The 57,671-nt window shown below is 73.8% G+C and carries 49 protein-coding genes and 2 pseudogenes (2 of these 51 running past the window's edge); 28 read left to right on the forward strand and 23 right to left on the reverse strand.

Going from position 1 to position 57,671, the window contains the following annotated elements; all coding sequences use genetic code 11:
* From SJY06_RS15045 to SJY06_RS15080, 8 genes are all read right to left on the reverse strand, one after another.
* A protein-coding gene (locus tag SJY06_RS15045) for an ABC transporter substrate-binding protein (RefSeq protein ID WP_380168349.1) crosses the window boundary here: on the reverse strand, positions 1 to 1,088 show its 5' portion. It extends 547 nt beyond the left edge of the window; only the first 1,088 of its 1,635 coding nucleotides appear in the window; its start codon is at positions 1,086 to 1,088; its stop codon lies beyond the left edge, outside the window.
* Positions 1,085 to 2,107 carry a peptidogalycan biosysnthesis protein gene (locus SJY06_RS15050; RefSeq protein WP_380168350.1) on the reverse strand — a complete coding sequence of 341 codons (1,023 nt, stop codon included), beginning with the start codon at positions 2,105 to 2,107 and terminating at the stop codon, positions 1,085 to 1,087. The genes SJY06_RS15045 and SJY06_RS15050 overlap by 4 nt, the downstream gene beginning before the upstream one ends.
* 2 nt (positions 2,108 to 2,109) lie before the next feature.
* Entirely contained in the window at positions 2,110 to 3,999 is a 1,890-nt protein-coding gene (gene cs1 / locus SJY06_RS15055) for a clavaminate synthase Cs1 (RefSeq protein WP_380168351.1), read from the reverse strand.
* Between the two features lie 58 nt (positions 4,000 to 4,057).
* Complete coding sequence (locus SJY06_RS15060) at positions 4,058 to 5,338, reverse strand: ATP-grasp domain-containing protein (RefSeq protein ID WP_380168352.1); 1,281 nt, start codon at positions 5,336 to 5,338, stop codon at positions 4,058 to 4,060.
* A complete protein-coding gene (locus tag SJY06_RS15065; protein WP_380168353.1) occupies positions 5,335 to 6,810 on the reverse strand; it encodes an asparagine synthase-related protein in 1,476 nt (491 codons plus the stop codon). Before SJY06_RS15065 ends, SJY06_RS15060 begins: the two co-directional genes overlap by 4 nt.
* A complete protein-coding gene (locus SJY06_RS15070) occupies positions 6,807 to 8,495 on the reverse strand; it encodes a thiamine pyrophosphate-binding protein (protein ID WP_380168354.1) in 1,689 nt (562 codons plus the stop codon). Before SJY06_RS15070 ends, SJY06_RS15065 begins: the two co-directional genes overlap by 4 nt.
* A 181-nt stretch (positions 8,496 to 8,676) precedes the next feature.
* Positions 8,677 to 10,257, reverse strand: coding sequence for an ABC transporter substrate-binding protein (locus tag SJY06_RS15075; protein ID WP_380168355.1), 1,581 nt, complete (start codon positions 10,255 to 10,257; stop codon positions 8,677 to 8,679).
* 156 nt (positions 10,258 to 10,413) lie between these two features.
* Positions 10,414 to 11,628: a cytochrome P450 gene (locus SJY06_RS15080; protein ID WP_380168356.1), complete on the reverse strand. Its 1,215-nt coding sequence runs from the start codon at positions 11,626 to 11,628 to the stop codon at positions 10,414 to 10,416.
* A gap of 178 nt (positions 11,629 to 11,806) precedes the next feature.
* On the opposite strand from SJY06_RS15080, the gene SJY06_RS15085 reads away from it, so the two are divergent.
* The gene (locus tag SJY06_RS15085; protein WP_380168357.1) at positions 11,807 to 12,448 is read left to right on the forward strand and encodes a ScbR family autoregulator-binding transcription factor; all 642 of its coding nucleotides are present in this window, start codon (positions 11,807 to 11,809) and stop codon (positions 12,446 to 12,448) included.
* Here SJY06_RS15085 and SJY06_RS15090 read toward each other — a convergent pair.
* The 7 genes from SJY06_RS15090 to SJY06_RS15120 form a co-directional block, all read right to left on the reverse strand.
* Positions 12,445 to 13,299, reverse strand: coding sequence for an NAD-dependent epimerase/dehydratase family protein (locus tag SJY06_RS15090; protein ID WP_380168358.1), 855 nt, complete (start codon positions 13,297 to 13,299; stop codon positions 12,445 to 12,447). The genes SJY06_RS15085 and SJY06_RS15090 overlap by 4 nt on opposite strands.
* On the reverse strand, positions 13,296 to 14,147 hold the full coding sequence (locus tag SJY06_RS15095) for a ScbA/BarX family gamma-butyrolactone biosynthesis protein (RefSeq protein ID WP_380168359.1): 852 nt from the start codon (positions 14,145 to 14,147) through the stop codon (positions 13,296 to 13,298). Before SJY06_RS15095 ends, SJY06_RS15090 begins: the two co-directional genes overlap by 4 nt.
* A gap of 58 nt (positions 14,148 to 14,205) precedes the next feature.
* Positions 14,206 to 14,664 carry a hypothetical protein gene (locus SJY06_RS15100; RefSeq protein ID WP_380168361.1) on the reverse strand — a complete coding sequence of 153 codons (459 nt, stop codon included), beginning with the start codon at positions 14,662 to 14,664 and terminating at the stop codon, positions 14,206 to 14,208.
* Positions 14,661 to 15,128, reverse strand: a complete 468-nt coding sequence (locus SJY06_RS15105; protein ID WP_380168362.1) for a hypothetical protein — start codon at positions 15,126 to 15,128, stop codon at positions 14,661 to 14,663. The genes SJY06_RS15100 and SJY06_RS15105 overlap by 4 nt, the downstream gene beginning before the upstream one ends.
* A gap of 209 nt (positions 15,129 to 15,337) precedes the next feature.
* Positions 15,338 to 17,677: a glycoside hydrolase domain-containing protein gene (locus SJY06_RS15110; protein WP_380168363.1), complete on the reverse strand. Its 2,340-nt coding sequence runs from the start codon at positions 17,675 to 17,677 to the stop codon at positions 15,338 to 15,340.
* 161 nt (positions 17,678 to 17,838) lie between these two features.
* Positions 17,839 to 18,759, reverse strand: coding sequence for an EamA family transporter (locus SJY06_RS15115; RefSeq protein ID WP_380168364.1), 921 nt, complete (start codon positions 18,757 to 18,759; stop codon positions 17,839 to 17,841).
* Entirely contained in the window at positions 18,756 to 20,015 is a 1,260-nt protein-coding gene (locus tag SJY06_RS15120) for a serine hydrolase (RefSeq protein ID WP_380168365.1), read from the reverse strand. The genes SJY06_RS15115 and SJY06_RS15120 overlap by 4 nt, the downstream gene beginning before the upstream one ends.
* Positions 20,016 to 20,221: 206 nt before the next feature.
* On the opposite strand from SJY06_RS15120, the gene SJY06_RS15125 reads away from it, so the two are divergent.
* The 4 genes and pseudogenes from SJY06_RS15125 to SJY06_RS15140 all read left to right on the forward strand — a co-directional run bounded on the left by SJY06_RS15125 (position 20,222) and on the right by SJY06_RS15140 (position 24,748).
* On the forward strand, positions 20,222 to 21,298 hold the full coding sequence (locus SJY06_RS15125; RefSeq protein ID WP_380168366.1) for a DUF2332 domain-containing protein: 1,077 nt from the start codon (positions 20,222 to 20,224) through the stop codon (positions 21,296 to 21,298).
* Positions 21,295 to 22,047, forward strand: coding sequence for an SDR family NAD(P)-dependent oxidoreductase (locus SJY06_RS15130; RefSeq protein ID WP_380168367.1), 753 nt, complete (start codon positions 21,295 to 21,297; stop codon positions 22,045 to 22,047). Before SJY06_RS15125 ends, SJY06_RS15130 begins: the two co-directional genes overlap by 4 nt.
* 277 nt (positions 22,048 to 22,324) lie before the next feature.
* A pseudogene (locus SJY06_RS15135) lies at positions 22,325 to 23,574 on the forward strand (IS3 family transposase); the annotation flags it as partial.
* A 196-nt stretch (positions 23,575 to 23,770) separates the two neighbouring features.
* Complete coding sequence (locus tag SJY06_RS15140) at positions 23,771 to 24,748, forward strand: hypothetical protein (RefSeq protein ID WP_380168368.1); 978 nt, start codon at positions 23,771 to 23,773, stop codon at positions 24,746 to 24,748.
* 130 nt (positions 24,749 to 24,878) lie between these two features.
* On the opposite strand, the gene SJY06_RS15145 is transcribed toward SJY06_RS15140, so the two are convergent.
* Positions 24,879 to 25,205, reverse strand: a complete 327-nt coding sequence (locus SJY06_RS15145; protein WP_380168369.1) for a RidA family protein — start codon at positions 25,203 to 25,205, stop codon at positions 24,879 to 24,881.
* 187 nt (positions 25,206 to 25,392) lie between these two features.
* On the opposite strand from SJY06_RS15145, the gene SJY06_RS15150 reads away from it, so the two are divergent.
* Positions 25,393 to 25,773, forward strand: coding sequence for a winged helix-turn-helix transcriptional regulator (locus SJY06_RS15150; RefSeq protein WP_380168371.1), 381 nt, complete (start codon positions 25,393 to 25,395; stop codon positions 25,771 to 25,773).
* Between the two features lie 221 nt (positions 25,774 to 25,994).
* On the opposite strand, the gene SJY06_RS15155 is transcribed toward SJY06_RS15150, so the two are convergent.
* Positions 25,995 to 26,615 carry a class I SAM-dependent methyltransferase gene (locus tag SJY06_RS15155; RefSeq protein WP_380168372.1) on the reverse strand — a complete coding sequence of 207 codons (621 nt, stop codon included), beginning with the start codon at positions 26,613 to 26,615 and terminating at the stop codon, positions 25,995 to 25,997.
* Positions 26,616 to 27,400: 785 nt separating this feature from the next.
* On the opposite strand from SJY06_RS15155, the pseudogene SJY06_RS15160 reads away from it, so the two are divergent.
* Positions 27,401 to 27,628, forward strand: a pseudogene (locus SJY06_RS15160) (IS3 family transposase); the annotation flags it as partial.
* A 37-nt stretch (positions 27,629 to 27,665) separates the two neighbouring features.
* Here SJY06_RS15160 and SJY06_RS15165 read toward each other — a convergent pair.
* Complete coding sequence (locus SJY06_RS15165; protein ID WP_380168373.1) at positions 27,666 to 28,325, reverse strand: TetR/AcrR family transcriptional regulator; 660 nt, start codon at positions 28,323 to 28,325, stop codon at positions 27,666 to 27,668.
* A 136-nt stretch (positions 28,326 to 28,461) separates the two neighbouring features.
* Here SJY06_RS15165 and SJY06_RS15170 point away from each other — a divergent pair, with 136 nt between their 5' ends.
* A complete protein-coding gene (locus SJY06_RS15170; protein ID WP_380168374.1) occupies positions 28,462 to 28,962 on the forward strand; it encodes a hypothetical protein in 501 nt (166 codons plus the stop codon).
* A gap of 45 nt (positions 28,963 to 29,007) precedes the next feature.
* Here SJY06_RS15170 and SJY06_RS15175 read toward each other — a convergent pair whose 3' ends face one another.
* Genes SJY06_RS15175 through SJY06_RS15185 form a run of 3 tightly spaced genes read right to left on the reverse strand, consistent with a single transcriptional unit; the run spans position 29,008 to position 33,164 of the window.
* Positions 29,008 to 29,685: a response regulator gene (locus tag SJY06_RS15175; protein WP_380168375.1), complete on the reverse strand. Its 678-nt coding sequence runs from the start codon at positions 29,683 to 29,685 to the stop codon at positions 29,008 to 29,010.
* Between the two features lie 8 nt (positions 29,686 to 29,693).
* A complete protein-coding gene (locus SJY06_RS15180; protein ID WP_380168376.1) occupies positions 29,694 to 31,085 on the reverse strand; it encodes a sensor histidine kinase in 1,392 nt (463 codons plus the stop codon).
* A gap of 3 nt (positions 31,086 to 31,088) precedes the next feature.
* Positions 31,089 to 33,164 (reverse strand): serine hydrolase domain-containing protein, encoded by a 2,076-nt coding sequence (locus SJY06_RS15185; RefSeq protein ID WP_380168377.1) that lies wholly within the window; start codon positions 33,162 to 33,164, stop codon positions 31,089 to 31,091.
* A gap of 286 nt (positions 33,165 to 33,450) precedes the next feature.
* Between SJY06_RS15185 and SJY06_RS15190 the strand changes: the two genes are divergently transcribed.
* Positions 33,451 to 33,642: a hypothetical protein gene (locus SJY06_RS15190; protein ID WP_380168378.1), complete on the forward strand. Its 192-nt coding sequence runs from the start codon at positions 33,451 to 33,453 to the stop codon at positions 33,640 to 33,642.
* A 31-nt stretch (positions 33,643 to 33,673) separates the two neighbouring features.
* Here the strand turns inward: SJY06_RS15190 and SJY06_RS15195 are convergent, their stop codons facing one another.
* A complete protein-coding gene (locus tag SJY06_RS15195) occupies positions 33,674 to 34,501 on the reverse strand; it encodes a BTAD domain-containing putative transcriptional regulator (RefSeq protein WP_380168379.1) in 828 nt (275 codons plus the stop codon).
* Positions 34,502 to 34,609: 108 nt separating this feature from the next.
* A complete protein-coding gene (locus SJY06_RS15200) occupies positions 34,610 to 34,879 on the reverse strand; it encodes a hypothetical protein (RefSeq protein WP_380168380.1) in 270 nt (89 codons plus the stop codon).
* Between SJY06_RS15200 and SJY06_RS15205 the strand changes: the two genes are divergently transcribed.
* From SJY06_RS15205 to SJY06_RS15295, 19 genes are all read left to right on the forward strand, one after another.
* Positions 34,878 to 35,078, forward strand: coding sequence for a hypothetical protein (locus tag SJY06_RS15205; RefSeq protein ID WP_380168381.1), 201 nt, complete (start codon positions 34,878 to 34,880; stop codon positions 35,076 to 35,078). The genes SJY06_RS15200 and SJY06_RS15205 overlap by 2 nt on opposite strands.
* An 11-nt stretch (positions 35,079 to 35,089) precedes the next feature.
* Positions 35,090 to 35,677, forward strand: a complete 588-nt coding sequence (locus SJY06_RS15210; protein WP_380168382.1) for a hypothetical protein — start codon at positions 35,090 to 35,092, stop codon at positions 35,675 to 35,677.
* Complete coding sequence (locus SJY06_RS15215; protein ID WP_380168383.1) at positions 35,674 to 36,549, forward strand: hypothetical protein; 876 nt, start codon at positions 35,674 to 35,676, stop codon at positions 36,547 to 36,549. The genes SJY06_RS15210 and SJY06_RS15215 overlap by 4 nt, the downstream gene beginning before the upstream one ends.
* On the forward strand, positions 36,546 to 37,991 hold the full coding sequence (locus tag SJY06_RS15220) for a phage tail sheath C-terminal domain-containing protein (protein ID WP_380168384.1): 1,446 nt from the start codon (positions 36,546 to 36,548) through the stop codon (positions 37,989 to 37,991). The genes SJY06_RS15215 and SJY06_RS15220 overlap by 4 nt, the downstream gene beginning before the upstream one ends.
* A gap of 12 nt (positions 37,992 to 38,003) precedes the next feature.
* Positions 38,004 to 38,519, forward strand: coding sequence for a hypothetical protein (locus SJY06_RS15225; RefSeq protein ID WP_380168385.1), 516 nt, complete (start codon positions 38,004 to 38,006; stop codon positions 38,517 to 38,519).
* Between the two features lie 2 nt (positions 38,520 to 38,521).
* Positions 38,522 to 38,992, forward strand: a complete 471-nt coding sequence (locus tag SJY06_RS15230; protein WP_380168386.1) for a hypothetical protein — start codon at positions 38,522 to 38,524, stop codon at positions 38,990 to 38,992.
* A complete protein-coding gene (locus SJY06_RS15235; RefSeq protein WP_380168387.1) occupies positions 38,989 to 40,173 on the forward strand; it encodes a hypothetical protein in 1,185 nt (394 codons plus the stop codon). Before SJY06_RS15230 ends, SJY06_RS15235 begins: the two co-directional genes overlap by 4 nt.
* The gene (locus tag SJY06_RS15240) at positions 40,170 to 41,183 is read left to right on the forward strand and encodes a hypothetical protein (protein ID WP_380168388.1); all 1,014 of its coding nucleotides are present in this window, start codon (positions 40,170 to 40,172) and stop codon (positions 41,181 to 41,183) included. The genes SJY06_RS15235 and SJY06_RS15240 overlap by 4 nt, the downstream gene beginning before the upstream one ends.
* The gene (locus SJY06_RS15245; protein WP_380168389.1) at positions 41,180 to 41,824 is read left to right on the forward strand and encodes a phage baseplate assembly protein V; all 645 of its coding nucleotides are present in this window, start codon (positions 41,180 to 41,182) and stop codon (positions 41,822 to 41,824) included. The genes SJY06_RS15240 and SJY06_RS15245 overlap by 4 nt, the downstream gene beginning before the upstream one ends.
* Positions 41,821 to 42,165: a hypothetical protein gene (locus SJY06_RS15250; protein ID WP_380168390.1), complete on the forward strand. Its 345-nt coding sequence runs from the start codon at positions 41,821 to 41,823 to the stop codon at positions 42,163 to 42,165. Before SJY06_RS15245 ends, SJY06_RS15250 begins: the two co-directional genes overlap by 4 nt.
* The gene (locus SJY06_RS15255) at positions 42,162 to 42,665 is read left to right on the forward strand and encodes a hypothetical protein (RefSeq protein ID WP_380168391.1); all 504 of its coding nucleotides are present in this window, start codon (positions 42,162 to 42,164) and stop codon (positions 42,663 to 42,665) included. The genes SJY06_RS15250 and SJY06_RS15255 overlap by 4 nt, the downstream gene beginning before the upstream one ends.
* Positions 42,662 to 44,473 (forward strand): baseplate J/gp47 family protein, encoded by a 1,812-nt coding sequence (locus SJY06_RS15260; protein WP_380168392.1) that lies wholly within the window; start codon positions 42,662 to 42,664, stop codon positions 44,471 to 44,473. Before SJY06_RS15255 ends, SJY06_RS15260 begins: the two co-directional genes overlap by 4 nt.
* Positions 44,470 to 46,104, forward strand: coding sequence for a hypothetical protein (locus SJY06_RS15265; RefSeq protein ID WP_380168393.1), 1,635 nt, complete (start codon positions 44,470 to 44,472; stop codon positions 46,102 to 46,104). The genes SJY06_RS15260 and SJY06_RS15265 overlap by 4 nt, the downstream gene beginning before the upstream one ends.
* Positions 46,105 to 46,221: 117 nt before the next feature.
* Positions 46,222 to 46,950: a hypothetical protein gene (locus SJY06_RS15270; protein WP_380168394.1), complete on the forward strand. Its 729-nt coding sequence runs from the start codon at positions 46,222 to 46,224 to the stop codon at positions 46,948 to 46,950.
* A 28-nt stretch (positions 46,951 to 46,978) separates the two neighbouring features.
* Positions 46,979 to 47,533 carry a hypothetical protein gene (locus SJY06_RS15275; protein ID WP_380168395.1) on the forward strand — a complete coding sequence of 185 codons (555 nt, stop codon included), beginning with the start codon at positions 46,979 to 46,981 and terminating at the stop codon, positions 47,531 to 47,533.
* Complete coding sequence (locus tag SJY06_RS15280) at positions 47,533 to 49,284, forward strand: hypothetical protein (RefSeq protein WP_380168396.1); 1,752 nt, start codon at positions 47,533 to 47,535, stop codon at positions 49,282 to 49,284. Before SJY06_RS15275 ends, SJY06_RS15280 begins: the two co-directional genes overlap by 1 nt.
* Complete coding sequence (locus tag SJY06_RS15285; protein WP_380168397.1) at positions 49,281 to 50,597, forward strand: hypothetical protein; 1,317 nt, start codon at positions 49,281 to 49,283, stop codon at positions 50,595 to 50,597. The genes SJY06_RS15280 and SJY06_RS15285 overlap by 4 nt, the downstream gene beginning before the upstream one ends.
* A gap of 17 nt (positions 50,598 to 50,614) precedes the next feature.
* A complete protein-coding gene (locus SJY06_RS15290) occupies positions 50,615 to 53,908 on the forward strand; it encodes a hypothetical protein (RefSeq protein WP_380168398.1) in 3,294 nt (1,097 codons plus the stop codon).
* 1,416 nt (positions 53,909 to 55,324) lie between these two features.
* Positions 55,325 to 57,671, forward strand: the 5' portion of a protein-coding gene (locus SJY06_RS15295; RefSeq protein WP_380168399.1) for a hypothetical protein. 1,997 nt of this gene lie beyond the right edge of the window; the window shows 2,347 of its 4,344 coding nt (coding positions 1–2,347); its start codon is at positions 55,325 to 55,327; the stop codon falls past the right edge of the window.

Raw genomic sequence — 57,671 nt, forward strand, 5'->3', positions numbered from 1 at the left:
TCGGCGCGGGAGGCGTCGAGGTCCCCGCGGAGGTCCGGGCCGCTGCCGTACCGCGCCCACGGCCGGTGGGCGGCGAACGTCGGCGGGAACAGCTGGGTCGCGACATCCCCTCCGAGCTCGGGCCCCCCGCGGGCACGCTGGAGGTCGATCCGGTCGACGGCGTGGTGCACCGCTCGGCGGACGTGGCTACAGTCGAACGGCTCGACGAACGGATGGATGGTGACGAACTGCAGGAACCCGGTCGCCGGGTTGTCCACCAGCCGCATGAGGTGGCTGCGTCGCTCAAGCACGGCCTGCGTCGACAACTGGACCCCGCGACCTTCCACGCTCAGGTCCAGTCGACCCTCGAGGACGGCCTCGTCGACCTCCGCGTGGTCCAGCCCCATCACGACGTCCAGACCGTCCAGGAAGGCCGGCCGAAGCGGGTCCCCCGCCCGCTGCCACACCGGGTTCCTGCGCACCTGCAGCTCCTCGCCCGGCCGGTGCCTCACGACGCGGTAGGGCCCTGTCCAGGCCGGCGCGTCCTGGTAGCCCGAGCCCGTGTCGCGTTCGGGCGGCACGGGCGCGAGGGCGGGCTGGGCGAGCACATGAGGGAAGTCGGCGAACGGCGCCGCCAGCGACACGGTCAGCGTGCGCGAGCCGTCCGCCCGCAGGCAGTCGAGGTGCTCACCGGTGTAGGGCCCCCCGTACCCCTGCACCCCCGGGAGCAACGAGTGGATGGTGCGGAGACCACCGGTGACGGAGGGGTCGAAGGTGCGCTCGATGGCGTGCCGCAGGTGCGAGGCGGTCACGATCGTGCCGTCGTCGTAGCGGACGCCGTCACGCAGGCGGAGGGTCCACACCCGCCCGTCGGACGTCTCGGGCGCCGCCACCAGCAGGTCCGGCACGGGGGTGCGGCTCGCAGATCCGGGCGAGCTGGGGTAGGCCATAGGAGTCCGGCTGAGCATTCGGTGCAGCAGGGCAACCCAGACGTAGTAGGTGCGCGCCGGGTCCAGGGAGTCCACCCCGGCGGCCGAACCCATGCGCGCCACCCCTCCCGGGGAGCGCGAGGACCGGTGGACCCGCCCGACGGCTGCGTCGCGCGTCATGCGGTCCACCGCACCCAGCAGGACTGGGGGTACGCCACCGCTCCACGGCTCACCTTCGCGTCCGTGCTGCCCATGCCGACGTGGATGGCCTCCACCCCGCGCTGCGCGGCCCACTCGTACGGTGAGTAGAACAGCACTTCGAAGTACAGGGGGGCTTCTCCCTTCATGTCGTAGTCGAACCCCGCCCGGTTGCCGAACCACCGCGTGCACCCGTCGACCCGCAGCTCCACCATGGCGCCGAAGCCGGCCACGACACCACCTCGTGTGGCCAGGCTGACGAGCACCTGCGGCCCGTCGGCCAACGCCTCGAGGACGGCGAGGCTGTGGGCGCGGTCGGCGTGGTGGTTGCCGTGCTTGCGCAGCAACGCGACGTCGAGCTCGGCGAGTCGCTCGACGTCGCACTCCGACAGGGGGCGCAGCTGCAGCTCGAAGCCGCTCTCGGCGACCTCGCGGCGGTCGCGCCGCACGCCGCGCCGCCGCTGCTGGCTCAGCCCGGCGAGGTACCCGTCGAAGGTCGTGCCGACCGGGAAGACGCAGTACGGATCCACGCCGGCGGGCTCGAATCCCGCTGCGGCGAGCTCGCCGGTCAGCGGGTCGTCGTCGCGGACGTGCGGGAAGAACGCACAACGACCGCCCTGGGCGGCCGCGCGGTCCGCGCACTCCAGCAGCAGGGGTGCCGCGGCGCTCGCGTCGCGGCCGGGTGCCAGCAGGATCCGGGTGTTGCCGAGGTGTCGCCCCCCGCACGTCAGCGCGGGGAGCGACACCTCGGCAGGCAGGTCCAGCAGCACGTCCGGTCGGGCCATCGTCCAGGGGCTCCCGACGTCGGTCTCGACGCTGACCATCGCCGCGACGAGGTCCTGGCCCTGCCACAGGCAGGTCAGGTGGAGCCTGTCGCCCAGCATGCGCTCCTGCACCCGCAGCCAGCTCGTTTGCTGGAAGCCGTCACCGGGACCGAGGAGGCCGTCCCAGCCGGCCCGGGCCGCCTGCTCGACGGTCAGCCGCTCGACCGTGCCACGCACCGTCAGCGGGGCACGAAGGTGACGACGTCCCCGGCCCTGGCGTCTTCGGACACCAGGTCACGGGTCCGGATGTACATGCGGTGGAGCCACCGGTCGGCACCGTCCCAGCGCGGCGTGAAGGGCGTGCGGGCGTGGGTCGTCCGGTAGTTGTCGACGATGAGGAGCTGACCCGGGCTCAGCTTCACGCTACGGGTCACCTGGTCGAGCGCGTCGGACAGCTCATGCAGAGCACGCGCGTGCGTGTCGTCCTGCGGTACGAGCAGCTCACGGTCGTACGCGAGGAACGGGTCCTCCCGGTCGCCGTAGAGGACCGTGACCTGAGCCTGCGGGCTCGGGTCCTGACCGCCGCGGAAGGCGACGTCGAGGTTGCACGGCATGGGACTTCCGAAAAGGACGTCCACCGCCTCCTGCGACATCAGCGGAAGGGCGTTGCGGATCGAGGCCACCAGCGTCGCTGCCTTGCCCTCGTGGTCAGAACGGGAGCAGGCCAGCATGACGAAGCGCGGCTGCAGCCGGTGGTAGGCCATCTCGGTGTGGAACTCCAGCAACGTCTCCGAGGTCTCCGAAGACAGGTAGTGAGCCCCTGGGGACGGGTACACGTCGTGGTACACGGTGCCCTCACGGAGCTCCTGGTAGCCGGTGGCCAGACCGAGGCGACCACCGACCAGCGCGAGCCAGGCCTCCCCGGCGATCAGCCGCCGGTCGAGCGGAGCGGGGGTGCTCGTCGGGGTCGTCGGCAGGTCGGCATCCTGCGGCAGGCCGGTCAGCAGGAGGTAGCCCTCCTGGTTGCCACGCTCTCGGAAGCCGTCGAGCTCGACCGCGAGCTGATCGGGCAGCTGCGCCGCCCGCTCGACGGCGTTCTTGAGGTAGACCGTCAGGTCCTCTCGGGGGACGGCTGGCAGCTCGTCGCGCAGCGCACGCAGCTGCGCGGCGCTCGCGGACAGGTCGACCACGGGTGGCGTTGTGAGGGACGTGCTCATGGGGGGAACCTCCTGGGATCGGGTAATGGTGGTGGTGCGGGCACGCGCGTACTGGTAGAGCAGCTCGGCACCGATCTCGGCAGCGGCGAGCGAGGTGATGCCACCGGCGTCGAACGGAGGGCTGACCTCCATGACGTCGAAGCCGACGGGATCCAGGTCGCCGACGACACGGAGCAGTCGCAGCACCTCCCGGCTGGTGAGGCCGCCCGGTGCGGGCGTCCCGGTCCCGGGGGCGAACGCCGGGTCGAGCACGTCGATGTCGACGGACACGTAGAGCGGACGACCGGCGAGCGCCTCGGCCACCTGGACGGCCAGCGCGTCGACGTCGTCGCGCCCCTCGACCTCCTCGGCCCGCACGATCCGGCCACCGCGTGCGCGGACCCAGTCGAGGGAGTCGGGCGCGGGGTTGTGCCCGCGGATGCCGACCTGAACTAGGTGCCCCGGCGCGATCACGCCCTCGTCGAGCCCCCATCGGAATGGGGTCCCGTGATGGTGCAGGCCGCCGTAGACAGGAGCGTTTGTGTCGGAGTGCGCGTCGAGGTGGAGCACGGCGAGAGGGCCGTGCCGAGCTGCTGCCGCGCGCATGGCCGGCAGCGTCAGCGAGTGGTCACCTCCCAGGAGCAGGACGGCCCCGTTGTCGGCGACGAGACGGGTCAAGGCACTCGTGGCCGTCTGCATCGCGAGCTCCATGTCGAATGGGCTGATGTCGATGTCACCGCCGTCGACCACGTCGATCAGGTCGAACACGCCGGGACCGCGGTCGATACCCACACCGTGCAGCAGGCACGACTCGTGCCGGATGGCGCGTGGCGCCAGGCGTGCACCGGGCCGGTAGCTCGTCCCGCCGTCGTACGGCGCCCCGACGATGACCGCGTCTCGCCCCACCGATCCCAGCTCGACGGGCAGGCGCATGAAGCTGGCGACCTGCGCGTAGCGCGGTGAGGAGGTCGTCTGCTCGCGGGCGTACAAGTCAGACCGCCACGAAGGTCAGCTTGGCCGCGGCACGGTCGGCGATCGCTGCCGCGGTCTCGACGTCGTCGCCGGTGGCGTAGGTGAACCCCACGCAGGAGGAGTTGTCCATCCGCGCCATGAGCTGCTCGCCCTCGTCGACGTGCAGTAGCACCTGGACGTCAGGGTCGGAGCGCGCCTCATCGACCCCCTCGACACGCTGCAGCGCGCCGGCGCTCGCGGGGTACAGCATCCTGACGGCGGCTCCCCCGGTCCAGGTGACCGGCTCGACCGCGGGCACCTCACCGAGGGCCAGGAGCCATGCATCGAGGATCGGGCTGCGACCGGTGACGTCCGTCACCAGCATGGTCATGCAGCTCGAGGGTGTGCGCGGGTTGGCCTCGATCAGCCGCCAGCCCCGGTCGGTGAGGCGGACCTCGGTGTGGCAGGGGCCGTAGTCGTACCCGATGCAGGCCAGTGCCCGGCGGACCACCCCGTACAGCTCGGCGCGCGAGTCGTCCGGCAGTGCCACCGGGAACGTGTGCCCGCACTCGATGTAGTACGGGTCACCGAACAGGTCCTTCGACGTCACCCCGTAGATGTGTGTCGTGCCGTCGAACGACATGGACTCGACGCTGACCTCCACGCCCTCGACGTACTCCTCGAGCAGCACCTCGCCCGTGCGGGGCTGGCCCCGCAGGCTGGAGGTGTAGCCCGCCAGGTCGGCGAAGGCACGGACGAGCTGGTCGGCGTAGTCGACCCGGCGCACCCCGTAGCTGATCGCCTCTGCCGGCGGCTTGGCGATGAGCGGGTAGCCGAGCGTGTCCCCCGCCTCGAGCGCCTCCTCACGGGTCGCCACCAGGGCGGACCGGAGGTTGCCCTCGTCGGGCCCGAACGCCGCGCGCAGGAGGTGCTTCTGGTTGGCCTGTCGCAGCGCGTGGGGGCTCGGGCCGGGCAGTCCGAGCTGCTGCGCGACGGTCGCCGCCACCTCCGTGTGGTAGTCCGAGAAGGTGGTGACGGCGTCGTAACGCGGGCGACCGTCCGGACCCGACACCACGGAGCGGACGGCGTCGACGTCGTTGGTGTCCACGTGCACGACCTCGTCCACCACCGACAGCGGCGCCTCGGCCCAGGAGCGTCCGTGGGTGTACCACTCCTGGTCCCGCACGAGCAGGGTGATGCGGGCACCAGCGGCCTGCGCCTGGCGGACACCGAGCACGTAGGGGTGGTGGAGCATGTGCTCGACCAGGGCGATCGAACGACCGGCGAGCGCGGAGTAGTCCGCCAGCGGCGCGGGACTCATGCGCGCACCGGCTCGGCCGCGACCACCGTGCTGGTCAGGTCGTCGAGATCGACGGCTCCCGGTGCCTCGCCGTCGACCACCACCCGGTCGTACACCGCGCGGGAGATACGGGCCTTGGTGGCCGTGACGTCGGCGGGTGAGACGCCACGCTCGAGCAGCACCTCGGACCAGTGGCTCGTGGTTCCCGAGCCCTCATGGATCCCGAGCTTCGGCCGCAGCACCGTCTGCTCAGGGAGGAGGTCGCGGAACGCCTCGCGCAGCACCCACTTGTCCCGTCCGTGCCGGCGCTTCAGGCCGGCTGCCAGCGTGACCAGGCGCCCGAGCACGGCGCGGTCCCAGTACGGGTGGCTCGTCCAGAGGCCCAGGTGGCTGCCGAGGTTCGGCGACAGCTCGTTCAGCCCGTCGAAGCTCGACATGTCCTCGACGATCAGCTCCTCGAGGGCGAGGTCCGCCCGGCCCCGGTGCATCCCCCCCAGAGGGATGTCGGCGCCGTAGCCCGTCATCACTCGGTGCCCGGCCGGGATCTCCCGGTAGAGCCGGGCGAGCGGCAGCAGGTACTCGTTGACCGATGGGTCCGCCGACTCGGTCAGGGCCACGACGATCGGCAGCTCCGCGAGCACCGAGGCCACGGTGGTCGACACCTCGGTGTGGTGTGCGCCGAGGTGCTCGGCGACGAGGGCCGCGGGCCCGAACTCGTCGGACCTGTCGGTCCCCATGGTGACGGTGGAGACAGAGCCGCGCTGGGACCGGACGGTCGCCGCGACGGCGCTCGAGTCGATGCCGCCCGACAGGACGGTCGTCATGCCGTCCCTGGCCTGCCAGGCCACGGCCTCCTCCACCACCGCGCGGACCTGCTCGGCAGCAAGGTGGGGTTCGACGAGCTCGCGGTGCGCCGGCACGACCCACGTCCGGCGGGCGCGGGCCTGACCCGGTCCCGCGAGGGACAGGCACGTGCCAGCGCGCACACGACGCACCCCGCCCAGCCCGGGCATCTCCTGGGTGCCCGGCAACGGCCGACCGCGCCCACGCAGACGAACGAGGGCCTTCGCCTCCGTGGCCACGGCGATGTGCCCGTCCCAGGTGTGCACGACGTGCAGGGGAACCGTGCCCGCATGGTCGGTGGCGACCGTCACGCTTCGGTCGGCGGAGTCGACGACGACCGCCGCGAATCGGCCGGAGAGCTGGCTGAAGGCGCACGGTCCGAGGTCGCGGAACAGGTGCAGGACGGCATCGGGGCCACCCGTGTCGGGGACCTCACCGACCAGCAGCACCGCCAGCCCGCCGTCCCTGGCCACAGCAGCCCGCGGGGAGCTACCGGCGACGGTCGCGTCGAGGTGCCATCGGGCGTCCCGGGCCAGCTGGACCGTGTCGTGCGCCGCCTGCGCACTCAGCGCGACGTCGTCGGTGTCGAGCGTGCTCACCCGGCACGCGACAGCGGCCGGGACGGACGTGCCCGTCATGGCTGCGCTCACACGTCCAGGGCACCGAAGTCACCGCCGCCGAAGTCGTAGGCGATCGGCACCTCGACCAGGTACGGACGACGCACCTCGGTGGCCTTTCGCAGTGCCTGAGCCAGCTCGGCGCGAGTTCGGGCGTGCTCGCCGTCGATGCCGTTCGCCTTGGCCAGGGCGACGAAGTCGACCGAGCCGAACCCGACAGCGGGGTCGTGCGACTTGCCGTGACCGAGGTTCTGGTAAAGCTCGATGAGGCCGTTCCTATCGTTGTTCACCACGACCATCACGAGGGGCAGGCCGAGGCGGGCGACCGTCTCGAGGTCGGCGCTGTTGGAGTGGAAGCCGCCGTCGCCGGCGATGAGGACCACAGGCTGGTCCGGTCGGGCGATCTGCGCGCCCATCGCGGCGGGGAGCCCGTAGCCGAAGCTCGAGCAGCCGGCGCTCGTGAGGAAGCCGTAGGGCTGGTCGGCCTGGGCGAAGAGCACACCGAAGTGGCGGAAGTAGCCGATGTCGCTGACGATCGTCCCCCGGCCGTCGACGACGCTGTTCACCGTGTCGATGACCTGGTGCACACGCATACCGTCCGCGTACTCCTGCGGATCGGACAGGAACTCCCTTACCCGAGCGCGCAGCGGCTCGACGTCGTGCGGGGTGTTGCGCATCTCACCAGTGTTCGCCAGGGCGTGACGCAAGAACGACCGCGCATCGACGATGACGTCGACGTCGGGGGTCAGCACCCGCGGGATCGGGTTCACGGTCGGCGACACCCGGACGACCTTCGCCGGGTCGCCGTGCTGCCACATCGACGGGCGGAGGTCCTCCGCGTAGTCGTAGCCGAGCGCGATGATGAGGTCCGCCGGCCCGAAGAGCGTGTCGAGCGCCGGGAAGTCCAGGATGCCGTCCATGTACCCGCTGACGGCCCCGTACGTCATCGGGTGGTCGTGGCGGAGGACGCCCTTGGCCACGTAGGTGGTGATGACAGGGATCTGGTGGCGCTCCACGAACTCACGCAGGAGCTCGACGGCCTCCGCGCGGATGGTCGCGGTGCCGACGACGAGCACCGGGTGCTCGGCCTCCTGCAGCAGCCGGATCGCCTCGTCGGCCTCGCGCCGCCAGTCCGGGTCCTGCAGGCCCCGGATCCCGCTGGTCACCGGGGGCTCCTTCGGCTCGTCCGACACGGCGGAGGCGAGGAGGTCCACCGGCAGGCTGAGGAAACTGGGCCCCACCGGCTCGACCATGGACGCGGACACGGCGCTGTCGACCAGGTCGGCGATGTCGTCGCCGCGTTCCAGCTGGCCGCACCACTTGGTGAGGGGAGCCATCATGCGGACCGAGTCGAGGCACTGGTGGGTCACGTTCGGGAACAGGTCGTGCGACTCCGACTGGGCCGCCATCGCGATGACCGGGCTGCGGTCCAACGCGGAGGTCGCGATCCCGGTCGACAGGTTCGTCATGCCCGGGCCCAGCGTCGCGAAGCACGCCTGCGGCCGGTTGGTGATGCGGGCCACCACGTCGGCCATGACGCCGGCCGTGAACTCGTGCCGGGTCAGGACGAACTCCAGCCCGGGCGTCTCGTCGAACAGGATGGCGGCGGCCTCGCGGCCGACGATGCCGAAGACGCGCTCGATCCCGTGCTCGTGCAGCCGGCTCAAGAGGGCCGACGCCGCGGTGGTGGCGGACTTCACAGCGACTGTCTTGTGCATCTGATCTCCTACGGGATGAGCCGGGCAGGGCCGGGCGGGTGGTGGGCCATGGCCTGGACTCCGTGCTGTCCTGCCTCTGGCTTCGACCCACGCTCCCCCGCGCCCTCCCCACGGCGCCATGGTCGGGACCGGGTCCGTATAGCCGTGATCGAGCCCGGCATAACGAGGAGGCGGCGCAGGGTCAGTCCGCGGCGCCACAGCTCATGTAGTCGTACATCCCGAAGCTCCCGGCGACGTAGACGTTCGTCGCGCGGGGTCCGCGGTAGAGCAGGGATCGGGGATAGAGGTAGGGGACGATCACGGCGTGGTCCATGACCAGCCGGTCCACGTCGCGCCAGATCCGTTCGCGCTCGCGCGGGTCCAACGACGCGGCACCGGCCTCGAGCAGCTCGTTGACGACCGGGTCGTCGAGCTCGCCCATGTTCTGGTTGCCCTTCGGCTTGATCGCCCGCCCGTCGACGATCTGCTGGAAGAAGCCGTAGCCGTCGGGGAAGTCCGCCCCCCACCCGAACATGACGATGCCGATCCCGTTCTCGCGCAGGAAGGCCGGGCTGCCTGCCTGGTGCTCGAAGTAGCCCCCGGAGCCGAAGCCTCGGACCGGCGCCTCGATCCCGACCCGCGCGAGCCCGCGAGAGAGGGCCTGTGCCGCCAGGTACTCCTTGCGACGGTCGGTCCGGGCGGCGATCGCGGTGCGGAACCCGTCCGGCATGCCGGCGAGCGCGAGCTCGTGACGGGCGGCCTCGAGGTCGCCGGTGGAGTCCTCGCCCACCGGGTAGCGGTCGGTGTCGATGTACCCCTCGATGGTGGGCGGGAGGATGGTGGTCGCGATGTCCCCGCACAGCGGGCCGCCGTACGCCTGCTGCATCGCCGACTTGTCGGTCGCGAAGTGGACGGCCCGGCGCGCGTGCACGTTGCCCATCGGCGGCACGGAGCTGGCCAGGCAGTAGATCCAGGTGAAGCCCTGCAGCGGGTTGTCCAGCCGGTCACGGTGCCGGGGGTCGTCGAGCACGCGCGGCAGCGACTCGGGCTGGAGCCCGAAGCCGGCGAGGTCGATCTCCGCCTCGCCCCGGATCAACAGCTCGTCCACGTCCAGCGGGTCACGCCCGAGGAGGACCTCGATCCGGCTCGCGGCGCGACGCCGGACGCTGTCGGTCCTGCTCTCCCACGACGGGTTGGGCACCAGCACCAGTCGCTCCCCGGGGTCGTAGGACTCGACGCGGTACGGGCCGGTCGCGACCGGATGCAGGCCGTAGTCGCCGCCGGAGTCGAGCCCCCGGGGGACCGGCGTGCAGCTGGGCAGAGTCATCACCTTGTCGAAGGCGGCGAACGGCTTGCGGAGCGTGAAGACGATCGTCCTGTCGTCGGGGACCTCGATGCCGGGCGCGTGCCCCGTGGGATCGGTGTACGGCCCCTGCCACTCCCCGACGAGCAGGTGCCGCAGGTACATCGGTCCGGCGCCCAGGACGTCCGTCCCGTAGTTGCTGCGCTCGATGGCGTACCTCACGTCGTGCGCGGTGACCCCGCTCCCGTCCTCGAAGCGGAGCCCCTCGCGCAGGCGGTACGTCCAGGTGCGGCCGCCGTCGTCCGTGGAGCCCAGTGCCTCGGCGAGGTCCGGGACGACCCGGCGGCCCGCGGGCCCGGGAGCCCCCGCGAACGTGGTCATCGTCCGGCCGAGCAGCCTCAGGAAGTTCCAGGAGTACCCGTAGTAGGTGTTGCCGGGGTCCAGGGAGTCGAAGTCGTCGGTACGCACGTACCGCAGCACGCCGCCCTCCTCCTCCGACGGGCGAACGACTCCGGCGAGAGCGGCGTTGAACGACATGCGGGCTCACTTCATGTTGGGCCCGACCACCGGGACGGGCACGGTGCGTGACGTCCGTCGCGGTGAGACGGGCTCGTCCACGACGTCGTCGGATGGACGTCAGTCGGCCCGCAGCCGGACCGGGAGCGTCTCCAGCCCGTAGCTCGACGCGTCGTGGCGGAACGACAGGTCCCGCAGAGGCGTGGTGAGCCGGGCCGAGGGGAAGCGCGTCGTGAACCGGTGGAGGCACTCCTCGAGTTCCACCTTGGCGAGCCACTGACCGAGGCACTGGTGGCTGCCGTGGCCGAAGGCCAGGTGACGCCGGGCGTCGCGCCCTGGGTCCAGCTCGTCGGGCACGGGGAAGGTGTCGGCGTCCCGGTTCGACGCACCGATGGCGAAGATGACGCCCTCGCCCGCGGCGATCGTCACGTCACCCACCTCGATGTCCGCCACGGCCGCGCGGACCAGTCCGTTCTGGACGATCGTGTGGAACCTCAGGAGCTCGTCCCCCAACGAGACCACCGCCGGTGCACCGGCTGCGGCCGCCTCCCGGGCCGACGGCTGGTCGAGCACCGAGGCCAGGCTGAGCGAGAGCTGGCTGGCGGTCGTCCCGTGACCGGCAACGAGGAGGAGCCGGCACATCGGGACGACGTCCTGCCGCTCGATCTCGCCGGTCAGCATCCGCTCGTGCACGAGGACCGACACGAGGTCGTCACCGGGCTGGTCGACGCGCTGGTCGACCACGCCGTTGAGGAACACGTCCAGCTCCTCCCGGGCCTCGCGGACCTCCGCCGTCGTGCGGGTCCGGTCGATGAGGCGCGCGCTGCGGTCCTCGAAGAAGGGTCGGTCCTCGTCGGCGATGCCGAGCAGCGTGGCGATGACCGCCGCGGGGAGGGGAGCTGCCAGCGAGGGCACCAGGTCCGCCTCGTCCAGTGGCTCGAGCGCCTCGAGCCTCTGGTCGACGAGCCCGCCGATGACGTCCCGCATGCGTTCGGCGTCGGCCGGGCGGAACCGGCTGCTCAGCATGCCTCGGAGTCGACCGTGCTCCGGCTCATCCATCCGGATGAACGAGGCCGACCGGGGCTCGGCCCTGAGCACCATCGAAGCAGGCGACAGCATGGGGAAGCCCGGGGCCGCGGTGTTCGCTGACAGCCGTCGGTCATTGAGTAGCTCGCGGGTCAGGTCGTGCGACGTGATCACCCATGCCGACGACCCGTCCCACAGGGCCGCCCGGTGCGGGCCACCGCTCAGCCCGGTCAGGGCGGTAGGCGGCGCCAGCGGGTCCTCTCGAGGCGTGGGGTAGTCGATGTGCGGGCTTTTGGTCGGACTGGTCATGGGACGCTCCTCTCGCAGGTCGAGCCTGCCGGGCCGCCCACCTGGGGTCGCGGCGAGGAGCGTGTCCGGCATGACTGCCGCGGGCGCGACATAACCGGTTGCCAAGCGTTAATCTTGTCCGCTGTCGAGGGGCAAGGCCGTCTCGCGAATGGTCGGGCGAGACCGAGAAGGGACGGGTATGCCGCAGCAGCAGCGCGCGATCGACACACGGCGCAACGCGCTCGTCGGCTCCGCCGTCGTCATCGACCGCTTGGGCTACGAGACCGCGACGATCGCCGAGATGGTCCACGAGAGCGGCATCACCAAGGGCGCGCTGTACTTCCACTTCCCGTCGAAGGAGGCCGTGGCAGAGGCGATCATCGCCGAGCAGGCGGAGTGGCTGAGCCAGCAGTACGGCACCGACGACCCACCGGTCCAGACGGTCGTCGACATCTCCTACGCGTTCGTAGAGGCGCTCATCTCGGACCCGCTGATGCGGGCCAGCATCCGGATGACCATCGACCGCGCAGCTCCGCCGGAATCGATCGTCCACGGCTACAGCAGCTGGATCACCGCTGTCACGGAATTGCTCGACCGGGCTCGGGACGCGGGGACGCTGAAGGACGACGTGAAAACCAGTGAGACCGCCTACACCATCACCTCGGCCGTCACCGGGCTGCAGCTAACGAGCGCAGCCCTCAGTCAGCGGCGCGACCTCCCCGAGCGCGTGGAGAACCTCTGGGCGCTCATCATCCCGGCAGTCGTCCGTCCCGAGCTGCTACCGAGGGTCGAGATCAGGCCGCCTCAACGTCGACGACGGAAGAACGTCTCCCCTGTCTAGACCATCGTTCGCGCAGCGCCGGCCGGAGGGGTGCCGTACCAGCGACGGGCGGCCTCGCTGATGACCGGGCCCTCGGGCTCCCAGCCAACCACCTGCCAAACATGTCGGGAGTCGACCCACCGGTCGGTGTCGAGCATCGCCGCGACTTGGCCGTGCGCCTCGGTGTCAGGGGGTGGCCGGTACCCGGCATCGTCGAGCAAGCGTGCGAGCGGGACGGGTTCTCGCCGTGACACGTGCAGCAGCGGCGGGACGTCGTCCATCACCGCCACGGACAGGGTCAGCCGCGCGAGGTCGTCGACGTCGACCACGCCCACACTCGCGCGGGGGACCCGCGACAGACTGGCCGCTGCGGCCGCTGCTCCTGGAACCGCCCACCGATCCCCGGGGCCGACGACGATCATGGGTCGCAGGACGGTGGCCCCCGCACGCATCGCCTCTTGCTCGCCGGCGGCGCGGCTAACGCTCAGGTCCGACCCCGGGGCCACAGCCACCCGACCCTCGGCGCCCCCGCGCAAGGGCCCCCGTCCGTACACGGCGGCCGTCCCCAACTCGATGCACTTGGCACCCGCGATCGCCGCGGCCCGCGCAACGACCGCGGGGCCGATCCGGTTCACCTCGGTGGCCGCGCCGGTACCGATGACGTGGGCGGCGTTGACCACCACGTCCGCGCCCGCGACGACCGCGGCCACCTGCTCGGGGTCACGGACGTCGGCGACGACGCCGTTCGGCGAGGAACCGGGTCGACAGACCGCCCGGACGTCTCCGACATAGGGGTTCTTGCGCCCAGCCCGTACGACTGCGGAACCGAGGAACCCCCGGGCACCGAGGACGACGACGCGCAACGGGCTCACGGCCCGACCACCACCTGGAAAGTCGCACCCACCAGGTCAGCCTGACGAACGGTGACGGACAGATGGTCAGCCTGGGGCACCAGCTCGACCAGCGTGGGCTCATCGACCTCGAGGTAGGACCCGAAGTGGGCACCGATCGAGACCACCTGACGCCCGTCGCTCGTGAGGAGGGCGGCCTGCCTCGCCGCCTCGAACAGCAGCATCCCGGGCAAGTGGTCGGACGGGTGGTCGAACAGGGTGGCGTGAGTCGTGTCGACCCGCAGTTCCCAGCGGTGCTCACCCTGGGCCACGAGGACGACGTCGCGCGCACGGGTGCGCCCCACGGCCCTGCAGTCGATGTCGGGCGGCCCGTCCATCCGTCCGACGGGCCGGACCCTGCCAGCGCGCAAGGCTTCGAACACCTGTGGTCGCAGCACGATCACAGTGCCCGAACCACTAACCACCGTCCCCTCCGCGGTAGCCATGCTCACCTCGAGGTCGAACCGTCCGGGTCGCACCGCAGGCGTGAGCGAGAGGGTGACCCCCAGGTCGAACGGTCTGACCCCTACCAGTTGCGGCGCCGTCACCCATCGGACGCGCATCTGCTTCATGACGAAGTGGTCTACGGCTGAGGCCACACCCATAGTGTGCAGCGCAGCGATCGCCGTCTGGCGGAACGTCTCGGCGCCGAGCAGGATGCAGTAGTTCCCGTCGCCGGTGTCGAAGTAGGCGTGGTGGCGTGGCCACTGCGCCACGGCCTCGACGCGGTCCTGTCCCTCGCAGCGGAGCGCGGTCACGAACACCTCGGCGACACTCCACCGGTGGACGAGCGAGCGGTCCAGAGTGCGCGTGCTGTCAAGGCTCGTCATGACACCGAACGGTACCGCCTGTTCGGTATGTATCGGGGGCCCTGCCACGACCCTGCTGCTACCGGAAGTCCCACCCGACGGCACCGGGGCCGGGCGTCTCCGGGGTGTCGGCGGGACACGCGACCTCTTCGACGGTGACCGCCTCGGCCACCACGTACTCCACGCATGCACGGCCCCAGGTCCGAGACGCGGCGAACGACCGGTCGTCCCAGAGGTAGTACGAGGTCAGGGCCACCCTGGCCCCCCCAATCTCGCCGACCACCCAGCTGGAGTCGGAGTTGAACCCGAGGAAGTCCCGGTCCGGCTGCTCGAGCCACGCGACCACCTCGGCCAACCGCGTACTCGGCGAGGCGGAGCCCGCCTCCTCCTGGAGACTGGCGAGCAGCACGGTGTCCGCGAAGAGCGCTGCCTGCTCGTCCGCGTCGGCCCGGACCAGCGATGCACCACATCCCCCCGTCGCGAGGACCGTCGCCGCGAGCGCGCCGCCGAGTGCTGCGAAGAAGGGCGAAGGCGTCACCGACGCCGCCCGAGACGGAACCGCGTGGCCGCTCGACGTCGGTCGGGGTCGAACACGTCGACGTCACCGGCACCGCCGGCCACGTCCATCCGGTCCACGTGAGCGAAGCGGTCTGCGAGCCCGCTGAGAGCGGGAGACGAAGGCCGAACGTCGACGTAGAGCAGGCCCTGGTCCGGCACGTCGAGGTGACCGCCCCACGCGAGGACGCCACCGGCCTCCGCCGTGATGTCCTCGAGGACGGTGAGCTGCTCGGGGAAGAGGTTGCCGTCCGTCCCCCGGGGGAACGACCCGGGTCGGATGTGGACCGCGGTCCCGGACAGGAGGTTGGAGCGCTCCGGTGACAGCACCTGCCGGTCCGGGGTGAGGCTCACGACGTCCCCGGGCCGCAAGGTGTCCACCTCGTAGGCGAACCGACGAACGGCGTGCAGCAGCACGGTCGCCGCCGGCCCGTCCGCCAGCATCACGGCAAGACCCGTGCCCTCGATCAGGTGGCTCCTGCCCGTGCTGAGGACCGGCCAGCCGTTCGCGCTCCGTGCCCCCGACCAGGTGTCCGTCGACCCACCTGCAGCAGCAGCGGACCGGGTGCCCCCGCCGACGACTGCCGCCACGACCGCGGCGCCGAGGAGCGCGCGCCTGGAGAGGGTCCTGTCTCGTACGTCCATCGGTGTACCTCTCAGCCGATCGCGGCCAGGTTGTGGAGCGCCTCGGCGAAGCCCTCGACGAAGGGGTCCAGGTCCTCGGCAGCCAGGTCCTTGGGCAGCAGCACGAACGGGCTGGACGTGCCGATGATGGCAAGGTCGCGCAGGGTGTCCAGCCCGTCGTCGGTGCCCACGTCGGTGAGCATGGTCCGCGCGGCGCCCGTCGCGGTCGTCAGCGACGACCCGAAGCGCGAGCCGAAGAAGTCGCGGAACCTGGTCGTGTGGCCGCTGCCCGTCAGGTGGGCGCGGAGAACCGTGCTGAACTGCGCCCCAGCACGGCACGCGGTGCCGAGCAGGTAGCCGTCCACGTCCTCGACCATGTCGGTGAACCCGTACGACGACACCACACCCCGCTTTGCCAGGCGGTCCACGCAGAACGTGTACCCGGACGCGTAGCTCCTCCGGTTGTTGCGCCACTCGGCGTAGAACGTCGACAGGTCGCCTCCCCAGCCACCGAAGTCCCCACGGGCTGCCGCCGTACCCTCACCCGAACCCTTGAGCAGCCCGGCGTTCGCCGTAGCCGCCAGGTGGTCCACGTTGATGGTGTCCCCGTACGAGGGGTCGATGAACGTCGGGAACCGGCGCCCGAGCCTCCAGGCGGCGTGGTCGATCCAGTCCTGGTCCCATGGACCGAGCAGCAGGTCCCACCCCTTGTACTGCTGCGTGTACCGGGGTGAACGAAGGAACTCCAGCGTCCGCAGCTCGGGGTCGGCTCCGCCGTAGGCAACGGCCTCGGCCCGGACGGCGTCGACGTAGTCGAGCAGCTCGCCGACGGAGGAAGGCGTCGAGCCACCGACACCGTCGGAGCCGATCCCCGGGTCGATGCCGACCCGGTGCACGACGCGGTCGAGATCGATCGTCTGCCCGCCTCCGGTGTAGCGGAACTCCTTGATCTGGTTGAACGCCCAGTTGAAGGGCAGCGGGAACCCGAGGTTGCCCGAGAACCCCCAGGACATCCCGGAGACGAACGAGCTGACGACGAGGGTCTCCTCGGACACCCGGGCACACACGTTCCGAGAGCCGTACACACCGGCCAGGTAGCGGCGGCCCCGCGAGGACAGCGCCGCCTGGACCCCACGGAAATAGGGGACGATGTTGCTCGTGATCTCGGGGTCGGTGGCGTCGTAGTCGACGGCGAAGTAGACGATGGCACCCCCGTTGAACCCGTAGTGGAGCATCCGGTCGTGAGCCCGCACCCCGTGGTCGTAGCCCATGGTGTAGGTGAAGTCGACCAGGCGGCGGGCGTTGTACTGCCAGATCGGGAAGACCTTCATGCCCCCCGCGAAGATGTCCTCCAGCTCGCCCGGCTTGATCACCTTGTCCAGGGTGCTGGTGGCCTCCTCGTCCAAGTACCGCCCCACCACCAGGTAGTCGTCCGCCTGCAGCGACGCGGCCATCTCCCGCGTGATGGTGAAGCGCGTGTCACATGCGCCGGCCTCCCGGTCCGGGTCCCCCATCGAGACGAGGAGCTGGCACCACGTCGGGTAGTCGGCCCACCCGTTGTCCTCGAGCAGGCTGAACTGCTGGAAGTACGACAGGTACTCGCCGAGGCGGCCGTCGAAAGTCTCCTTGAACACCGTCCGGGCGATGGTGCCGCCCGCCGGGACCGGGCCGTTAAAGACGCAGGCGGCGGACAAGAGGCGTACGAACCTGCCGGTCGCACCCTGCTGGAGCTGATGGTCGCGAAGGCCCTGCTGGGTCGCGGGGCCGAAGTTGCCGGTGACCTGCCCGTCCGGGATCCCGAAGGCGGACTGCAGGGCCTTCATCAAGGACTTCTGGACGTCCCGGGAGTAGTGCCCGTCGCAGGGGATCAGGAAGGCGAAGCGCTTCTGCCAGTAGGTCCGGTTCAGCCACTGCTGGATGGTGCGGATCTCGGGGTCGCCACCGGCGACGAGAACGTAGGCGTCCATGGTCAGCAGAGCCTTGAAGGCCTTGGTGGGCAGCGTGCCGTCACGCGCGTCGTCGAGGCCCAGGTCCCCCATCAGGCGGTTGACGGCGAAGTCGGTACTGACCCCCAGGAACCTGTTGCCCCACGAGCCGTTGATCCCACCTGCGTTGTAGCCCTTGCAGTAGCACGCCGACTGGACGATCCTGATGATGTCCCCGTTCGGCTCCGCCGGCCCGACGGGGCCGCGGGCGTCGAGCGCCGCCATGGTGGCAGGGCCGAAGCTGTCGGACAGCGCTGACAGGCCGAGTTCTTGCTGCAACGCCCGGGTGAGCGAGCGCATGGTCGCCCAGCCGGTCCGCCCGTCCTCCGGGCACAGGTTGTAGCCGACCACATCCGAGTAGGTCTCGTTCAGCCACTGCTGAGCCATGAGCACCACTCGTCGACCACGGTCACCCCTCCGTCGCTGCCGTCCGTCGCGGTGACGAGGCCAGGCACCACCCTCACCCCGACCGGGTCGACCGGTCGAAGTGACGACGCGAACCGCTATAGCCCGTGCCGCCAGGACATAGCCCTCGGACGCGCCGCTGCTCAGCGGGTGTCTCGCACGCTCGCGTCGGTCCGGAGCCCGGGGCGAGGTGCCGCAGCACGCCCCACCGTGGCGACCGCGACGCCGAGGAGGACCACGCCGGCCCCGACCACGGAGACCTGTGACGACCGCTCCCCCAGGGCGATCCAGGCTGCGCACATCCCGACCACCGGGACCAGCATGGAGAACGGCGCCACGGTCCCGGCGGGGTTCGTCTTGAGCAGGGCGCTCCACAGCGCGGCGCTCACGACCGTCCCGAGCAGGACGATGTAGAGCAGCGCGAGCAGTGGCGCCACGTCCGGTCCGCGCACGGCGGCGACGGTCGCATCCCACCCGGTCCTGGGACCTTCCATGACCATCGACAGCAGCAGCAGCGGAACCGGCGGGACCACGGTCATCCACAACGCGAACCGCAGCGGGCTGTCCGGCTGCGCCAGCCGGCTCGACAGACTCCCCAGGGCCCAGCCGAGCGCAGCCAGCAGCGTGAGCCCGAAGGGCACGAGCGCACCGGGTCCTTCCAGGCGTTCCCACCCGATGATCGCGAGGCCAGCCACGGCGAGACCACCGCCGGCCACCGCACGCCCCGTCGGTTGCTCACCGAGCAGGACTGCGCCGAGCGCGATGACCATGGGCACGCCCATCTGCAGCACCACCGACGACAGTCCGGCGGGCATCCCACGGTCGATCGCGAGGAAGAGCAGCCCGAACTGCGCCACGCCGAAGCCGAATCCGTACCCGAGCAACCAGTGCCACCGCACGCCGGGCCGAGGGACGAGCAGCAGCACCGGTACGGCGACGACGAGGTAGCGCAGCGCGGCGAGCCAGAACGGGGGGAAGGACTCGAGAGCGAGGTCCACCGCGACGAAGTTCAGCCCCCACAGCACCGCCACGAGCACCGCGAGCGCGCTGTCGCGCCTGCTCACACCAGCAGCCTGTGGATGATGGTGTCACCGAGCCGACGCAGGGCGAGCCCGTCTCGCAGCACGCCGACCTCGGGGCATCGCTGCTGCAGCACGACCGCGTGCTCGATACCGGCTGGGTCCTCCAGCAGCCAGGCGAACATGACGGCGCCAGGCGAGGACCCTCCCTTGAAGGTCGAGCGCGGCCACCGCTCGCGGTCGACCTCCAGCCCCGGGTTGGCGGCGAGGATGTCGGGCAGCGGGCCGTCCGGAGCAGCCGCGGCCAGCTCCCACAGCGACGACATCGCCGTGACGACGTCCTGTGAGGACATCCACCAGTCCAGGCCGAGTGGGTGGGCAGCGTGGGTCAGGTCGGTCACGCCGATCCGGAGGGGGTGCCGGTGCTCGTCGAGCATGGCTCGGCGTCCTCGGGCCGACGTCAGAGCCCAGGCCGCGAGAGTGTTCGGGTGGCCCCACCCGATGTCGAACAACTCTCGCGTGGTGGGAAACGGCCGAAGCAGGTCGGGGGCCGAGTGGCTGGAACGTTCTGCGGCAGCTTCCACCGCCTCGCGGCCGAGGTGCTCGAGGACCATGTCGGACGCGGTGTTGTCGCTGCGAGCGAACATGTTGAAGGCGGCCTGGGCGAGAGTGGCGCGGGTGCCGTCAGGCAGGTCCTGCATCTCGCCCGTCGGCAGGCTCCGTGTCGTCGGTCCCACCGTCACGAGGTCGCTCCACCGAGCGTGCCCCGCCGAGACGGCATGCACCGCCGCGAGAAGCACGTAGACCTTGAAGACAGATCCGCCGGGCATCTGACGGTGAGCGTCGCGGGTCCACAGGGGCACCCACCCCTGCGGGCCGCGGCGGCCGACGTACCCCGTGCTCTCGACACCATCTACAGCCCCGAGTGCCCTGTCAACATCGTCGAACGCGAGGCCCGAAGCGGCCCGGGAGTCCTCCTCCAGGACGACGCGTCGGATCTTTCCCGTGGTGTCCACGGTGACGGCGAGGACGGTTCGCTCCCCCCCGGGCGCGGCCAGCGTCGCCCACCCCTTGTGAAGCGCGGCCTTGACCTCGACGACCTCGAAAGGACCGCCCGCTCGCCAGCGCCGGAACATGCCGTCGAGGTCGTGGTCGTACCGGGCCAGGAGTGATTCGACGAAGCGATCGCCGGCGCGCTCGACCGGTGCGGTCTCGTTCGCCAGCACACCGGCGAGCCAGCTCACGCTGTCGACGGCCTGCGCCGCCGACCCGCCACGGCCTGGCTCGTAATCAGCGGTCACGACTGGCTCCTCTGGTGGTCGCCCCCACGCTAGGTCGGCCCGACGAGGACCGGTCGTCGCGTGGAGTGCTCGCGCATAACCGCACCCGACCGCGCATGAGGCAGGGGACTGGCCCGTCGCGGCATCGTGCCTACTGTGAACGTCGTCTTCAGGAAGGGCACCGGCGGCTGAGACCGCCAGAAGGGGGAGATCCGGTGCGTGAGCGGATGGCGGACCTGTGCCTTGTCCAGGCTCGGCTCTGCGCCCAGCTCGGATCGACCATGTACGCGCGGTTGCTCGACGAGGTCGCGGTCGACGTGCGGCTGGGGGGACCGGCGTGGCAGGTCCTGCAGCAGCTGGCGGGCTGCCCCGAGGGTGACTATCCAGCCCTCCGTCTGCTCGGTTCGGTCCACGGCCTCGTGCTTCAGGGGCGCGCACCGGAGCTCGCGCTGCACTACCCGTCGGTCGGCGGAGCTCCCCAGGACGGACTGTGGGACCAGTTCCGCGCTGTTCTCGAAGACCACCGCCAAACGCTCAGAGGACTCGTCACCCGGGCGCCGCAGACCAACGAGGTGGGGCGCAGCGCCGCGCTCCTGGGGGGATTCGCGACGGTCTCGACGCAGACCGGCCTGCCCCTTCGAACCCTCGAGATCGGCTCGAGCGCGGGGCTGAACCTCCTGTGGGACGCCTACCGCTACCGGTCGGGTTCGTGGTCGTGGGGGGATCCGCTGTCCCCCGTGGTCCTCGACGACGTCTTCGACGGGCCGGTCCCATCCGTCGGAGCCGTGACGGTCGACGAGCGTGCCGGCTGCGACCTCACGCCTGTCGACGTCGCCACCGAGGAGGGACGACTGACGCTGCTTGCCTTCGTCTGGCCCGACCAGCAGGTGCGCCGTCGACGGCTGGAGGCGGCGATCCAGGTCTTCCGCGCCTCACCCTCGCAGCCTCGGGTCGAAAGGGCTGATGCGCTCTCATGGCTCGAGCGGCAGCTGGCCGAGCCATCGACCGGCACCGCGACGGTGGTCACCCACTCGGTGGTCACCACCTACCTCGACCGCGAGACCAACGCCGCGCTGGACGAGCTGCTCGCGCGTCATGGCCGGCGAGCCACGATGCGTTCCCCGCTGGCCCGGCTGTCCGTCGAGTCGGTCACCGGCGGTCCGTTCGAGATCCGCTTGCGCACCTGGCCCGGGGACAATGAGCGGCTCCTCGGTCACGCCGGGGGGCACGGGCTCCCGGTGGTCTGGAAGGCACGTGGCCTCGCTCATCCGGCAGCCGCCATCACGTCGGGGAGGCAGACATGACTGGGCAGGGCCGGAAGCTCTCCGGGATGACCGCCTTCGTGACCGGTGCTGCGTCAGGTATCGGCCGCGCCTGCGCGCTCGCCTTGGCAGCGCGCGGAGCAACGATCGTGGCTACGGACATCGACGACGCCGGGCTGGAGGCCCTGCTCGACGGGCTGCACGAGATCGAGACCACGGTCGTCACCGCTCGGCTCGACGTGCGTGACGAGCCTGCGGTTCGAGCAGCCATCGCCAAGACGGTCGCGGACCACCGACAACTCGACCTCGTGCTGAACTGCGCCGGCATCATGCCGCTGGCACCTGCACTGGAGGCCGATGTCGACGAGTGGACCGCCACGATCGAGATCAACGTGCTCGGCCTCATGTACGTCACGCACGCCGCGCTGCCCCACCTGGTGCAGTCGAAGGGGTCGTTGGTCCAGATGTCGTCCATGGCCGCGCGGGCCGTGGGTCGCGGCGCGTCGGCCTACTACGCCAGCAAGTTCGCGGTCAACGGCTTCAGCGAAGGCATCCGTCAGGAGGTCACCGAGTCGGGCGTCCGCGTCGTCGTCGTGGAGCCCGGTAGTACTCAGACGTCTCTCCGCACCCACATCACACATGAGGCGAGCCGGGCAGCGATCGAGGCGCGGGTGGCCACCTACCGCCAACTACAACCCATGGACGTGGCCGACGCGGTGATGTACGCCATCACGGCACCTCACCACGTCGCGGTGAACGAGATCCTCCTCAGACCCACCGACCAGGCGTGACTGAGAACCACCGCACGCAGCGACCGAAGAACCGTCGCGACGTCGGAGGCGACGTTGCTTGGGCGCCGACGCGAACGGGTCCCTGGGCCGTCATGTCCATGAACCAACCCGTTGTTCGTCGGCGCCAGCCGCCGGGGTCGCCGACAGCGCCGATCGATCCACCTGGAGGGCGTGCAAAGAACGAACCAAGCACCGCCCATCGGCTAGACACCGCCTGGCAGCAAAGTGTCTCGCCCCGGGATTGATGGAGGCTCTCAATCCACGGAGGATGAGAGTCATGGCAGCACCACGGAAGTACCCGGACGAGCTGCGGGAGCGGGCCATCAGGCTCACCGTCGATGCGCGGAAGGACCCGGCGAGCAGGCCCGGGGCGTGCAAGCGGATCGGTGAGCAGCTGGGCATCAACGCCGAAACGTTGCGGGGCTGGGTCATCCAGGCCGAGATCGAGGACGGCGCTGGAGCAGGCACCACGACCACCGACGCCCAGCGGCTGGCAGAGCTCGAGCGTAAGGTGAAGGAGCTCCGTCGGGCGAACGCGATCCTGCGAAGTGCGTCGGCTTTCTTCGCGTCAATGCCAGGGGAGCTCGACCCCCGACACCGATGATCATGGGCTTCATCGACAGCCTCCGGGCCGAAGGCCGTGCGGTCGAGTCGATCTGCCGGGTCCTGCGCGAGCAGGGCTGTCAGGTCGCCGCGCGGACCTACCGAGCCTGGCGTTCCCGCCAGCCATCTGCGCGGACGGTCAGCGACGCCCGCGTCGTCGATCAGGTCCGTGACCTGGCCTGGACCGTCGGGCCGGACGGGCGCCGCCGGCTGACCCCGGAAGGCCTCTACGGGCGCCGGAAGATGACCGCGCTGCTGCGCCGCGGCGGGCACGAGGTGAGCCGCGGGGCGGTGGATCGGGCCATGCGGACCCTGGGCCTGGTCGGTGTCCGCCGCGACAAGGCCCACCGGACCACGATCCCGGCCAAGGACGGGATCCGGGCCGGTGACCTGCTCAACCGGGCGTTCACCGCGACCGCCCCGAACCAGGTCTGGGTCACCGACTTCACCTACTGCCGGACGTGGGCCGGGTTCATATACGTCGCCTTCATCGTCGACGTGTTCGCCCAACGGATCGTGGCCTGGCACGCCTCGACCTCCAAGGCCACCGACCTGGTGATGACGCCGTTGCGGATGGCGTTGTGGCAGCGGGCCGAGACGGTCACCCCACCGTCGCGGGCGAGCTGATCCATCACTCCGATGCCCGGTCAGTACACGTCGCTGAAGCTGACCGAGCACCTGGCGCTGGAGGACATCAGGCCCTCGATCGGCAGCGTCGGCGACGCCTACGACAACGCCCTGATGGAGACTATCAATGGCCTGTTTAAGGCCGAGTGCATCCGGACCACCGTCTTCCACGACGGGCCCTACAAGAGCCTCGCCGACGTCGAGTACGCCACCGCCGGCTGGGTCGACTGGTACAACAACCGCCGCCTGCACTCGACCCTGGCCATGGCCACCCCGGTCGAGCACGAGCAGTCCCATGAGCAGTACACCTGTGAAGCGAGACACCCTCAGGCGCGCTTGGCGCGGGTCCGCGGTCGCGTCTGTCCTCCTGTTGTCCGTCGCCACCGTGAGCGCCTGCAGCGGGGCCCAGGACGCGGGTACGGCCAGCGGGAGCGGGGCTCCGGTCCTTGCGACGACGCAGGCCCCGGGCCCGGCCTCGGCGACGACCACCGGGATGGGTGAGCCCTCCACGACCTCCAGCAGCGGGACCGTCACGGCCTCCGCCGCTGCGGGCGCCGCGGCCGCTTCTGACGAAGACCCGCTGCTGCCGCGGGGTCAGGTGCTCGTGGCCAACGAGGACGGGGTCACGCTGCTGGCGACCCGGGGCACCGGCGGGGTGGTGGGCGAGGACAGCGCCGTGCGGGCCTTCGACGACGGGCGCGGCGGTCTCGTCTACCAGTCCGCCATGCTGGAGGGGGCCGGCGGGATCCTCTGGCAGCAGTCGGTCGACGTCGAGCCGGTCGAGGTCGTGGCGCCGGGGTTCGCGGACCAGGTGACGCTCGAGGGTGCGGCCGTCGTCGAGGGACAGCCGACCATCGTGTTCAGCGTCTCCGTCGTCGGTGAGCAGCCGGACGACTACGAGGAGTCGATCCAGAGCGTGCGCCTGCCCGCGGGTGGGCGTCAGCGGATCGACTTCACCGGCGGCTTCGAGTCCGGCCTGTCCGGGGCGACGCTGGCCGCAACCGGCACGATCTCGTTGCAGACCTTCGACACGGCCGTGACGGACTTCCGCTTCGTCGACCTGACCGGTCGTGACGTCGCGGCCCCAGCGAACCCCCTGGCTGACGGCGCGTGCGGGGACGAGCCCGACTGCCCCACCGGGCTGACGCTGGACCTCGCAGGGGATCGACTCGCCTGGCTGCAGGCCGAACCCGTCGATGGCGGCACACGCTACGACCTGATCGTCCAAGGCATCGAGGACGACGAGCCCACGACGGTCGTGCCGATCGACGCCGCGCTGCTGCCGGACGGGGTGCTGCCCTCCACCGTCGAACTGGCCGGCGACCTCGCCATCGTCAACCGGGCCAGCACCAACGGCCCCAACCCTCCGCCGTCCTCGGCCCTGCTCGTCAACCTCACCGCCGGCGAGGTCACCGAGCTGCCTGAGTCCGGCTACGCGTCCCTAACCCAACCGGGCAGCTCGAGCCGCTAGTACATCCAACCTGACCGATCGTGTGCGGAGGCCGTTCGGTCGCCTGCGGTCCGCTGATCGCCTCTGCTGCTCCAGCGAGGTGGGGCTTCGCGCTGACGAAGAGGTCGGGGCAGGTTCGGCTGCTCCACCGTCAGTCGAGGACTGCCGTGGCCTCGAGCTCGACGAGGACGTCGGGGTCGAAGAGGATCGAGACGCCGATCAGGGACGCGGGCGGCATCGGTGTCGGCAAACCCACCTCTTCGGCCACGGCTTGGACGCCGGCCAGGAACGCGCTCATGTGCCCGGGCTGCCACCCGGCGACGTAGAACGTGAGCCGCACCACGTCATTGAACGTGGCCCCACCCGCGGCCAAGCCCCGAGCGGTGGCATGCAGCACGTGGGCGACCTGCCCGGTGAGGTCGCCCGCGGCGACGGGCTGCCCGTCGGCGGTGCGTGCCACCTGCCCGGCGACGTGCACCTGCCGGGTGCCGGTAGCCCACGGCGACGTGGGCGTACGGGACGGGCTGCATCATGGTTTCGGGGTTCAGGCGCTGCACGGCCACGGCGATCTCCTCTGGCGGGGGTCGAAACGGATGCGACCCTTCCTAGTCACCACCGGGAGACCACTTCAACGAGACCACAGCACCTCGAGGAGACCAGGTGTCATGACCGATACCGCACCAGCGCACCCCGTCCCGCTGCACGTCGACCGGCCCCACCGCGAGCTGCTCGACCAGGTGCTGGACTCCTGGTCCCTCGGTGTTCTCGCGGAGCTGTGTGAGCGACCGTGCCGCTTCAACGAGCTGCGTCGCGCCATCCCCACGGTCACCCAGAAGTCGCTGACAGCGACCCTGCGGCGACTCGAACGCAACGGCGTCGTCGAGCGAGAGGTGCTCAGCACCCGCCCCGTCGCGGTGCAGTACCGCATCACCCCGCTCGGCAAGACACTGCGCGCGCCCATCGACGTGCTCCTGGCCTGGGCGCACGAGCAGATGCCACGGATCGAAGCAGCACGACGCGCCTACGACGACGCCCAGGAGGCCTGACGTACCAGGACCACCAGCAGCCCCAACAGGGGACCGGCTACCAACGACGGGGAGCGACCCAGGAGCTCGTCATTAGGGCCGGCCCCCCGTCCCGCAGGGGATCGGCGAGTTTCGGGACGACCTCACGGCTTGCGGAACAGGTACTCCGCGAAGATGCCGTCGGGGCTGTACTCGGCGGTCTCGACGTGGAAGCCGGCCCGCTGCGCCAGGGCTTCGAAGACTCAGGTGAACGTGGAGTGCTCGTCTCGGACGTGCTCCTCGTAGTCCGCGCGGCTCCACCCGTCGCCGTCGTTGGGGCCGCCCGTGGCGCACCACGCCTCGAGGCGGTCCTCGGCCTCGTGTGGCTCGAAGGAGTAGACGACGTCCCAGACCCTCAGGAGTCCGCCGGGTCGCAGCATCCGGTGGATGCGGGCCAGAGCCACGCCCTTCCAGAAGTCGGGCAGGTGGTGCAGGGCGTACCGGCTGTAGACGACGTCGGCGGGTGCGCCTCCGTGCTCGTAGTCCAGAAAGCCGGCCTGCATGACGTCGACGTTGTCGACATGCTCGCGGGCGAGCTTGGTCTGAAGCTCGGCGATCATCACTGGAGACACGTCGACGGCGACGACCCGGTCACAGACGCGTGCCGCCGCGACCGCAAACTGGCCCGTACCCGTCCCCAGCTCCACGACCACGGACTCTCGGGCCATGCCCCACTGCTGCAGGAGGGCCACCTCGCGGTCCGGGGAGGCGTCCTCGATCGCGTCATACCGAGCGACGTGCTGGGCATCGAGGTTCTCGCGGCCGGCACTGGCGACCTGGTCCAGACGCCAGCCAGGCTGGCGGACGGTGTCAGTCCTACTCATGCCGGGACGCTAGTACGCGACGTCCCAGCTGCCGACCCCTGAGTGACACGGCTGGCCCTCAGAGCGGGCCGACGACCCGAAATCCGGAGCTGGCGCCGCTTCGACGCGCTGTCCGGCCGGGGATCGGTTACCGGTGCGGACCCACGCTGACGGCTCTAGCCGCAGCGGTGGTAGCGGGCCGACCCAGCGTCTGGCTAATGACGTCGTCTTAGACCGCTGAGCAAGAAGACGCTGAAGGGAAAGAGTAGTACTGACACGGCCAAGAGCTCCCATGACTGCCTACTGATCGACCTGTCGCCCACGAGCCTGGCCGTTTCTGCGCTGGATCCGGGCTGGACGAACGTCAATGTCGTCCCTGCCGGCGGGACTTCCTTCAGAGGTGTGACGTCGACGGAGACGAGGCTCGAGTCGTCGTTGGAACGGGCGAGGCAGGTGGTTCTTGCAGACCCGTCGGTGGTCTGTCGTTGACACGCGGCCTCCCCGGGACCAACCCAGGCTCCACCGCGGCCAGTCTCGGGCCCACGACAGTGTGACTAACAGGGTGACTACAGGGCCGGATTCCGACGTTCGACGGTGGACGCCCGTGGACTATGCACGCAGGTCAGGCGACATTCCGCCACTAGCTTGGGACCTCAGAATCTCCCTGACACGGAAGAGGTCACTGGTTCGATCCCAGTATCGCCCACACAGGTCAGAGGCGTGATCACCTCCGACAGAACCCCCTCCCGCAGGGGAAGTGCGACTACTTGAGTGACCACGGGTCCGGACGTCGCGAGATCCGGTCCGGGCAGGTCGCCGCCGCCGGCGACAGCGCGGCGATGGAGTCTTTCTTCGCCTTGCGGCAGAAGAACGTCCTCGACCGGCGCTGCTGGACCGAACGCGCCGAGCTCCCCAGCGCGATCGCCACCTGGATCGTGCAGACCTACCACCGCCGCCGACGGGCCCGACTCGGCCGCCTGACTCCGGTCGAGTACGAGACCATCAACGCCCCTCAGGTCGCACTCGCCGCCTGACACCGACTGTCACCTACTCGTGCAGCAGTCCCAGCGATCACGGGGCCGGGCGAGCCGGGCTCCCGAGAGCCGCGGCGCACATCGCATCCCCGATCCAGTCCTGGTACTGCTCACCGGTCCACCCGCGCGTGCCGGTGAGCAGGTGCCAGACCTGGACGCTGTTCAGGGTCCAGATCCGGTCGCGGGCCTGCTCGACGGTGACGCCGGGGGCCAGGGCACCCAGGCCGGCGAGGCGCTGGGCCACCATCGTGGTGCCCGTCAGCCGCTCGCCGTCGGTGACCTGCTGGTGGGCGACGAGGTCGGCCTCGCCGGCCGCGGCCCCCGCGGCGACCTGCAGCATGAGTGGTCCCACCCGGTCGAGGAGCTCGCGGCCCAGCCGGGCGTAGCCGTGCAGGAGCTGCCAGGCGTCCGAGGTCTCGTACAGGGCCCGTACCTCGGGGCGTTCCGCCAGCGGGACCGCCTCGGCGTCGCCGACCAGGGTGATGTCGTAGGCCGCCTTGAGCAGCCCCGCCTTGGTCGTGAAGGTGTTGTAGACCGTCTGCGCGGACACCCCCGCGTGCCTGGCCACGCCGGCGACGGTGGTCGCCGCGTAGCCGTCCTGCAGGAACAGCTCGACGGCGGCCTCGGCGACACGACGGCGGGTCGCCTCCGCCTGGCGGGCCCGCAGGGAGCCTGCGTCCGAGTCCCCTGAAATCACTTGACTCCCACTACAGTCATTGTAGTCTCACTACATCGGTTGCCTCGATCCTGGCCCTTCTGGCGGATCCCCGCAAGGCGACGATCCCCTCGCCCGAGGGTGACCTCGGGCGCCCGACTGCGAGGACGACCTGATCATGACTCGACCCGCCCTGGTGGACGCCCGCCGGCCCGTCTCCCGCCCGCCGCGCTGGCGACGCTGGAACCTGCTGGGCCTCACGGCCCTCACCGCGTACTCGACCGCCATCGCCTGGCAGGCGCAGCTGGTGTCGTACCCGCTCTACCGCGCCGTCGACCCGGCGAGCTTCGCCGCGTACCACCAGCAGTACAACGAGGCCATCCCCGTCGTGGTGATCGCGCCCGGCTTCGCCAGCTTCCTGGCCGGCGCGGCGTTCTGGTGGACCCGACCCGCGGACATTCCGCGACCGGCCGCGGCCCTGGTCGGCGTCGCCGGTGTCACGGCGCTGCTGTCGACGGTGCTGTGGGCCATCCCGATGCACGTCCGCCTCGACGACATCGGGCAGTCGGCGGCGACGATCGACAGCCTGCTCGACGCCAACCTGCTGCGCACCGCCGCCCTGAGCACCGCGACCGTGGCGCTGCTGTGGTGCCAGGTCCGCGCCGGACGACAGGACTGACCGCCGGGGGCGGAGCCGGTCAGCGGAGCCGCGTGGGCCCGAAGGTCAGCGGGCCAGGCCGTTCCGGTAGGCCCAGACCACGGTCTGCAGCCGGTCGCGGGTCCCCACCTTGGCCATCGCGCGGCCCAGGTGGGACTTGACCGTGCTCGTCTCCACGACGAGCTCCTGCGCGATCTCCGCGTTCGACAGCCCCCGGGCGAGCAGCCGCACGATCTCCGCCTCACGGGCCGTGAGCTGCGCGGCGAGGTCCGCGGTCGGCTGCGGCGGGGCCTTGCGCCGGGCGAACTCCGTGATCACCCGGCGGGTCACCGCCTGGTCGATTAGGCCGTGCCCGGCCGCCAGGCGCCGCACCGCGTCGATCAGCTCCTCCGGCTCGCAGTCCTTGAGGATGAACCCGCCGGCCCCGGCCTCGAGGGCGCCGAACACGTACTCGTCGAGGTCGAAGGTGGTCACGACCAGCACCACCGGCCCCGAGCCGTCGGGCCCGGCTGACACCCCGGCCGACACCCCGGGCGCGTCGCCGGCGACGATCTCCCGCGTCGCGGCCAGGCCGTCGCCGCCCGGCATCCGCACGTCCATGCAGACGACGTCGGGGCGGTGGCGGCGGGCGAGCTCGACCGCCATCGGGCCGTTCGGGGCCTCGGCGACCACCTGGTTGTCGTCGGCCTGCTCAAGCAGGAACCGGAACCCGGCCCGGATCACCGCCTGGTCGTCGACGAGCATGACCCTGATCATGCGCGTGGTCCTTCCGTGCTCGGCGCCGAGGCGGGGGGCGGGGCGGCGGGCGGGGCAGACGGCGGGGCGGGCGCCGGCTCGTCGGGCAGCGGCAGAGCGAGCCCGACCCGCCAGCCGCCGTCCGGGGTGGGCCCGGTGGTGAGCGTCGCCCCCACCAGGTGGGCCCGTTCCCGCATGCCGAGCAGGCCCAGCCCTTGCCGGTCGTCCGCTCGGTCCGCCGTCCGGTCCGCGCGCCGGGTCCGGTCCGGGGCCGCGTGGCCGGCAGGTGCGTTGACCACCTCGAGCGCGACGTCCCGCCGCCCGAACCGGACCCCGACCCGCACCCGGGCCTGCGGGGCGTGCTGGCGGGCGTTGGACAGGGACTCCTGCACCAGCCGGTAGAACGCGGCGTCGGCGAGCGGCGCGAGCGGCCTGGGGCTGCCCTCGCGCACCAGGTCCACCGCGCTGCCGAGGCTGCGCGCCGTCCGGACGAGCCCGTCGAGGGCGTCGAGGCCCGGCGGGGGCGCGTCGTGCGGGTCGTCGGCGGGCCCGTCGGCGCCGGGGCCTTCCCGGAGCACCCCCACGACCGACCGGAGGCTGTTGAGCGTCTCCTTGCCCTGCGCGCGGATCCACGCGGTGCCGGTCCTGGCGGCCTCGGGGTCGCTGTCGATCTGCCGCTCGACCATCGCGGCCTGGACGACGAGGCCGGACAGGTGGTGGGCCGCGACGTCGTGCAGCTCGCGCGCCATGCGCGAGCGCTCGGCCAGCAGCGCGGCCCGCGTCATCGCCTGCTGCGCCTGCACCAGCTCGGCCGCCCGCCGGCGGAGCAGGTCGACGTAGGCGCGCCGGGTGGCCACCGCGCCGCCGACCAGCGCGCTGACGACGTAGGTGAGCAGTCCCGAGACGAGCTGGTTGGTGGCGGGCAGCCACAGCCCCTCCCCCGCGCCGGCGGCGGCCACCGCCGCCGCGAGCGTCCCCGGGACCACGGCCACGCCGGTGACGGCCAGCGCTCGGCGCGCCGGCACGATCGTCCCGACCGTGTACCCCGCCACGACCTGCGGGATGCCGCCGAAGGACAGGTCCGACGGCGAGACGGCGACGATGGCCACCTGGCACGCCGCGACGAGCCCGAGGGCCAGCACGGGACGGGTCCGGCGCAGGGCCAGCGGCAGGGTCTGGGCACAGGCGGCGACCACGAGCACCGTTCCCCGTAGCGGGCCCACCGCGAGCTCGTGCGCGGTGACGAGGACCACGACCGGCGCCGTCACGAGCAGGACCACGGCCGCCAGCAGGCTGTCGCGCGCCAGGACCCCCGTCAGGCCGACCCGGGTGAGCACCGCGTCGAGCCGGCTGCGGCGGGGCGGGAGGGCCAGGTCCGCGAGCACGGTGGAGCCGTCCGTCGGAGGCATCGCTCAGTACGATACCGACGGCGCGAGCAGCCCGAGGCTGACGGCGCACCACGCGATCCCGGCGAGGGCGAGCACCACCAGCCCGGTGCCTGCGACCCGTCGCCACCCGTGCCGGTGCCGGACCGCGCCGACCAGCTGCAGCACCGCCGGCACCAGGCCGAGCAACCCGAGGACCTGCACCACCTGGACCTGGCGCAGGGAGGCGGGCGCGACGTCCTGCAGGTTCATGACGGACACCAGGGTGACGGCCCAGCCGGCGAGCGCGAGCAGGGTGCAGGTCGCCGCGACCATGGTCAGGACCCTGCTCACCCGACCGGTGCCGCGCGGCAGGGTCTGCCCGCGGACCCGGCGGCGGACGGCGCCCACCGGCCACGCGAGGACGGCCACCAGCAGGACCAGCGCCGATGCTCCGACGACCGGCAGCAGCACGGTCTGGCTGCGTCCCGGCTGGGCCGGCAGGAGGGCGAAGGCCGGGCTGATGCCGATCGCCTCGACCCGGTCGCCGTCCACCCGCGCAGTGATGGTGCGCTGGCCGTCGACCTCGCGCCAGACGAAGGGCTCGACCTCCTCGTACAGCGCGGGCGCGGCCGACGTCGGGCCGGGCGTGAGCAGCAGGCGACCGTCCGGTCGGGCCTCGACCTGGGTGGTGCCGAACGCCTCGAGGGCGGCCAGGAAGTTGCTCCGGACGGTGCGGGACGAGACGTAGCTGCCCTCGACGACCGCGGCGTGCTCCTTCGCGGTGGTCTCGTCCACGCTGCCGCGCGTGGGGTCGGGAGCCTTGGTCTCCCCTGCCCCGGCCGGGAAGTACCGGTCCGTGAAGCCCTCGAGCAGGGCCGCGCGCAGCGCGAGCGTGGAGTAGCCGTCCTCGCCGGAGGAGTTGACCGAGACGTAGATGCCGGCCCCCTCCTCCGGGTGGAGCAGCAGGTCGGAGTGGAAGTACTGGGTGTCTCCCCCGTGCCCGAGCATCCGGTGGCCGTTGCGGCTCTCCTCGAAGAACCCGAGCGTCATCCGCGGGCCGGCGGCGAGGGTGCCGAGGGTGCTCTCGTCCAGCGCGGGCGCGTGCATCAGCTCGAGGGTCTCGGGCCGCAGCAGCGGCCGGGTCCCGGGCTCGCCCAGCTGGGCCAGCATGAAGCGCGCCATGTCCGGTGCCGACGCGGTGAGCGCCCCGGCGGGCGGTGCGCCGACGATCTCGAACGGTCCGGGCTCGTCGGCGGAGGTGGGGTACCCCTGCGACATCCGGTCGCGCAGCCCCGCCGGCAGCGGCTGGGCGAAGGTGGACGACGTCATGCCGGCGGGCTCGAGGACCTCGCGCCGGACGTACTCCTCGAACGGCACCCCGCTGACGCGCTCCACGACGTACCCGGCGAGGGCGTTGCCGTAGTTGGAGTAGGCCGGGACGGTGCCCGGTGCGTAGATCTGCTCCGGCGGGTCCTCGGCCAGGCTGTCGCGCAGGACCACCTCGACGTCGCCCGACCCGATCAGGCCCCGGATGCGCTCCTCGAACCCGGCGGTGTGGGTGAGCAGGTGCCGCAGCGTGACCGGCTCGTCGAAGGCACGCGGGACCTCGAAGTCCAGGTACTCGGCGACGTCGGTGTCCAGGTCCACCTCGCCGCGCTCGACGAGCTGCATCACCGCGGTGGCCGTGAACAGCTTGGAGATGGAGCCGACCCGGAACAGCGTGCGCTCGGCGTCGACCGGGACGGCCTCCCCGCCCGTCGTGCCCGTGTCGGCGTGGCCGTAGCCGCGGGTGGTGACGACCTCGCCGTCGGCCACGACGGCCACCACGGCACCGGCGTGGCCCTCGCGCTCCAGGGCGGCGGGCAGCATGCCGTCGAGCCAGGCGTCGACGTCGGACGGCTCGAGCGTGTGCTGCCCGGCCGGGGCCGGGACCGGAGGGGGCGGCGTCGGGTCAGCGACGCTCGACCCGGCCGCGGCGCCGGGGGCGAGCCCCGCGACGGTCACGGCCAGCAGGGCGAGCGCCGCGAGGGACCTGAGGCCACGTCGGAGGCGGGGCCCCGGGCGGTCGGGGCGGCCGCGGGACGGCCGCCGGCTGGGGGTCTGGTGGTAGGTCGGGGACATGGTCGCGCTCCTCGTGCTCGGCAGGTGCTCGGTCTGGTCCGGGGCCTTCGTCCGGAGGACCTCGAGCCTGTCGAGATGACTGCGGCGCCACATCGCCCGCGAGCAGGCACTGCGTCTACGACCTCTGGCGGAGGCGGGACCCTCCCGAGGTGCCGGGGGCCGACGGGCCGTTCGGCGGCCGGAGGCGTCCTTGCCAGCGCCCGGGTCGAGGAGGATCGTTGCCGCACCGGCGCGCAGCCACGTCGCCGACCCGCACGGGCGGTCCGTGCGCCACCGAGGAGGACGCATGTCCGAAGCCGTCCAGCAGAGCACGGACACCGCGGTCAAGGCAGCGGTCGTGATGAGCGCCGCCGCGCTGGTCCTCTCGGGGGTGACCTTCGTCCTGTCCCTCGACGACTCCGAGCGGGAGCGCGAGGTCGACGCACGCCTGACCTGCCTGGAGATCCCCGGTCCCAACGACTGCGGGATCGACGACTAGCCCGGCCTGCTCGCGGCCGCGCACCACGGCCTCAGGCGAGCACCGCCGCGGACCGTCGACGTGCCTGCGCCTGGACCACGGGCCGGGCAGGCCCCGTGGCGAGCTGGTCCGACCCCGGGCCTGAGGCGTCGCCCGGGCGGGCGGGCCCCGCCCCGGGAGCGGACGGGTCCCGGTCGCCGGCCAGGTGCGCGGCGACGAGCGCGCGGGTGCGGGACGACGGGGCGATGCCGAGCTGCGCGCCCAGGACCGCGCCGAGCGTCGTGAACTGGCGCACCGCCTCGGCCACGTTGCCCTCGGCGAGGTGCACCTCGATCACGGCCCGGTGGGCGCTCTCCCGCAGCGGGTCGGCGGCCAGCGCGGTGAGGGCGGCGTCGAGGGCGCGCGCGGGGCGACCGGCCAGCAGCAGCCGGCGGGCGAGGGCCTCCAGCGCGTGCAGGCGCAGCTGCCGGAACCGCTCCCGCTCGAGCTCGACGAAGTCGTCGTACCAGGCCGGCAGCAGGTCCCGCGCGAGGTCGCCCACCTCCATGCCGTCGACGTCGACCCCCGCCCGCTCGTCGATCAGGGTCCGGGCGCGGACCAGCAGGTCGGCGGCGTCCACGTCGACCTCGGCCGCGAGCCCGACGTGGGTGGCGGTCACGGTGACGAGCTCGACCGGGCACTGACGCAGCCGCCAGAGCGCGGAGCGCAGGTTGGCCCCGGCCCGCTGCTCGGACTTGTCCAGCCACAGGCTGGCCGAGGCGTAGCCGCGCTCGACCTCACGCCCCTGCAGGGCCAGGAACGCGACCAGGCGGTGGGTGCTGGCCGGGACGTCGACCGGCTCCCCCGCGCGCTCCACCCCGAACTGGCCGAGCAACCTCACCGTGCTCCGGCGGGCCGTCGTCCGCGGTCGTGCCGTCGTCGCCGGTGGACCCATCTCGCGACCTCTCCCAGAACGGTGGCCCAACTGTGGCACCGATCGTCGCCGGCGTCACTGGTCGGGTTCGAGCGGCCCGTGACCCTGCGTCGGTCGCGGCCCTGCCGCGGAGGAGGAGGCCGTCAGCACCGCGTAGATACCGTCGACGGCGGTCCCGACGAGCTCGCGGGCCTCCTCGGCGTCCGCGACCCGCAGCGACACGACCTGCGGGGCCCCGTCGTCCAGGCCGACGAGGACCCGCACGAGCAGCCGCGGCGGCGCGGCGTCGGCGCCGTCCTCGAGGCGCTCGATGCGGACCACAGCGACGGCCCACCGCGGGGACATGCCCACCAGAGCAGCACGGCGGCGTCACGGCGCCGTCACCAGCCCCGGCAGCCCCCGGCCGGCACCGCCCGTGGTGCCTCCCCCCGGTGGTGACGGCTCGGTGACGGGACCGCGACGCAGCGGTGACGCGGTGGGGATGCGCCGGGGACGCCGGGACGACGCCCCCGCGACCCCGCACCTGCTGCAGTGCTGCCTGTGATCGTGCGGCCGATGATCGGCGAGTGGGAGCTCCCCTGCATCGAGCAGGTGGAGCTGCTGGAGTCCCGCCGCCTGGCCCGCCTGGGGGTGCCGGGCCTGGACGGCGACCTGCACCAGGACCTGGGCCGGCAGAGCCTCACGGTGGCGATCACCGGCAGCCTGTCGGGCGCCGAGGCGCGCACCGGCCTCCTCACCGAGCTCCAGGCGGCCTTCCGGGCCGGTGAGCCGCTGCCCTTCGTCGCCGACATCGTGGAGTCCAGCGAGCTCGAGAACGTCGTCATCACCCAGTTCGAGGTCACCGAGACCGCCGAGTGGACCGACGCCGTCCGGTACCGCGTGGTGCTGCACCAGTACGTCGAACCCCCTGAGCCGCCGAGCCCCTTCGGCGACCTGGGCCTGGACCTGCTGGACGACCTGATGGACCTGGCGGGGGGCCTGCTCGACGGCCTCGACCTCGCCGGCCTGCTCGGCGGGATCCCGGCCCTGGCGGACCCCAGCGCCCCGCTGGAGCCGGCCCTGGACGGCGTCCGCTCGGCCACCGCCGCCGTGCCCGCGCTGCTCGACGGGCTGCGCGAGGCGCTGGGGGTGGCGGGCCCGTGAGCCTGGACCGGGTCGTCGACCTGCTCGCCGACCGCCTCGCGGCCGCCATGGGCCCGGGCACGCGCGTCGACGACGTCGCGCCCGTCGGGCCGGCGGACCTGCCGTGCGTCGTCCTCAGTCTCGACACCGTCCGGACCACGCTCGTGGGCGTGGGGCGGGTACCGCGCGGGACCCGGACCGGCGCGCTGCAGCTGACGGCCGTCATCGACCTCGCGAACCCCGTGCTGGACCTCGGCGACGGCGAGCAGCTCACGCTGCTGTCGGCCGACCGCCTGACCGTCACGCTGCCGAACGGGCCCCTGGTGGGCGCCGACGGGACCGAGGGCGGTCCGATCGGCCCCGACGACCTGTCGGCCGACGACGGCACCCCCTTCACCGTGGTCACGAGCAGCCCGACGGGGCGCGGTGTCCGGGCCGACGCCGCCGAGGGCACGCTGCGCTTCGGGTCGGCGCTGGCCGCCGACCGCACCCTGACGGTCACCTACCACGTGGGGCGGTGGGACGTGGTGACCTCCCGGGCCCAGGGAGCGCTGGCCCTGGACGTCACCGCCGTCGAGGTGGCCGCGGTCCGCGGCACCAGCCGGGCCCTGGCGGAGGCGCTGGCCGTCGGCCCGTCCCACGGCGGGGTCTCGCTGCGGCTGTCGCCCCTGGCCTGGGGCGCCGTGACCCCCGGCCGGCTCGACGACGACACCACCGTGCGCAGCCAGCGCCTGCTGTTCGACCTCGACGCCGAGGTCGAGGACCCCGTCCTGACCACCGGCGGGGGCGTCATCACCCGGGTGGCCGTCACGGGGGCGTTCACACCCACCCGGTCCGGCCAGGCGCCGGAGCCCTTCGAACCCTTCGACGTCACCCGAGGAGTCCCGACATGAGCGAGTCCATCGCCGAGATGGTGGTCCCCGGCACCTACATCGAGGTACGAGCCGAGGGCCTCATCGCCGTGGGCGGCATCTCGACCGGCAACGTCGGCATCGTGGGCACCGCCGGTCGCGGGCCCGTCGGCGCCGCCGTCCCGGTCGGGTCCTACGCCCAGGCGGTCGAGGCGTTCGGCGGCCCCGACGCCTTCGCCGCACCGCGGACCACCGACCGGCCCCTGACGCTGGTCAGGGCGCTGGAGCAGGCGTTCAACGGCGGCGCGCGCAACGTCTTCGCCGTGCGGGTGGTCAACGGCACGCCCACCCCGGCCACGCTCGCGGTGCGGGCCGCCGGGGACACCGACGGCTTCACGCTCACGGCCAGGGGCCACACCGACGGCGAGGGCGACGAGATCCCCGACAGCTCCGGCACCTGGGGCCGGGACACCACCGTCGACGTCGTCGCCGACAGCTCCTCCGGCGTCGTCCGCTGGCGCCTCACGCTCACCCAGGGCGCGCGGCGGGAGGTCTACGAGGGCGCCGACGTCGGGCAGGTGCACGCCCAGCTGGCGGCGTCGGCACTGGTCACGGTCGGGGCGGTGTCGAACGCCGGTCAGGCCTTCGACCCGATCAGCGCCCCGCTGGCCGGCGGCACCGACGGCGCCGACGTCAGCCCGGTCGACGTCGCGGCGGGGCTGGCCGCGCTGGAGACCCAGCCGGTCAACCTGCTCCTCGTGGCCGGGCTGGGGGCCGACGTCGTCGGGTCGATCGTGCTGGCGCACCTGGACCGGACCGAGTCCGAGGGCCGCGAGCGCATCGCCGTCCTCGGGGCCCGCGCGTCGGGCACCGCGACGTCGGCGCCGGGCGTGGAGAGCGACGCGGCCGCGACGTCCGACGACCGCATCGTGCTCGTGGCCCCCGGCGTCGCGACCACCGACGCGGCCAGCGGCAGCGGCGTGAACCTGCCCCCCGCGTACACGGCCGCCGTCGTCGCGGGCAAGCTCTCCCAGCTGGCCCCGCACGTGAGCCTGACCAACAAGGTGCTGCCCGTCGTCCCGGACGTCCGGTACGCCACGCCCCTGCTCACCAGCCTGCTGCAGCAGCGGGTCCTGCTCGTGCGGCAGAAGTTCGGCACCCAGGTGGTCCGGGGCATCACCACCGACGGCGGGGCGTTCCGGCAGATCAGCATCCGGCGCACCGTCGACTACGCCAAGGCCGGGGTGCGCCAGGGGTCCGACCCCTACATCGGCAAGCTCAACAACGCCCGGGTGCGGGCCGCGCTCAAGGCGACGCTCGACGGCTTCCTGTCGCAGATGGTGCTCGACGAGATGCTCGTCGACTACTCCCTCGACGTGTCCGCCTCCCGGCCGCAGGAACGCGCCGGGATCTGCTCGGTCGTCATGACCCTGCGACCCACGTTCTCCATCGACTACATCCGCGTCACCATGAACCTGGAGTGAGAGGGACCCGCCGTGCCCAACACCAACGTCTACACCGGCATGGACGGCGCCATCACCATCGCCGTCGACGACGCCGCCAGCCCCGAGGGACTGGCCGCCTCCACCGTGGCCGAGGCGTTCTCGCTCGCTCCGATCGGACGCGCGACCGACGTCACCGTCAAGGTCACGTCGGCCATGCGCCCCTTCCACGAGGTGGGCCAGCGCTACGCCACCGAGCTGCGCGCGGGCAACGTCGACGTGACCGGCACCATGGGCCGCGCGCACATCAACGGCGCGCTGCTGCGCCTGATGCTCGGCGACGCCGGCGCCGGCACCCGCCCGGCCGGGCCGTTCGTGAGCCCCACGTTCAACCTCAGCCTGCTGCTGGAGAACCCCGCCCGTCCGGGCCAGCGCTCCACGCTGACCGTCCACGGGGTCAAGCTCGACGGCTGGTCGTTCGTCATGCCCGAGGACGAGTTCGTGCTGGAGTCGGTGTCGTTCCGTGCCCTGTGGATCGGCGCCGAGGACAGCGCGGGCGACGAGGGGTGACGGTGCCCGCGCCGGCCACGCTCAGCGTGGAGGACCTGCTCGCCGGGGCCGCGCTCACCCACCGGGTGGCGCTGCCGGAGCACCTCGCGCCCGACGGCGGCGGGCAGGTCGTCCTGCGCCCGCTCGTGCTGGCCGACATCACCCGGCTCAACCGGGCCGGGGGCGCCGACGGCGACCTGACCGGCGCGCTGATGGTCTCCCAGGCCCTCGTCGAGCCGCGGCTGACCGTGGAGCAGGTCCACCGGCTGCCCGCCGGGCTCGTGGAGTTCCTGCTCGGGGAGGTCAACCGGGTCAGCGGTCTGGCGACGCCGCCGGACGAGCTGGCCGACGCCGTCCACGCACCGCTGGCCCGGGCCTGCTTCGTGCTGGCGCGCGAGTTCGGCTGGACGCCGCAGCACTGCGCCGAGCTGACCGTCGGCCAGGTGCTGCTGTACCTCGAGATGCTCGGCCGCGGGGAGCGGGTGGCGTCATGACGGCGCTCCCGTGGCTGCCGGGTCACGCCGCCGTGCGGCGGGCCGCCCGCTCGCTCGCCGGGGGCGGCGCCGTGGCGGCCGGGCTGTCGCGCCTCGAGGCGACCGGCGCCCTGCGGCGCACGACGGCCGGGCTCTGCGACCCCCTCGTCGAGCACCGGTCCCTGACGCGGCCGCTGGCCCGGTGGACCGAGCGCGTCACGGGCACCTCCGCCGCCGCCGGCCACGCCCTGACCCTCGCTCTCGCCGGCCTCGACGCCCGAGCGGCGACGCCCGACCCCGACGCCGTGGCCCCCCGCGGCCGCGACCGCCGGACGCGGCCCGGTCCGGCGACCGTCCCCGCGCCCCCGGTGGTCCCGCCGCCACCCCTCACCGCGGCCGACGGACCCCGGGACGCCCCGCACGGCGGCGAGGACGCCGACGTCACCTCCGTCTTGCAGGTGATGCGACCGGCCACGGGCGGACGCACCGTCCCGGAGCGGTCCGGCGCCGAGCAGGCCTGGGCAGGGCCACGGTCGCCGGGCCCCCACCCGCGGGCCGAGCACCCGGCCCCGTCGGCGCCGGGCTCCGGCGCCGACGGTCGCCGTCGACCGGGCGCCGTGGCGGCCGCCGCCCGGCCCGCTCCCCCCGCGCCCGCAGGCACCGGTGGTGGCCTGGCCGAGCTGCTGCGACGCCACGAGCCGCCGCCGCTCCCGCCCGGCACCGGGTCTCCCGGGGCCGGCTCGTCGGGCGACACCTGGCCCCCCTCCCCTCAGTCGCCCGCCGACGAGCCGGAGCGGTCCGGAGGGGCCCCGGGCGCGGGCACCGCACCGCTGCGACCGGCGGCTGACGCCGGAGCCGCACGGGCACCCCAGGACCCACCACGGGCGGCGGACGAGCAGGTCGCGACGGTGGCGGCGGACGGGCCGGTTCCGGCCGCGGGGCCGCCGTCGGCCGCCCGCTCGGGCGGGGACGGTTGGCCCGTACCCCCGGCCGACGCGAAGGGTCGGGGCTCGGCGTGGGCGGGGCCCGACCGGGACGCCCCGTCAGGGTGGCTCGGTGACGGGGGCGCGGGCTCCCACGACGCCGGGGGCCTCATCGGCCAGGACGACCTCGGCACAGCACCCGAGGGGCTGGAGGCGGCCCTGGCGGAGCTGCTGCGGCGGGAGGCCGTCCGGTACGGGCTGGAAGCAGGGGCACCGTGACGCCGCCCCGCCCCGACGCGCGGCTGGCCCTGGCGTCCGGGACCGCGCTGAGCCTCGCGGAGGCAGGCGTCGCGCGCCTGCAGGTGGACCTGTCCCTGTCGGAGGCGCACGACGCCGTCCTGCTGTGGCTGTGGCCGGGGTCGAAGCTGGCCCGGGCGGCCGCCGGTGACCCGCTCACCGTGGCCCTGGGCACGGGGGACGGCGACCCGCAGGCCGTGCTGGCCGCCGAGGTGACCGGGGTCGACCTGCGGCCCGGCGGCACCCTGGTGACGGCCCTGGCCCCCAGCCACCGCCTGAGCCGCACCTACGTGGGGCGGTCGTGGCGGGCCACGACGCTCGGCCAGGTGGTGCGCGACCTGCTGGGTGAGGGTGAGGTGGACGCCGGCACGATCGACGCGTCCCTCACCCTGCCCGCCCTGCACGTGGACCCGCGCCGCAGCGTCTGGGCGAGCCTGCACGACCTCGCCCGGCGGACCGGGCACCAGGTCACGACGACGGCGGACGGCGCCCTGACGTTCTCTCCCGCGCCGGCGGCCGGCGGCGGGCCGGGCGGGCTCGCCGGCGCGGCCCTGGGCGCCGTGGCCGGTGCCCTCGGACTCGGCGGGACGGCGCTGCGCGAGGGCGCGGACCTCGTCAGCTCCTCGCGGGGCTCGCGACTGGCCGGGGTCGCGGCCGGCCCGGCCGGTCCCCGCGTCTCCCCCGCCAGCGCCCGGGCCTGGCACCTGCTGGACGCGGCCCCGGACGACGGCCGCACCGTCAGCGTGCTCGACCCGGCCCTGCGCACCCGGGAGGCGGCCGACGCGGCCACCGGTGCGGCCGCGGGAGCGGCGGCGCGTCGTGGTCGCACCGGGCGGCTGCGTGTGACCGGTCGCCCCGGTCTGCGGGCCGGCACCACCGCGGACGTCGACGCCGGCGGGTCGAGGTCGAGCTACCGCCTGCTGGCCGTGCGGCACGGTCTTGGGGCCGGCACCGGGTACGTGTGCGACCTCGACGTGGAGGCGGCCTCGTGAGCACCTTCGTCCCCCTGATGACCCAGGTGGTCCGGCGCGAGCTGGCGGCCCAGCGCGGTATCGGCCTCGGCGTGGTGGACGCCGCCCGCACCAACGACGGCGGCGGTGGCGAGCACCACGTGGAGTGCGACGTCCGGCTGCACGGCTCGGGCCTGGTCCTGCAGTCGGTGCCGGTGGCGGTGGCCCGTCCGGGAATCTCCGCCGTGCCGCGACCCGGGGACCTCGTGGTCGTCGGGTTCGTGGACGGCGACGTCAACGGCGCCGTGGTGCTGGGCGCGCTGCACGCCGCGGGGACGCCGTCCCCCGACGCCGGCCCGGAGGAGGTGGTCTACGCCGTCCCCGACAGCGGGGGCGAGCGGCGCCTGGAGGTCCAGCTGCCCAACGGCAGCACGCTGACCCTGACCGACTCCGCGCTCACTGTCACGATGGGCTCCACCACCCTCACCGTGGAGCAGGACGGCGCCATCGCCCTCGAGGCCGCCGGCGACATCACCCTCAAGGCCAACGGGTCGCTGTCCCTGGAGGCGGCGACGTCGGCCACCCTCACGGGCGCGAGCGTCACCGTGGAGGGCTCCGGCTCCGCCACGCTCAAGGGCGCGACCACGACCATCGCCGGCACGACGCAGTTCTCGGCCGGGTGAGCGAGGTGCCCGGCCCGGTCGTGAGCATCGGCTGCTCGGTCCTGCTGTCTCCCGGGGCGGCCGGCCCGCCGGACAGCGGCGTCATCACCGCCGTGCTGCAGAGCGTCGCGACCGCCGGCGGGATGCCATTGGCCACCGCGGGCTCGCTGTGCACCATGGTCAACAGCGGCACCGGCGTGCCCTACACCCTGCCGATCGGCACACCGGGGGCCTCGACCGGCGTGCAGGTCGCGGGCCAGGCCCTGGTGCGCCTGGGCGACCGGATCCCCAGCGGTCCCGGGGTCTTGCTCGTCCTGGGCCCGCCCGCCGCGCCGTACGTGATCGACGGGACCGCGCCGTGAGCCCGCCCGCCGTCCGCCGCAGCGCCACCGAGCTCGAGCGGCTGTGGCCCCGGCTCGGGCGCGACCTGGCGCTGGTCTGGGCCGGCCCCGCGGGCGGGTTCGACGGTGGCGACCTGCTGACGACCGCGCGCCCCGGGCCCGGGCTGCCGCTGGCCGACGTCGCGGTCACCGAGAGGGTGGACTCCGCCGTCCAGCTGCTGGTCAACCGGCTCATGACCCGGCAGGGCGAGCTGGCCCCGCTGGGCCACCCCGAGTACGGCAGCCGCCACCACGAGCTCGTCGGGGAGCCCAACAGCGAGCGCACCCGCAACCTCGTCAAGCTCTACGTCCTGGCCTGCCTGCGCCAGGAGCGGCGGGTGCAGCGGGTCGACCGGTGCGTCGTCACCAGCCCCGACCGCCGCACCGGCGTCGTGCGCATCGAGCTCACCGTGCGGCTGGTGGACGACGACCGCCCCCTGGACGTCGTCCTGCCCCTGGAGCTGGCCGGGGGTGCGGTGTGAGCTTCGCCGCCGAGCCGTTCGGCCTCTTCGCCGCCGACCTGCTGGCCAACCTGACCGGCGGGGTCAGCCGCGTGCGCTTCCGCTACCTGGAGGAGGAGCGGCCGTACCGCCTCGGGGAGCACGAGCGGGTCCAGGCCGGCACGTTGCGGGTCAACGGCATCGCCGCGGGCGAGTTCACCCTGTTCGTCGAGGGCGTCGACCTCGACCTCGGCCCCGACGGGACGCTCGTGTGGCGCGAGGCCTCGCCCGGGGTGGCCGCCGCCGGTGCGACCGTCCCCGACCTGGGCACCGACTTCTGGGTGGGCTTCGACCGCGCGCCCGGCGGCCCGCCGCCCGTGCTCACCGACCGCACGCCGGGCTCGGTGACCCGCACGCTCGCGGAGTCCTTCGCCCGCGAGCTGGCCGTCCTGTCCCTGCAGCTGGACGCCGTCTACGACGGCGCGTTCGTCGACACCGCCACCGGCCGCGACCTCGACGGCCTCGCGGCGCTGGTGGGGGTGGACCGCCGCGGCGCCACGCAGGCCGCCGGCCAGGTGGTCGTCAGCCGGACGACGCCGGCGCCCGCCGACATCACCGTCCTGGCCGGCACCCTCGTGTCGACCGACGCGCAGGCACCGGTGGCGGCCACCGTGGAGACCACGGAGACCGTGACGCTGCGTCGGGGGACGGTCTCGGTGCAGGCGCCGGTCCGGGCGCTGACCGCCGGGCCGTCCGGCGTCGCCGCGGCCCGGACCCTCACCGTGCTGCACCGACCGATCTTCGGCGTCGACGACGTCATCAACCCCGAACCGATGGCGTTCCGCGGCGGGGCGGAGACCGACGTCGCGCTGCGGGCGCGCATCCAGCGCTCGCTCGACGTCGCGGGCCGCTCCACCGTGGGTGCGATCGTCGGGGCGCTGACGGCGGTGGAGGGCATCGGCGAGGCCGACGTGCACGTGGAGGAGAACCACCTGGCCTTCCCCGGCGTCGTCCGGGTCACCGTGGCCGCGCCGATCGACGCCGCGACGGCGGCCCTCGCGCACGCCGCGCTGGGCGAGGCCCGGCCCGCCGGGGTGCGGATCGACCACAACCTCGTCGTCCCCACCGCACCGGACCCCACGCTGCCCCAGGACAGCGGCGGCGGTGGGGACGGCCCGGGCGCCGGCGTCCGGCTGGACGGCGTCCTGCTGCCCCTCGAGGCCCTGCTCACGGTCACGCCGGCGGACACCGCGCTGCGGGAGGACCAGCGGCGAGACCTCGAGGCCCGCACGGGAGAGGCGCTCACGGCGGCGGTCCGCGCCGTCGCCGTCGGGGAGCCCGTGGTCTACAACCGCCTGGTGGCCACCGTCATGGCCGTAGAGGGCGTGCTCGACGCCGTGCTCGAGATCGGGGCCGCCGACCGCGACGCCGCGGAGCCGTTGCGGCGGTTCAACATCCGGCCGCCGGCGGCCTGCAAGCCCACGCTCGACGCGGCCGACCTCACGGTCGTCCTGCGCGGCGAGCGCATCGTCCTCGACCTCACCGTCGTGCTGGAACGCCGCGGCCTCGCGGCCTCCGAACCCGCGGGCACGGCGCTGGCGGCGGCCCGCGCGGACATCGAGCGGCGCCTCGTCGAGGCCCTGCAGGTCACGCCGCCGGAGGTGAGCACGTCGGTGCTGACCGGGCTGCTCGACCCCACCGACGACTACGCGGTCGAGAGCATCTCCTACCGCGTGGAGCTGCTCGACGAGGGCGTGCGGGTCAGCGCCACCGACGTCACGGTGCCCGTGGGCCCCGCGCAGCAGATCTGGATCCGCAGCGTCGTCGTGACCGAGGAGACGGTGTCATGACCGTCACGACCGACACCACGGGAGCCGCGCCCGAACGGGTCGGCGTCCCCGTCGAGGGCCGGCGGGCCGCCGGCATCCTCGCGCGCTTCCCGCGCTACCTGGAGGCCGACGACCCCGGCAAGCGGCTCGGCGCCGTCGTCACGGCCCTGGCCACCGGGGTCGACGTGCTGACCCGCCAGGTCCAGGACGTCCGCACCGCCCACCGCGTCAGCGAGGCACCCACCACCCAGGACCTGCTCGCCCTGGCCTCGCTGCACGGCCTGACCGACGCCCGCCTGGCCCTGCTGGACCTGCGTACCGGCGCCCTGGGTGACCTCGTGGGCACCGAGCCGCTGGACACCGCCGCGCTGGCCGCGCACCTCGCGGTCCCGGTGGCGGCGCTGGACGCCGCGGTCACGGCGGAGCCCGAAGCCGTCGCGGCCGCCCTGGCGCGCGCGCTGCACCACCGCGGCCTCATGGCCCGGCGGCGCGAGGTCGTGCGGGGCGTCCTGATCGCCCACACCAGGGGCAACGGCACCCCCTCGGGGCTGCTCACCGCGGCGGCCGCGTACGTGGGCCTGCGCGTGGGCGCGGTCCGGCACGTGGCCGACGACTGGTGGCACCTGGCGACGTGCACGGAGAGCCACACCGTCACGGTGCCCCCCGGACCGCCGGCCCCGGACGGCACCCCGTCCCCACCGCCGCCGGACCTCTCGCCCCACCCCGACGTCCTCGCGCTGGAGGAGAACCCGTTCCGCCACGCCGACATCGAGCCCTCCCCCAAGCGGCACGGCCAGCGCACCCGGGTGCTGCGCGGCGGGCTGGACGACGTGAGCGTGAGCGTGCGCGTCCTGGGGACCGGGGACCGCACGGTCCGGCCCATGGTGGTCCACCTCGGCACGGGCACCGGCGTCGCCTTCGAGGGCGACGTGCCGGACGGCGCCGAGCTGTCGTTCGGCGCCAGCGGGCGCGTGAGCCTGGGCGGCAGCGACGTCACCGGCTCGGCCTGGAGCTTCCACGGTGCGGTGTTCGCCGACGCCGATCAGGCGCTGGCCTCGGACGACTTCTCGTTCACCGAGCCGGACGGCGGCCTTCCGGTGCCCGGCGGGGAGCCCGTCGGCGGCCAGGCGGGCCGCTTCGCCGTCACCGCCCCGGTGGCCTCGGCGTTCGACCTGCCCTCCGGCCTGCCCCACGGGGCGGCCGCCGTGGGGCCGCTGGTGCTGCCGCGCGGCGAGAGCCGCTGGACCGTGCTGACGCGCCAGGCCCGCACCGGCGGCGTCACCGGGCCGCCCGCCCCGCGCCCGTTCGCCGGGCGCTTCGACGAGGCGGTCTTCGCCGCCGACGTGGGCGAGACCCTCGAGCCGTCGCTGCAGCTCGGGTTCGCCTGGGAGGAGCGGGAGCCCTTCGCCGTGCGGGTGCTGCTGCCGCAGCGCCTGTCGGCGGTGGACGACGAGTCGGGCTCCCTGCTGCGCGAGCCGTTGCGTCGCCTGCTCGACCGCCACCGCGCGGCCGGCGTGAGCCTGCGCGTGGAGTACGCCGACCCGCGGTGGCGCCTGGGTGAGGGCGTGGTCCGCGCCGAGGAGGACGACGCCCTCGGGGTGGTCCTCGCGGGCACCCGGTTGTGGCCCGACGACCCCCCGGACGACCCCTGACCGCAGGCACCGCGAACCGGTCAATACCCAGCCGCACGACCCGGACACCGGCACAGCCCGCCGACACAGCCACCGGCACAGCCACCGGCACAGCCACAGGGACGACGAGGAGACACGATGCCGCTCACGACACCGGCGCTGGCCACCGTCACGGCCGGCGAGCCCGTCACCGCCCAGGGCTGGAACGGGATCGTCACCGGCCTGACCGCCCTCTACGAGGCCGTCATCGCCCTGGGCGGCGGCTCGCTGGACGTCACCGTGACCACGGCGGGGGCCGCACCGGCGCCGCTGCCCGAGGCCCTGGTCGTCGCCGAGCCGCTCGGCGAGGGACGACCGCTGCGGGCCCTGCCGCCGTTCGGCCCGCGCACCTCCCACCTGCTCGTCGGGCTGACCGACGGCCCGTGGCGCCTGCACGTGCAGGCCGACGGGTTCGCCGTGTCGACCAGGGACGTCACGCTGCCGGCGACCGACCCCGTCGCCTTCGCCCTCACGCCGGCGGGCGTCGTCGTCCCCGACCTGTTCGGGGTCAGCCTGCAGGCCGCCCTCGACCAGGTCCGCGCGCTCGGCATCGACGCCGACATGGTTCTCGACACCACCGGGCGCGAGGTGTCCCGCACGGCCGTGCCACCGGAGTACCGCGACACCCCGGTCCTGCTGCAGCTGCCCGCCACCGGCGCCGTCGTGGCCACCGGCACGGGACGGGTCCGCCTGGTGGTGGCCTCCGCGCTGCGCCGCGACCCGGTGGTGACCATGCCGAGCATCATCGGCCTGACCCTCGGCGAGGCGCAGGAGGTCCTCGAACGCGTGGGTCTGCACCTGGGCACGAGCTCCATCCGCGACATCTGACCGTCCCGCCGACCTGAGGAGCCCCCCGGTGAGCGAACGCAGCTTCGACCTCTCCAACCTGACCACCTCCGGCGCGTTGGCCAAGGCGTCCGCGGTGCGATCCACCCAGGACGTCGTGTTCATCGACGTCGGCGCCCGCAAGATCGAGTCCAAGGTCGTGCGCGACGGGGTGCCGATCGGGGTGCACACGGTCAACCAGGACGTCCTGAAGGACATCATCATCGACCGCCCGGTCGTCGCCTTCCGGATCATCAGCCAGTCGGTCCCCGCCGGGACGCCCGTGCCGGAGGGCACGACGATCGAGGTCACCATGGCGCGGCCCGGTCGGCTGCCCGTCGGCGTCATCTCGGGCGTGCACCTGGACCTGGTGCGGAGCAACGTCGAGGACGTCTTCACCCCGCTGGTGACGCCGGCCACCCGCCGGATCGTCGCCCGGGCCGCCGAGGGGGCCCTCAGCGCGGCCGACGAGCAGACCATCAAGGACGTGTTCGCCAACGTGGCCCCGGTCACCGACGAGCCGGGCAAGGACGTCGGCGCCGCCCTGGAGACGCTGCGGATGCTCACCACCTTCGGTGGCGCCTGATGGTCCAGGAGTCGCTGCTGCCGCGCACCACCGCCGGGGAGGCGGGTCTCGTCTGGGGCCAGGGTGCGGGCATCCTCGTCGTGGGCACGGGCTACGTCCTGGACTACGTGCCGTGGTCGGTGCCGGCCACCAGCACCAAGGCCGGGACGACCGCGCAGGTCTCGATCTCCCTGCCACGCGACGCGCGGATCGAGAGCGCGGTCTTCGAGGTGAGCGCAGACGCCGTGGCCGACGCCGCGCTGTCGTCCGTGGCGGTGGTGGCGGCCACCACCCCGACCAGCACCGCGTTCATCTCCGCGGCGAGCATCGACCTCGGCGCGATGGTGACGGTGGGCGGCATCCTCACCTCGGGAGTCCTGAGCGCCTCCCTCGGCATCGTCGACGTGCGGCGTTGGAGCGGGACGGGCTGGCAGCTCCTCTCCTCCGGACCGTCCTTCCCCGACACCACGACCCAGCGCCTCCTGGTGCAGTCCAGCACCGCGGGGCGGACGTCCGAGGCCCTGGCCGACGCCCTCCGGAGGGCCGCGAAGGTACGGCTGCCGGTCGTCCCCACCGGGCTGGAGCTCATGGTCGACGGGCGCAGCGTGTGGTTCGAGCGCCAGGGCAGCAGCGTCGTGCCCGCGGCCGGTCCGACCACCCCGCAGGCCGCGGGCGCAGGTGTCAGCTACGTCGTGGAGCGCACCGACGCCCTCCGCGAGGCCTTCGCCCGCGCCGTCGCGGCCGCACCCCCGGACGCCACCGAGGTGGTGGTGCCGGTGACGCTACGCACGAGCACACCGGGTGCCCTCGTCCTCACGCCCCGGGTGGACGCCCTGCGCGTGCACACCGTGGCCTTCGTGCCCGAGGGGCCCTCGCGCAGCCTGGACCTCGCCGAGGAGGGCCTGGTCGCGGTCGACGTCTCCGTCCCCGGGGCGGCTGCCGTGCACGAGGTGGCGGTGACCACCCGCGGGCGCTTCGGCCCCGAGCGGGTCTCCCCCGCCGTCGGGCCGGACCTCACCGCCGCCGCACGACTGGTGCTCGCCGGGGGTCGCAGCGTGCTGATCGGCCTGCCCCGCACGCTCCTCACCCGGTTCTCCACCCTGTCCGGCGTGCGGCTGCGGCTGCAGGTGCCCGAGGGGGGAAGCGGCGGCCAGCTGACCGGACGGCTGCTGGCGGGGGCGGCCCCGGGACGCCCGGGGGAAGCCGTCGCGGGCGCCGAGCTAACCCCTCTCGCCGTCACCGCGACCGCGCCCGCCTGGTACACGCTCCCGCTCGCCGAGTCCGTACCGGTCCCGGCGCCGGCCCTCGTCGCCGCCGAGCCTCCGCCGCCCGGGTCCGCCGCCCCGCCGGACGACGGCGTCGGACTGTGGCTGGAGCTGCAGCCCTCGTACGGCGAGGTCGAGTGCCTGCTGACGACGACCCCGGTCACCGACGTCGCCGCCCCCGGCGCACCCCTGCGTCGTCGGCTCGCCGGCGGGGCGACCACCGCGCCCACGACCGTCCCCGCCATCGGGACCCTGTACGCCGCCGTCCGGCTCGTGGGCCTGCCCGACCGGGACGCCCCGCTGCCCGCGGTGACGATGCAGGTGCAGGGCAGCCCGGAGTCCCTCGGGGTCACGCCCACCGCCGACGGCGTGGGTGTCGTGCTGACGCTGCAGACGCCGGTGGCCGCCGTCGCACCGGTGACGCTGGCCGTCACCTGCGCCGCCCCTGGTTCGCTGACCCTCGAGGAGGTCCGGGTGACGTACCGACCTGCGACGCCGCCGTCATGACGACGACCCCGGGCACGCGCTTCGTCGACGGGCTGCGCGTGACCCCCAAGCACCTCAACCACCTGCAGGAGGTGGCCGACGCCGCGGTCGAGGACCTGCGGCGCGTGGTCGGGCACGACCGCGTGGCGCTCGGGTTCCGGCTCCTGGTCGAGGGCGCGGACGTCGTGCTCTCACCCGGTCTGGGCCTCACGCCCAGCGGGCTGCCGGTGCGGCGGGAGGAACGCGTGGTCCTCGCGCTGCCGGCGGGGACCGACCCGGTCACCGTGGGGCTGCGGGCCGTGGCGCGGGAGGACGACGCCACGCGGGTGGCCGGGCAGGCGACCATCGTCGAGCTGCTCACCGAGGTGGTGGCCCCGGCCGACGCCGCCGACGCCGACACGCTCGTCGTCGGCACCGTGCGGCGGGACGGCGGCGCCACCGTCGAGCAGGACCCCACGCGCTTCGTGCCCGCCCACGAGCACCGCCACGGCGGTACGTGGCTCGAGGGCGCCGACGGCTTCTGGCGCTTCGACGGCGCGGCGGTCGACGTCTCGGCGATCCCCGGCGAGCCCGGCCCGGCAGGCGACCCCGGACCCGCGGGCGACCCCGGACCGGCGGGTGCAGACGGACCGGCAGGCGACCCCGGACCGGCAGGCGCGGACGGACCGCCCGGACCCGCAGGCGACCCCGGACCCGCAGGCGCCGACGGACCACCTGGACCCGCAGGCGACCCCGGACCCGCAGGCGCCGACGGACCACCTGGACCCGCAGGCGACCCCGGACCCGCAGGTGACCCCGGACCCGCAGGCGCGGACGGACCGCCCGGACCGCCCGGACCGCCCGGACCGCAGGGGCCGCAGGGTGAGCAGGGCCCGCAGGGAGTCCCCGGGCGCGGCATCGACATCGACGTCACCCGCCTCAAGGGCCTGTCGTGGGAGCCCTGGGGGCCGGTGCCGATCGGCGAGCTCGAGGACGTCGCCAGCCGCCTCACCCTCGACTTCACGGCCGAGCTCGACGCCCGCGCGCTGCGCCGCTTCGGCAGCGCGGCCGTGGCCGTCTGGCTGGCCCCGGGGAACATGGCCATGCCCGTGCTGGCCCTGGGCCACAAGCTCGACCTCGACGCCAACCAGCTCGTCATCTCCGTCACGCTGGAGCAGGAGGCCATGGGCACGCTGCGCGAGGTGGGCGGCAGCATCCTGATCGACCTGGTGTGCGACGTCCTGCTGGACCGCAACGGGCTCCCGGTCTCGGCCTCCCTGGCGCTGGTCGTCGGGGCCGACGTGCCCGCGCTGCCGGGCGGCCTCATGCGCCTGGCCCTGCAGGTCCAGCAGTAGCGGGGCGGGGACGACAGATGCTGAGCGCGGACATCACGGTCGCCGTCGACCTCGACCTGGGCGACGTCTTCTCCGCCCTGGGGCGGGCGATGGTCGACGTCGACCTCGGCGACGTCCGGTTCGACGCCGGCGCCGTCCTCACCCTGGTGGCGCAGGCGGCGCCGCCGGACCTGACCGGGGTCGTGGGCGCGGCGGACGCGGCCGGTACCCAGCTCGCAGGCCGGGTCTCGGTGGGCCTGCCCGGCGCGGGCCTGCCCGGCGAGATCGACCGCCTGCTGACGCTGCTCGGTGGCCTGGACGGGATCGTCCCGGACGTCGAGCTGCCCGACGACGCCGGCCTGGACGCCCTGCTGTCCCAGGTCACCTCCGTCACGGGCGCGTTGGAGACCGGCCCCCTGTCGGTGCTCTTCGGCCTGCTGCCGAGCCTGGACCTGAGCGGCGCCCTGGGTCGGGTCGGCGGCACGGTCGGCGGGCTGGTCGACCTGGCCCGGGTGCTGGCGGGGCTGACCGCGATCAGCGCGACGTCGTCGCGGCTGGTGGTGGGGGCCGACGTGCTGGGGGCCCGTCTGGACGTCGAGACCGCCACCGGGGCCGGCCGACGCCTCGGGGAGCTCTGCGCGGACACCGGCCTCGTGGCCGCCGTGCGCGCGGTCGACCCCGACGACGCCGCGGCCGTCGACGCGTTGTCCGTCCGGCTCGGCGCGTTCCTCGAGGCCGTGCTGGAGGTCGGCGACCGCTGGAGCCTCGGCATGGGCACGGGCGAGGCGGCGCTGCTGGGCCTGGACCTGACCGGCCGCGCCACCGCCCTGGAGCTCGCGCGGCTGTCCCTGGACGGTGCCGACCTGGACGCCGTCGCCACGCTCGCCACCTCGGTGCGGGCCGCCGCCGCGCCGCTGCTGTCCACCCCGCTGCCGCAGCCGGTCGAGGCCGGCGTAGACGTCCTCCAGCAGGCGTTCGAGCTGCTCGAGGGGCTCACCGTCACCCTGCGCGCCTGGGACCCCGGCACGCTCGTGGCGCCGGTCTCGGGTGTGCTGGGGGTCGCGACGGCGCCGCTGGAGCAGGCCCGGCAGGGCATCGAGACCGTGGCCGGCACCGCCACCTCGGCGATCCGGGCGCTGCGCGACCTCGTGACGGAGGTCGACCTCGGCGCCGTCAGCACCGCCGTGCAGGTGGCGCTGCAACCCGTGGTCGACACCCTCGACGCCGTCGAGGAGGCGGTCGGGGCCGCCGAGGCGGTGATCACCCAGGTCTGCCAGAACATCGTGGGCGGTCTCGAGGCCGTCGCCGACGAGGTCGAGCAGGCGACCGCGACGGTCCGGGCGGGCCTGGACCGGGCCCGGGCCCTGCTCGCCGAGCTGAACCTGCAGGACCTCGCCGACGCGCTGCGCACCGAGCTCACCCAGGTGGCCGCCGTGCTCGCGGCCGCGCAGCTGTCGCCGTACTTCGACACCGCCGTCGACGTCATCGACACCGGCACGGAGGTGATCGACGCCGTCCCGTTCGGGATGCTGCCCACCGACGTCCAGCAGGAGATCGTGGACGTGGCGCGGCCCATCAAGACCCTCGACCTCGACCCGGTCGAGGCCACGCTGCTGCAGACGCTGCAGGAGATCCGCAGCACCCTCGACGATGAGGCGCTCGACGCCGTCCGCGCCGCCTTCGACGCCGTCCTGGACGTGCTCGTCTCCCTCGACCCGGAGCCCTTCCTCGTCGAGCTCGAGGAGGGCCCGCTGGCCACCCTCGGCGAGGTGGTCGCGGGCATCGACCCCGAGGCCCTGCTGGCCCCGGCGCAGGCGGCCCTCGACTCCTTCCGCAGGCTGCTGGCCGGGGTCGACCTGGAGGCGGAGGTCCTCACGCCGCTGGCCGACCTGTTCGACCCCGTGACCCAGGCCCTGGCGAGCCTCGACCCGGCCGGCGCGTTCGGGCCCGTCCAGGAGGCCCTCGACGCCGTCCGCGCGCGGGCGCTCGCCGTCCTGCACCTCGACGAGGTCACCGCCGCGGCGACGCTGCTGCGCGACCGGGCCGTGAGCGGTCTGGCCCGCCTGGACCCCGCCTCGCTCGTGGCGGTGCTGGACGCCGAGGTGGCGGCCCGGTTGCAGGCCCTGCCCCCCGGCCCGGCCGGGGGGGCGTTCGGGTCGGTGCTCGTGACGCTCGCCCACGCCTCCGGGCTGGACGCCACCGAGGGGGCGGTGGCGGACGCCCTCACCTGGACCCGGGTCGCCGGCGGCAGCGTCCCCGTCGCGGCGGACGGCACCCCCGAGCCGGGCGGCGCCACCGCCGTACGGGGGCGCCTGGAGCACGTGGCCGCCGTCCTGGAGCGCGTCCGCACCGAGGTGACGTCGTTGGACCCGGTACCGCTGGCCGCCGCGGCCACCGCCCAGCACCGTGCCCTGACCACGGCGCTGGCCGTGCACCCTGCGGGCAGCCTGCTGCGGGGTCGCGTGGACGCCTCGTTCGCCGGCGTCGTGCCGTCGGAGGTGCTCGGCCCGCTCGCGGAGAACCGCCGCCGCTACCTGGCGGCCCTTACGGTGGCGGCCGGCCAGGCGGGCACCCTCGCCGCCTCGGGGCGCAGCGAGGTCGACACCGCCGCGGCCGGGCTGGCCGCGGCCCTGGCGCCGCTGCAGGCCTTCCCCGCCTTCGCACGCTCGCTGCTGGCCGCCCTGGGCGTCGAGGGCTCCGACGCCCCGCTGCCGGACCTCGTCCGCGCGCTGTGGGCCCTGGCCGGCCCGGCCCGTGTGCTCCCGGCCCTGAGCGAGATCGTCACGGTGGGCCGCGACAAGGTCGTGGCCGCCCTGGACGCGCTGCTGGCGCCGGTGCTGGCGACGGTCGACGCCGTGCGCGCGGTGGTGGACGGCCTCGACGTCGGGCCCGTGGTCGAGGAGATCGAGGCCCTGCACGCCACCGTGGTGGCGGAGGTGGCGGCGCTGTCGCCCGAGACGATGCTGCGCCCGGTGCTCACGCAGGCGCAGGACGTGGTCGACCGGGTCGAGGCCTTCGACCCCCTCGGAGCCGTGCGGGACGTCGTCGACGCCGCCAAGCAGGCCGCGGACCGCGTGCTCGAGGCCGCCCGGCCCACCGTGGTGTTCGCCCCGGCCGTGGACATGCACGCCGACGTCCTGGCGCTGGCGCAGGGACTGGACGTCGAGGCGCTGCTGCGACCGGTCCTGGACGCCCTGGCGGGCCTGACGGTGCAGCTCGACGACGGATTCGTGCGGACCACGGACGCGCTGCAGCGTCTGCAGGCGGCGCTGCCCGACCGGGTCGAGGAGTCGTCGGTGTCGGCGTCGGTCTCGGTGGGGGTGTCCCTGTGACGCGCACGGCCGAGCCCGACGGCGGACCGTCGCGCCGCAGCCGGGCCTTCATGACCCCGCGCCTGCTGGGGGGCAGCCGCGCGGCGGGGCTCACGGCCGGGCGCGTCACCGACGACGGCGACCTGGTGCTGGCCGAGCTGGAGAACAGGGTGCGGCAGGCCCGCGCCTTCCACGCGGCGAAGGCGGCCGCGCACGACGACCGGAGCCCTGCGACCGGCGGGGCGGGCCTGGTCGCCACCGCGGCCGGGCCCAACTGGGTACCGCTGGGGCCCTTCGGCGCCGTCGCCGGCCAGGCCTCCGGGCTGCCGGTGGTCAGCGGGCGGGTGCAGGACATCGCGGTCTCCCAGGAGGGGCAGCGGGTGTACCTGGCCACGGCCCAGGGCGGGGTCTGGCGCAGCCTGGACGCCGGGCGCACCTGGGAGCCGATGACCGACGGCCTGGACCTGATGGAGACCGGCGGCGTCACCGTCACGGCGCTGGCCTGCTCCCTGGCGACCGGCGCGGTCGCGCTCGCCGAGGGGGGCGACGTCGGTACCGACCGGCTGTACGTCGGCACCGGCGAGCCGGCGTCGGGCGCGTCGTCGGCCCCCGACCTCTTCGGCGTCGGGATGATCCGCTCGGACGACGGCGGCCGCACCTGGCAGGCCGAGGCGGGCACCCCGTCGTTGGTGGGCACGGGGGTCTACGAGCTCGCGCTGGACCCCGACGACCGCGACCACCTGCTCGTGGCCACCCAGCGCGGGGTGTTCCGCCGCACCAGCGGCACCGCCGGCACGGCCACCCCCTGGCGACGCGAGACCCTGCCGGGCCAGGCCGCCACCGTCCGGGTGACCTCCGTGGTCGTGGGCCGGCTCGCCGGCGCGCTCGCGTTCTGGGCCGGTGTCCAGGGCGGGGCGGTCTTCCAGTGGACGGCGGCCTCGGGCTGGACCGCGCTGCCCGCCCTGCCGGTCGGCGGACCGCCGGGGGCACCGGGCCGGTTCAGCCTGGCGTGCTCGGCGGGCGGGACGCCTGTCCTCTACGCGCTGGCGGCCCGCGCGGCCGACCACCACCTGCACGGCGTCCACCGCTACGACCCGGTGTCCGCCCCGGCGGCGTGGGACACGGTCGCCGGGGCCCCGGCCGCGGTCTTCGGCCCCGACCCGACCAAGCCGGGCCAGGGCTGGTACGACCAGGCGATCGTCGTCGACCCCACCGACGCCACCCGCGTCTACGTGGGCGGGTCCATCGCCATGGTGGGCGGCGAGTGGTCCGCGGGGCTCTACCGCCTGGCGGTGACCCCGGCCGGACCCGGGTTCGCCTGCACGAGCTCGCTGATCGGCGGTGGCGTGCACGGGGACGTCCACGCCGTGGTCATGCGCCCCGGGGTCGCGGACGAGCTTCTGGGTCGGCTGCGACGGCGGCGTCTTCGTCAGCGGGATGCCGCGGGGCAACGGGGACACGCTCTTCGACGCCCGCAACGCCGGGCTGTGCGTGCTGACGCTGACCCGGCTGGCCCACCTGCCGGGCGAGGACTCCTACGCGTTCGCCGGCGCCCAGGACAACGGCGGACTGCGCTACGCCGGCTCGGAGGTGTGGGACCACCAGCTGCCCGGCGACGGCGGCGGCGTGGTGCTGGACTACCAGGCGGGCAACCGGCTCGTGAACGGCTACATCAACGCCACCGTGCGCCGGGCCGCGCTGTCCGGCGCGCGGTACACCTCCACGTCGGTCGACCTGCCCGCCGGCACGGCCACCCTGTTCTACCCGCCGCTGGCGCAGGTGCCACCGCGCTTCGCCCCGGGCGACCTCGTCACGCCGACGAACCCCGGTGACGCGGTCACCATCGCCGTCGGGTCCGACGTGCCCTACGTGAGCACGGTCTTCGGGGGCGCGTGGACGGCGCTGCCCGCGCGCACCCCGGCGCCCCCGGCGGGGGTGCTCGTCAGCAGCCTCGCGTTCGCCGGCCCCAACCTGCTGTGGGCCGGGTGGACCGACGGGCACGTCGCGCGCTACGACCTCACGGGGGCCGGGTGGGCGTGCACGGACGTGCCGAACGCCGGGGAGACCCGGCCGGTGACCGGTATCGCCGTCGACGCCTCGGTGGCCTCGGGCGACGCCGTCCTCGTCACCCTCGGCGGGAGGTCGGGCGGCACCGACCGGGTCTGGCGCGTCTCGGCCCCGCCCGCGGCACCGGTGGTCTGGACGGCGGCCGGCGCCGGCCTGCTGGACGTCCAGCACAACGCCATCGTGGTGGACGCGCAGGATCCCCGGCGGCGCTGGGTGGGCTCCGACCTCGGGGTGTGGCGCTGGGACGACGGCGCCGCCCGGTGGCGGGTGCTGTCCGACGGGCTGCCCGACGCCGCCGTGCTCGACCTCGACCTGCTGGAGAGCCACGACCTGCTGCGGGCGACGACGTACGGCCGCGGCGCGTGGGAGCTCGACGTCTCCGGCGGGCCGCCGCAGCCTGTCCGCCTGTCGCTGCGGGCCAGTGCGGCCGACCGGGGCCGGCCCGGGCGGGCCGGCACCACCGTGCCCGCCACCGCCGCGGCGACACCCCTGGACGCCAGCCCGGACATCCTCGTGGACCCCTCCGCCCTCGACGGTCGGTTCAGCCTCGAGCCGGTCGGACGGCCGAGCCTGGCCGAGCTGCGCACGCTCGCGGGTCGGCGCACGGTCCTGGCGAGCGTCCCGGAGCTGCCGGTGACCACCCGGGTGCACGTCGTGGTGCGCAACCGCGGTGTCCGGGCGAACGACGAGGCGGTGGACGGCGTGCGCGTGGCCCTGCTGGTGGGCCCGGCCGGCGACGACGACGCCACGGCGCCCACGGACCTTCCCGCCGGGTACACCGCCGCACCCCGCGACGGCACGGTGGTGGAGGGCGACGGCTGGCGGGTCGTGGGGTTCCAGAACGTCTCCGGCCTTCGTGCCGGCCGGCCGGCCGTCGCGACCTTCGACCTGTCCAGCACCCAGCTCCCCGTGCTCACCGACGCCGAGACAAAGCGCTTCGTGCTGGTGGCGCTGGTCCACCACGCCGAGGACCCGTTCCCCGACCCCTCGCCGCGGGTCGTCCTCGACCTCGTGAGGGCCGAGCCCCGTGCGGGGGTGCTGCGCGTCACGGCCGTGGCCCCGGGCCGGCGGCCACCGGTGGGCACCGAGACCTCCGGCGCCGGCTCCGGGGACGCCGCGGGTCCGCCGATCGTCTCGGGAAAGGCGGCCCACGCCCCCGGGTCGCTCCTGGTGCCGTTGACCACCGCCCTGCTCGCGCACCAGCGCCTGGGGGACGTCGTCGACCAGCTGACCCGCAAGGTGCGCGCGGGCCGGGTCGTCCTCGACGGCCTGCCGGGCACGACCGCGGTGCGGGCCGGCCCCGTGGAGCGGCGCGTCCTCGCGCTGGCGACGGCCGCCCGGGACGGTCAGCGCGCGGGCCCGGCCGCCGGCGTCCCGCTGCACCTGCCGGGCTCGGACATCGGCCAGTTCACGCTGCTCGGCGCGCTGGGGTTCGAGCTGCCGACGTTCGCCTCGGCCGTCCGCCCGGACGCCGGGTGGATCGCCACCGCGCTGCGCCGCGGCACGCCCGACCCGCACCGCAGCCGGGTCGCCGTGCCGGCCTCGGAGCTGCCCCTCGCCGTCGCGGCGGCCGGGCTCGCCGCGGCGGGGGCCGACGTCGGCACGCGGTCGGCGGTGACCGGCCTGGCGCACGGGATGCTCGCCGCGGCCGCGGCGGGGGTCGCCGTCGGCCCGCAGCTGACCGACCTGCTGGCCCAGCAGACCCGCGCCGACTGGT

This window comes from Jannaschia sp. R86511 (assembly GCF_042466345.1).
In the GTDB taxonomy this organism is placed as follows: Bacteria; Actinomycetota; Actinomycetes; order Actinomycetales; family JBBAYJ01; genus Aquipuribacter.

Excerpts from the sequence above, each read along its gene's own strand:
- cs1 (WP_380168351.1), bottom strand. The coding sequence starts at position 3,999 with ATGCGCCTGCCCGTCGAGCTGGGATCGGTGGGGCGAGACGCGGTCATC.
- SJY06_RS15060 (WP_380168352.1), bottom strand. The coding sequence starts at position 5,338 with ATGAGTCCCGCGCCGCTGGCGGACTACTCCGCGCTCGCCGGTCGTTCG.
- SJY06_RS15070 (WP_380168354.1), bottom strand. The coding sequence starts at position 8,495 with ATGCACAAGACAGTCGCTGTGAAGTCCGCCACCACCGCGGCGTCGGCC.
- SJY06_RS15080 (WP_380168356.1), bottom strand. The coding sequence starts at position 11,628 with ATGACCAGTCCGACCAAAAGCCCGCACATCGACTACCCCACGCCTCGA.
- SJY06_RS15085 (WP_380168357.1), top strand. The coding sequence starts at position 11,807 with ATGCCGCAGCAGCAGCGCGCGATCGACACACGGCGCAACGCGCTCGTC.
- SJY06_RS15095 (WP_380168359.1), bottom strand. The coding sequence starts at position 14,147 with ATGACGAGCCTTGACAGCACGCGCACTCTGGACCGCTCGCTCGTCCAC.
- SJY06_RS15110 (WP_380168363.1), bottom strand. The coding sequence starts at position 17,677 with ATGGCTCAGCAGTGGCTGAACGAGACCTACTCGGATGTGGTCGGCTAC.
- SJY06_RS15125 (WP_380168366.1), top strand. The coding sequence starts at position 20,222 with ATGGCGGACCTGTGCCTTGTCCAGGCTCGGCTCTGCGCCCAGCTCGGA.
- SJY06_RS15130 (WP_380168367.1), top strand. The coding sequence starts at position 21,295 with ATGACTGGGCAGGGCCGGAAGCTCTCCGGGATGACCGCCTTCGTGACC.
- SJY06_RS15140 (WP_380168368.1), top strand. The coding sequence starts at position 23,771 with ATGGGTGAGCCCTCCACGACCTCCAGCAGCGGGACCGTCACGGCCTCC.
- SJY06_RS15150 (WP_380168371.1), top strand. The coding sequence starts at position 25,393 with ATGACCGATACCGCACCAGCGCACCCCGTCCCGCTGCACGTCGACCGG.
- SJY06_RS15155 (WP_380168372.1), bottom strand. The coding sequence starts at position 26,615 with ATGAGTAGGACTGACACCGTCCGCCAGCCTGGCTGGCGTCTGGACCAG.
- SJY06_RS15170 (WP_380168374.1), top strand. The coding sequence starts at position 28,462 with ATGACTCGACCCGCCCTGGTGGACGCCCGCCGGCCCGTCTCCCGCCCG.
- SJY06_RS15175 (WP_380168375.1), bottom strand. The coding sequence starts at position 29,685 with ATGCTCGTCGACGACCAGGCGGTGATCCGGGCCGGGTTCCGGTTCCTG.
- SJY06_RS15180 (WP_380168376.1), bottom strand. The coding sequence starts at position 31,085 with ATGCCTCCGACGGACGGCTCCACCGTGCTCGCGGACCTGGCCCTCCCG.
- SJY06_RS15185 (WP_380168377.1), bottom strand. The coding sequence starts at position 33,164 with ATGTCCCCGACCTACCACCAGACCCCCAGCCGGCGGCCGTCCCGCGGC.
- SJY06_RS15190 (WP_380168378.1), top strand. The coding sequence starts at position 33,451 with ATGTCCGAAGCCGTCCAGCAGAGCACGGACACCGCGGTCAAGGCAGCG.
- SJY06_RS15205 (WP_380168381.1), top strand. The coding sequence starts at position 34,878 with ATGCCCACCAGAGCAGCACGGCGGCGTCACGGCGCCGTCACCAGCCCC.
- SJY06_RS15200 (WP_380168380.1), bottom strand. The coding sequence starts at position 34,879 with ATGTCCCCGCGGTGGGCCGTCGCTGTGGTCCGCATCGAGCGCCTCGAG.
- SJY06_RS15210 (WP_380168382.1), top strand. The coding sequence starts at position 35,090 with ATGATCGGCGAGTGGGAGCTCCCCTGCATCGAGCAGGTGGAGCTGCTG.
- SJY06_RS15220 (WP_380168384.1), top strand. The coding sequence starts at position 36,546 with ATGAGCGAGTCCATCGCCGAGATGGTGGTCCCCGGCACCTACATCGAG.
- SJY06_RS15235 (WP_380168387.1), top strand. The coding sequence starts at position 38,989 with ATGACGGCGCTCCCGTGGCTGCCGGGTCACGCCGCCGTGCGGCGGGCC.
- SJY06_RS15265 (WP_380168393.1), top strand. The coding sequence starts at position 44,470 with ATGACCGTCACGACCGACACCACGGGAGCCGCGCCCGAACGGGTCGGC.
- SJY06_RS15270 (WP_380168394.1), top strand. The coding sequence starts at position 46,222 with ATGCCGCTCACGACACCGGCGCTGGCCACCGTCACGGCCGGCGAGCCC.
- SJY06_RS15280 (WP_380168396.1), top strand. The coding sequence starts at position 47,533 with ATGGTCCAGGAGTCGCTGCTGCCGCGCACCACCGCCGGGGAGGCGGGT.
- SJY06_RS15285 (WP_380168397.1), top strand. The coding sequence starts at position 49,281 with ATGACGACGACCCCGGGCACGCGCTTCGTCGACGGGCTGCGCGTGACC.
- SJY06_RS15290 (WP_380168398.1), top strand. The coding sequence starts at position 50,615 with ATGCTGAGCGCGGACATCACGGTCGCCGTCGACCTCGACCTGGGCGAC.